General features: G+C 38.9%; 62 protein-coding genes. 58 read left to right on the top strand and 4 right to left on the bottom strand.

Annotation, left to right across the window (positions count from 1 at the left end; all coding sequences use genetic code 11):
• The 47 genes from AC1Z3S_RS17990 to AC1Z3S_RS18220 form a co-directional block, all read left to right on the top strand.
• A partial coding sequence (locus AC1Z3S_RS17990; protein WP_461741500.1) for a hypothetical protein occupies positions 1–255 on the top strand: 255 nt, incomplete at its 5' end.
• A 536-nt stretch (positions 256–791) separates the two neighbouring features.
• The gene (locus tag AC1Z3S_RS17995; RefSeq protein WP_461741501.1) at positions 792–1,190 is read left to right on the top strand and encodes a hypothetical protein; all 399 of its coding nucleotides are present in this window, start codon (positions 792–794) and stop codon (positions 1,188–1,190) included.
• A 406-nt stretch (positions 1,191–1,596) separates the two neighbouring features.
• Entirely contained in the window at positions 1,597–1,791 is a 195-nt protein-coding gene (locus AC1Z3S_RS18000; protein ID WP_461741502.1) for a hypothetical protein, read from the top strand.
• 17 nt (positions 1,792–1,808) lie between these two features.
• The gene (locus AC1Z3S_RS18005; RefSeq protein ID WP_461741503.1) at positions 1,809–1,955 is read left to right on the top strand and encodes a hypothetical protein; all 147 of its coding nucleotides are present in this window, start codon (positions 1,809–1,811) and stop codon (positions 1,953–1,955) included.
• A 53-nt stretch (positions 1,956–2,008) separates the two neighbouring features.
• Positions 2,009–2,209, top strand: a complete 201-nt coding sequence (locus AC1Z3S_RS18010; RefSeq protein ID WP_461741504.1) for a hypothetical protein — start codon at positions 2,009–2,011, stop codon at positions 2,207–2,209.
• 85 nt (positions 2,210–2,294) lie between these two features.
• Complete coding sequence (locus AC1Z3S_RS18015) at positions 2,295–2,576, top strand: hypothetical protein (RefSeq protein ID WP_461741505.1); 282 nt, start codon at positions 2,295–2,297, stop codon at positions 2,574–2,576.
• On the top strand, positions 2,512–2,889 hold the full coding sequence (locus AC1Z3S_RS18020; protein WP_461741506.1) for a hypothetical protein: 378 nt from the start codon (positions 2,512–2,514) through the stop codon (positions 2,887–2,889). Before AC1Z3S_RS18015 ends, AC1Z3S_RS18020 begins: the two co-directional genes overlap by 65 nt.
• Complete coding sequence (locus AC1Z3S_RS18025) at positions 2,882–4,135, top strand: hypothetical protein (RefSeq protein WP_461741507.1); 1,254 nt, start codon at positions 2,882–2,884, stop codon at positions 4,133–4,135. Before AC1Z3S_RS18020 ends, AC1Z3S_RS18025 begins: the two co-directional genes overlap by 8 nt.
• A 183-nt stretch (positions 4,136–4,318) precedes the next feature.
• Positions 4,319–8,830 (top strand): SpaA isopeptide-forming pilin-related protein, encoded by a 4,512-nt coding sequence (locus AC1Z3S_RS18030; protein WP_461741508.1) that lies wholly within the window; start codon positions 4,319–4,321, stop codon positions 8,828–8,830.
• A gap of 55 nt (positions 8,831–8,885) precedes the next feature.
• The gene (locus AC1Z3S_RS18035) at positions 8,886–9,479 is read left to right on the top strand and encodes a class A sortase (RefSeq protein ID WP_461741509.1); all 594 of its coding nucleotides are present in this window, start codon (positions 8,886–8,888) and stop codon (positions 9,477–9,479) included.
• Between the two features lie 33 nt (positions 9,480–9,512).
• Positions 9,513–9,854, top strand: a complete 342-nt coding sequence (locus tag AC1Z3S_RS18040) for a hypothetical protein (protein ID WP_461741510.1) — start codon at positions 9,513–9,515, stop codon at positions 9,852–9,854.
• 16 nt (positions 9,855–9,870) lie between these two features.
• Positions 9,871–11,241, top strand: coding sequence for a glucosaminidase domain-containing protein (locus AC1Z3S_RS18045; protein WP_461741511.1), 1,371 nt, complete (start codon positions 9,871–9,873; stop codon positions 11,239–11,241).
• An 11-nt stretch (positions 11,242–11,252) separates the two neighbouring features.
• Positions 11,253–12,032: a hypothetical protein gene (locus AC1Z3S_RS18050; RefSeq protein WP_461741512.1), complete on the top strand. Its 780-nt coding sequence runs from the start codon at positions 11,253–11,255 to the stop codon at positions 12,030–12,032.
• Positions 12,023–12,265 carry a hypothetical protein gene (locus AC1Z3S_RS18055; protein WP_461741513.1) on the top strand — a complete coding sequence of 81 codons (243 nt, stop codon included), beginning with the start codon at positions 12,023–12,025 and terminating at the stop codon, positions 12,263–12,265. The genes AC1Z3S_RS18050 and AC1Z3S_RS18055 overlap by 10 nt, the downstream gene beginning before the upstream one ends.
• Before the next feature lie 47 nt (positions 12,266–12,312).
• Positions 12,313–13,026 carry a hypothetical protein gene (locus tag AC1Z3S_RS18060; RefSeq protein WP_461741514.1) on the top strand — a complete coding sequence of 238 codons (714 nt, stop codon included), beginning with the start codon at positions 12,313–12,315 and terminating at the stop codon, positions 13,024–13,026.
• A 13-nt stretch (positions 13,027–13,039) separates the two neighbouring features.
• Complete coding sequence (locus AC1Z3S_RS18065) at positions 13,040–13,252, top strand: hypothetical protein (RefSeq protein ID WP_461741515.1); 213 nt, start codon at positions 13,040–13,042, stop codon at positions 13,250–13,252.
• 13 nt (positions 13,253–13,265) lie between these two features.
• Positions 13,266–13,568, top strand: coding sequence for a hypothetical protein (locus AC1Z3S_RS18070; RefSeq protein ID WP_461741516.1), 303 nt, complete (start codon positions 13,266–13,268; stop codon positions 13,566–13,568).
• Positions 13,569–13,587: 19 nt separating this feature from the next.
• Entirely contained in the window at positions 13,588–14,595 is a 1,008-nt protein-coding gene (locus AC1Z3S_RS18075) for a tetratricopeptide repeat protein (protein ID WP_461741517.1), read from the top strand.
• Between the two features lie 299 nt (positions 14,596–14,894).
• On the top strand, positions 14,895–15,314 hold the full coding sequence (locus AC1Z3S_RS18080; RefSeq protein ID WP_461741518.1) for a hypothetical protein: 420 nt from the start codon (positions 14,895–14,897) through the stop codon (positions 15,312–15,314).
• 25 nt (positions 15,315–15,339) lie between these two features.
• Positions 15,340–15,564, top strand: a complete 225-nt coding sequence (locus AC1Z3S_RS18085) for a hypothetical protein (protein ID WP_461741519.1) — start codon at positions 15,340–15,342, stop codon at positions 15,562–15,564.
• A gap of 578 nt (positions 15,565–16,142) precedes the next feature.
• Entirely contained in the window at positions 16,143–17,792 is a 1,650-nt protein-coding gene (locus AC1Z3S_RS18090; protein WP_461741520.1) for a hypothetical protein, read from the top strand.
• Position 17,793: 1 nt separating this feature from the next.
• A complete protein-coding gene (locus AC1Z3S_RS18095) occupies positions 17,794–18,861 on the top strand; it encodes a glucosaminidase domain-containing protein (protein ID WP_461741521.1) in 1,068 nt (355 codons plus the stop codon).
• A 1-nt stretch (position 18,862) separates the two neighbouring features.
• A complete protein-coding gene (locus tag AC1Z3S_RS18100; RefSeq protein WP_461741522.1) occupies positions 18,863–19,465 on the top strand; it encodes an EF0163 family protein in 603 nt (200 codons plus the stop codon).
• A 23-nt stretch (positions 19,466–19,488) separates the two neighbouring features.
• Positions 19,489–19,830 (top strand): hypothetical protein, encoded by a 342-nt coding sequence (locus tag AC1Z3S_RS18105; protein WP_461741523.1) that lies wholly within the window; start codon positions 19,489–19,491, stop codon positions 19,828–19,830.
• On the top strand, positions 19,827–20,843 hold the full coding sequence (locus tag AC1Z3S_RS18110; protein ID WP_461741524.1) for a conjugal transfer protein: 1,017 nt from the start codon (positions 19,827–19,829) through the stop codon (positions 20,841–20,843). The genes AC1Z3S_RS18105 and AC1Z3S_RS18110 overlap by 4 nt, the downstream gene beginning before the upstream one ends.
• A gap of 12 nt (positions 20,844–20,855) precedes the next feature.
• Positions 20,856–21,137 carry a hypothetical protein gene (locus AC1Z3S_RS18115; RefSeq protein ID WP_461741525.1) on the top strand — a complete coding sequence of 94 codons (282 nt, stop codon included), beginning with the start codon at positions 20,856–20,858 and terminating at the stop codon, positions 21,135–21,137.
• A 2-nt stretch (positions 21,138–21,139) separates the two neighbouring features.
• Entirely contained in the window at positions 21,140–21,547 is a 408-nt protein-coding gene (locus tag AC1Z3S_RS18120; RefSeq protein ID WP_461741526.1) for a TcpE family conjugal transfer membrane protein, read from the top strand.
• 36 nt (positions 21,548–21,583) lie between these two features.
• Positions 21,584–24,079 carry an ATP-binding protein gene (locus tag AC1Z3S_RS18125; protein ID WP_461741527.1) on the top strand — a complete coding sequence of 832 codons (2,496 nt, stop codon included), beginning with the start codon at positions 21,584–21,586 and terminating at the stop codon, positions 24,077–24,079.
• 3 nt (positions 24,080–24,082) lie between these two features.
• Positions 24,083–26,269: a CD3337/EF1877 family mobilome membrane protein gene (locus tag AC1Z3S_RS18130; RefSeq protein WP_461741528.1), complete on the top strand. Its 2,187-nt coding sequence runs from the start codon at positions 24,083–24,085 to the stop codon at positions 26,267–26,269.
• A 51-nt stretch (positions 26,270–26,320) separates the two neighbouring features.
• Complete coding sequence (locus tag AC1Z3S_RS18135) at positions 26,321–28,153, top strand: P-loop NTPase family protein (RefSeq protein ID WP_461741529.1); 1,833 nt, start codon at positions 26,321–26,323, stop codon at positions 28,151–28,153.
• Between the two features lie 768 nt (positions 28,154–28,921).
• Positions 28,922–29,719 (top strand): hypothetical protein, encoded by a 798-nt coding sequence (locus AC1Z3S_RS18140; RefSeq protein WP_461741530.1) that lies wholly within the window; start codon positions 28,922–28,924, stop codon positions 29,717–29,719.
• A 474-nt stretch (positions 29,720–30,193) separates the two neighbouring features.
• On the top strand, positions 30,194–30,688 hold the full coding sequence (locus AC1Z3S_RS18145) for a molecular chaperone DnaJ (protein ID WP_461741531.1): 495 nt from the start codon (positions 30,194–30,196) through the stop codon (positions 30,686–30,688).
• 57 nt (positions 30,689–30,745) lie between these two features.
• Positions 30,746–31,696: a hypothetical protein gene (locus AC1Z3S_RS18150; protein ID WP_461741532.1), complete on the top strand. Its 951-nt coding sequence runs from the start codon at positions 30,746–30,748 to the stop codon at positions 31,694–31,696.
• Between the two features lie 36 nt (positions 31,697–31,732).
• Positions 31,733–32,215, top strand: coding sequence for a single-stranded DNA-binding protein (gene ssb, locus AC1Z3S_RS18155; protein WP_461741533.1), 483 nt, complete (start codon positions 31,733–31,735; stop codon positions 32,213–32,215).
• A 103-nt stretch (positions 32,216–32,318) separates the two neighbouring features.
• Positions 32,319–32,570: a hypothetical protein gene (locus tag AC1Z3S_RS18160; protein WP_461741534.1), complete on the top strand. Its 252-nt coding sequence runs from the start codon at positions 32,319–32,321 to the stop codon at positions 32,568–32,570.
• A gap of 48 nt (positions 32,571–32,618) precedes the next feature.
• Positions 32,619–32,846, top strand: a complete 228-nt coding sequence (locus tag AC1Z3S_RS18165; RefSeq protein ID WP_461741535.1) for a hypothetical protein — start codon at positions 32,619–32,621, stop codon at positions 32,844–32,846.
• 276 nt (positions 32,847–33,122) lie between these two features.
• Entirely contained in the window at positions 33,123–33,587 is a 465-nt protein-coding gene (locus tag AC1Z3S_RS18170; protein ID WP_461741536.1) for a JAB domain-containing protein, read from the top strand.
• A gap of 60 nt (positions 33,588–33,647) precedes the next feature.
• A complete protein-coding gene (locus tag AC1Z3S_RS18175; RefSeq protein ID WP_461741537.1) occupies positions 33,648–34,058 on the top strand; it encodes a Cas9 inhibitor AcrIIA9 family protein in 411 nt (136 codons plus the stop codon).
• Between the two features lie 74 nt (positions 34,059–34,132).
• Positions 34,133–35,422, top strand: coding sequence for a PcfJ domain-containing protein (locus AC1Z3S_RS18180; protein ID WP_461741538.1), 1,290 nt, complete (start codon positions 34,133–34,135; stop codon positions 35,420–35,422).
• Positions 35,423–35,507: 85 nt separating this feature from the next.
• Entirely contained in the window at positions 35,508–35,930 is a 423-nt protein-coding gene (locus AC1Z3S_RS18185; RefSeq protein WP_461741539.1) for a hypothetical protein, read from the top strand.
• Between the two features lie 118 nt (positions 35,931–36,048).
• The gene (gene pepG1 / locus AC1Z3S_RS18190) at positions 36,049–36,192 is read left to right on the top strand and encodes a type I toxin-antitoxin system toxin PepG1 (protein ID WP_461741540.1); all 144 of its coding nucleotides are present in this window, start codon (positions 36,049–36,051) and stop codon (positions 36,190–36,192) included.
• 149 nt (positions 36,193–36,341) lie between these two features.
• Entirely contained in the window at positions 36,342–36,737 is a 396-nt protein-coding gene (locus tag AC1Z3S_RS18195; RefSeq protein ID WP_461741541.1) for a BlaI/MecI/CopY family transcriptional regulator, read from the top strand.
• Positions 36,738–37,036: 299 nt separating this feature from the next.
• Positions 37,037–37,420: a MarR family winged helix-turn-helix transcriptional regulator gene (locus AC1Z3S_RS18200; RefSeq protein WP_461741542.1), complete on the top strand. Its 384-nt coding sequence runs from the start codon at positions 37,037–37,039 to the stop codon at positions 37,418–37,420.
• Position 37,421: 1 nt separating this feature from the next.
• Entirely contained in the window at positions 37,422–37,886 is a 465-nt protein-coding gene (locus AC1Z3S_RS18205) for a GNAT family N-acetyltransferase (protein ID WP_461741543.1), read from the top strand.
• Positions 37,887–38,288: 402 nt separating this feature from the next.
• On the top strand, positions 38,289–38,879 hold the full coding sequence (locus AC1Z3S_RS18210; protein ID WP_461741544.1) for a DUF1989 domain-containing protein: 591 nt from the start codon (positions 38,289–38,291) through the stop codon (positions 38,877–38,879).
• Between the two features lie 446 nt (positions 38,880–39,325).
• Positions 39,326–39,871, top strand: a complete 546-nt coding sequence (locus AC1Z3S_RS18215) for an RNA polymerase sigma factor (RefSeq protein WP_461741545.1) — start codon at positions 39,326–39,328, stop codon at positions 39,869–39,871.
• Positions 39,868–41,316: a hypothetical protein gene (locus AC1Z3S_RS18220; protein WP_461741546.1), complete on the top strand. Its 1,449-nt coding sequence runs from the start codon at positions 39,868–39,870 to the stop codon at positions 41,314–41,316. The genes AC1Z3S_RS18215 and AC1Z3S_RS18220 overlap by 4 nt, the downstream gene beginning before the upstream one ends.
• 379 nt (positions 41,317–41,695) lie before the next feature.
• On the opposite strand, the gene AC1Z3S_RS18225 is transcribed toward AC1Z3S_RS18220, so the two are convergent.
• Positions 41,696–41,875 carry a GNAT family N-acetyltransferase gene (locus tag AC1Z3S_RS18225; protein ID WP_461741547.1) on the bottom strand — a complete coding sequence of 60 codons (180 nt, stop codon included), beginning with the start codon at positions 41,873–41,875 and terminating at the stop codon, positions 41,696–41,698.
• Between AC1Z3S_RS18225 and AC1Z3S_RS18230 the strand changes: the two genes are divergently transcribed.
• Both AC1Z3S_RS18230 and AC1Z3S_RS18235 read left to right on the top strand, forming a co-directional pair.
• Positions 41,875–42,156, top strand: coding sequence for a hypothetical protein (locus AC1Z3S_RS18230; RefSeq protein ID WP_461741548.1), 282 nt, complete (start codon positions 41,875–41,877; stop codon positions 42,154–42,156). The two genes, AC1Z3S_RS18225 and AC1Z3S_RS18230, sit on opposite strands and share 1 nt — an antisense overlap.
• Positions 42,157–42,451: 295 nt before the next feature.
• Complete coding sequence (locus AC1Z3S_RS18235; RefSeq protein WP_461741549.1) at positions 42,452–43,006, top strand: histidine phosphatase family protein; 555 nt, start codon at positions 42,452–42,454, stop codon at positions 43,004–43,006.
• Between the two features lie 328 nt (positions 43,007–43,334).
• On the opposite strand, the gene AC1Z3S_RS18240 is transcribed toward AC1Z3S_RS18235, so the two are convergent.
• Positions 43,335–44,660, bottom strand: a complete 1,326-nt coding sequence (locus AC1Z3S_RS18240) for a family 4 glycosyl hydrolase (RefSeq protein WP_461741550.1) — start codon at positions 44,658–44,660, stop codon at positions 43,335–43,337.
• 11 nt (positions 44,661–44,671) lie between these two features.
• Positions 44,672–45,484 (bottom strand): carbohydrate deacetylase, encoded by an 813-nt coding sequence (locus AC1Z3S_RS18245; RefSeq protein ID WP_461741551.1) that lies wholly within the window; start codon positions 45,482–45,484, stop codon positions 44,672–44,674.
• A gap of 151 nt (positions 45,485–45,635) precedes the next feature.
• Between AC1Z3S_RS18245 and AC1Z3S_RS18250 the strand changes: the two genes are divergently transcribed.
• Positions 45,636–46,355, top strand: a complete 720-nt coding sequence (locus AC1Z3S_RS18250; protein ID WP_461741552.1) for a MurR/RpiR family transcriptional regulator — start codon at positions 45,636–45,638, stop codon at positions 46,353–46,355.
• A 55-nt stretch (positions 46,356–46,410) separates the two neighbouring features.
• Here AC1Z3S_RS18250 and AC1Z3S_RS18255 read toward each other — a convergent pair whose 3' ends face one another.
• Entirely contained in the window at positions 46,411–48,411 is a 2,001-nt protein-coding gene (locus tag AC1Z3S_RS18255) for a glucose PTS transporter subunit IIA (RefSeq protein ID WP_461741553.1), read from the bottom strand.
• A gap of 205 nt (positions 48,412–48,616) precedes the next feature.
• On the opposite strand from AC1Z3S_RS18255, the gene AC1Z3S_RS18260 reads away from it, so the two are divergent.
• The 8 genes from AC1Z3S_RS18260 (at position 48,617) to AC1Z3S_RS18295 (ending at position 57,300) form a co-directional block, all read left to right on the top strand.
• On the top strand, positions 48,617–50,005 hold the full coding sequence (locus tag AC1Z3S_RS18260; protein WP_461741554.1) for a family 16 glycosylhydrolase: 1,389 nt from the start codon (positions 48,617–48,619) through the stop codon (positions 50,003–50,005).
• A 1,034-nt stretch (positions 50,006–51,039) separates the two neighbouring features.
• Positions 51,040–51,486 carry a PTS sugar transporter subunit IIA gene (locus AC1Z3S_RS18265; RefSeq protein ID WP_461741555.1) on the top strand — a complete coding sequence of 149 codons (447 nt, stop codon included), beginning with the start codon at positions 51,040–51,042 and terminating at the stop codon, positions 51,484–51,486.
• Positions 51,479–52,759 carry a PTS ascorbate transporter subunit IIC gene (locus AC1Z3S_RS18270; RefSeq protein WP_461741556.1) on the top strand — a complete coding sequence of 427 codons (1,281 nt, stop codon included), beginning with the start codon at positions 51,479–51,481 and terminating at the stop codon, positions 52,757–52,759. The genes AC1Z3S_RS18265 and AC1Z3S_RS18270 overlap by 8 nt, the downstream gene beginning before the upstream one ends.
• Before the next feature lie 37 nt (positions 52,760–52,796).
• A complete protein-coding gene (locus AC1Z3S_RS18275) occupies positions 52,797–54,782 on the top strand; it encodes a BglG family transcription antiterminator (RefSeq protein WP_461741571.1) in 1,986 nt (661 codons plus the stop codon).
• A 9-nt stretch (positions 54,783–54,791) separates the two neighbouring features.
• Positions 54,792–55,061, top strand: a complete 270-nt coding sequence (locus tag AC1Z3S_RS18280; protein WP_461741557.1) for a PTS sugar transporter subunit IIB — start codon at positions 54,792–54,794, stop codon at positions 55,059–55,061.
• Positions 55,062–55,102: 41 nt separating this feature from the next.
• On the top strand, positions 55,103–55,738 hold the full coding sequence (locus AC1Z3S_RS18285; protein WP_461741558.1) for a 3-keto-L-gulonate-6-phosphate decarboxylase UlaD: 636 nt from the start codon (positions 55,103–55,105) through the stop codon (positions 55,736–55,738).
• 4 nt (positions 55,739–55,742) lie between these two features.
• Positions 55,743–56,636 (top strand): L-ribulose-5-phosphate 3-epimerase, encoded by an 894-nt coding sequence (locus tag AC1Z3S_RS18290; RefSeq protein ID WP_461741559.1) that lies wholly within the window; start codon positions 55,743–55,745, stop codon positions 56,634–56,636.
• Positions 56,617–57,300, top strand: a complete 684-nt coding sequence (locus AC1Z3S_RS18295) for an L-ribulose-5-phosphate 4-epimerase (RefSeq protein ID WP_461741572.1) — start codon at positions 56,617–56,619, stop codon at positions 57,298–57,300. Before AC1Z3S_RS18290 ends, AC1Z3S_RS18295 begins: the two co-directional genes overlap by 20 nt.
• Positions 57,301–57,671: the final 371 nt, after the last annotated feature.

The following is a 57,671-nucleotide window of genomic DNA, read 5'->3' on the forward strand; positions in this document are numbered from 1 at the left end:
CAATTTTTTGGAAGGAGAATCTTTGTGAAACGGGTAGAGAGCTTTAAGCTTGGAGACGTGTATGTGGTAAAACCGAAAGGATTCAATCAACCAGCTGAAATGCGTTTGCTGGCGGTAGACTGGGATTCTCAACAATTTACTGCACGTCCTGTACGAGTGGATCAGGCAGACTGGGAGAGGTGGAAAAAACAACACAACACCAACGAGATGGTTATCAAAAGAACAGAAATTTTAAAAAAGTCAATTTTTTTTTAGTATAACTCTTGTAATGCGAACATGCGTTTGCTAATATTAAATTATAGTTAGGCAATTCAAATATATCCGCTCTAAACTGTCCATGGTTAAACAAGAAATAGCGTACCGATTGTTAGCCAATTTTTAGAAACAGGCAGATTTTAACTTGCAGAAGATTTCAAAACGTGCTACTCTTTTGCTAAAGATTCATACAAAAAGAAACGTGTTTTGACACTTTTTCGGCATAAATCTGTTTGTTGCTAGATTTGAGCGAACAAACAAAAATAGAAGAGCCCCCTAACCCCCTATGAGTTTCTCAGGCTCAAGGGTGCAACAACTTGTCTCTCAACGAGTTGCTGCGTGGTCAAGGGTGTCCGCAGAAAAAACAGTGCATTTTCTCTGGAACAGCTCCTCTAGCCAAGTAAACTTGACTGAATAATTTTAACACATACGGCCACTTTTTGGTACTTCACAAAAATTTTTCTTGCGAAAGTTAGCGAAAAAAGGTTGTTGGTTAAATTATTCAGCTTAAGAAGAAAAGCAAGAGGCTGACCTAGATGAAAATCAGGGTCAGCCTCTTTTTTGTTTTTGTTCGCCCTACTGTGGAAATGAACATGGTCATGAAATGGGGGAAAAGGATGAAACAAGCAGTAGTGAATGTGTTGGATAAGGGACAAGTGTTATCAATCGGCGCTCTGGCGCTGGTCGGAAAGAGTGTTCGATTACTGAACCATGACATGTACATGATGATGGGCTATACGGTTCGCAAAAGAGGCCATATGAAGCCCAGAAAGAAAGTCGTAGCGGAAGCGTACACCAATGAGAACCATGAAATTGTGAGCTTAGCCCATATCTACCCGTTTATTCAAACAGTGGTAGACAAACAAGGGCGAGTAATTGCAAGACGAAAACAGATAACGGATCAATTGCGGCTTACACAGGCAATTGAGTTATAATAACTAGCTTTTCTTAGGTTTGCTTGTAAACAAGCAGGGGATCTTTCACAACTGAATATCCGGAAAAAGAATAATCCAGAATAGAGACCTATGATTCTTTTTCTTTGGCTGCTGTTGGAGTGGGCGACAACAGCAGTTTGAACTTAGCCCGTGCAGTAATACCACTTGCCAAGACCTCGAAAGAGCGAGCATTTAGACTAGGTATTACAGAGTTTGGGGTACCGTATGCTAAAAACCCTACGACAATTCTGGAGTGTAACATGAGGAATCGCACAGACACACATGTACAAACAAACCTAAGAAAAGATAGGGAATGCCCTATTTTGAGTTTTGTTAGGCAAACGTGACACAACAAAGTGCCGCCTAACGAACCTGAAAACAGGACAAGAAAGAAGGAGGGGGACAAATGAATCAGTTTGATGTGTATTGGATAAGTACACCCAGTCCACTAGGGACTGTGGCGAATGGGTGTGAGCGAGATATTGAGGCCAATTCAGTACAAGAAGCACTTGAAGAACTACAAACACGAGTCCAACGACGCCGGATAGATAATGGCGTAGAAATAAAGGCTTATCGGATTGAGAGCCACCTAATTTATTAAGAGGGGGAATAGAAAAAATGAAAAAACCAACAAAAAAGACCGTAAAAAAATGGACACTTCAAATTTTAGACCCACAAGGGAACGTCACGTATCAAGAAACGGCCGAAGTCAGTGAAACAAAAGCCAAAACGTTAGCTCGTAAAGCAGAAAAGAAACGGCTCTAGCCACATATTTCGCTGAGTAGACTAGTCAAAGGTCACCAAAAGGGGGAAAAGGAATGTCAAAAAAAGAGCTTGTTCGCTTACAAAATAAACTAGCGTATTACGAAGCCTTTCATGCAAAGACGTTTAAAACAAGTTTTATCCATCATGAGGTGGCCTTGTATATCCAAGAACATGCAAAACTAGTCAGTGGCTTTGATTCAGATGGAACCTTTATTCGACCTAACCCTAAAACGGCCGGCATGAGCCACAATTAGCTATTTAGCGAAACCGGAGAACAAGGGCAAGAAATGAGTTTCCAAATAAGGTGAATGATTTAGTTTATGAGGGGAAGTTGGTATAATGGAAGTAAGAGAAATTCAGGTTATTGATCAAAATTTTATTTGGCCTCTTGTAGATGGTTATGGACGTGAAATACAGAAATTAGAGCTAAATCAGGAGTACCGTTTGATACGTAAACCGAACTATATGTTGCTGTTAAGGCCAAAGGAACAACAGTTAATGCTTCCGTTCTTTGCGCCAAGTTCTCTGTTCCAGCAACAGAAAGTAGAAAAGTTAGATGACACCAAGAGAAGAAAAAGCTTACAAGCGCGCCCGTTTATTGGCTATGTTACATCAAGATGATTGGCTTAGTGATAAAGACAAACTTGAAGAAATACAACAATTTACCAAAAAAGAGATTCTTCACCTAGAAAAACGAAAACCTAGAGGTGGTAGACCTTCTACTGTCAACATTTCTGAAGAAGAATTTTTGCATTATGTTTATGTTGGATATGATTATATTCAAATTAGTAAAGCCTTAAATGTATCCATCAAACAATTGGTTAATTGGCGGGAGAAACATCTTTATTCGAAAAAAACGAAAAGTCAGCTGAAACAAGAGTACGTTGCACGTTTCTTAAGTCAGGGAAAAAAAGGGGAGTCACAAAATGAATAAATGGAGTAATTTTACTCAGAAAAAAAAGTTATTGGTGATTGGTGGAGCGTTAGGTGTTGTCTTGGTGATTGGCGGTGGTAGTACCGCTTATGGAATTAGTCAAAGTCGCCAACAACGAGTGAATGCACAAGTTACCTTGCAACAACAAACGGATCTTGTGGACGAGGACGGTTCACTCGCAAAAGAAATCAGTGCCTTGTTTGATTCCGAACAACCGGCCTTTTTAACGGCGGATATAACACAAGCGACAATGGATGGGCTTCAAAAGAAATTGGATAGTGCAAAAAAAGAAGCTGATACGGTTGTGCGTGAGTATTCAGATTTATCTAACGCTGCGTTCACGAAAAGCTATCAAGAACTCGAAAGTCAATTAATGAATGCCGAAGATAAGTACACGACACAAATCGCAATAAATGAAGTATTCGATGGAGATACAGCGGCGTTGAGTGGCACAACGGTACATGCTGATTTAGCAATTAAAGAAGCCACCACAGCAGATTCACTGAGTGCAATTCTACCATTAGTTGCAGATATCGAAGCAGATGAATGGGTAGACGCTTTTGATTCCGTCTATAACAATGCCAAAGCCCAAGTGGACACCATTACACAGGCAACAGATACCGTGAATGCGTTGTTTGATGGCGACACACCAAAAGAAGATGTGACTCAAGACAGTTACAACGCCGCTAAAGAAGTCGTAGATACCATTAAAAATGAGACAGTGAAAGCGACGTTAACTGACAAGTTGGGAATTGTGCAAGCTAAATTAGATGAGAAAAAGGCAGCCGAAGAAGCGGCCGCAAAAGCTGAGGCAGAGGCACAAGCCGCTTCAACTGGTGGGACAGTCGTCCAAAATGAAGATGGTAGTTATGCGGTTCAAGCACCAGCCACTTCTTCTACTTCTGGCTCGACTGGTTCCAGTGCTTCAGGTGGTTCTAGCAGTGGAAGTAGCTCAACTTATAGTGGCTCCAACAATAGTTCAAGTAGCTCTTCAAACAACAATTCCTATACCCCAAGCTCTAGTGGTTCTAGTAGTGGCGGTTCGTCTAGTGGCAGCACAACAAGTGGCGGTTCTTCTGGTAATAGTGCCGGTTCTAGCTCTAGCTCTGGTTCCAATTCAGGTGGATCAAGCGACGATACAGGAGGAAATTCTACAGGGGGGACAGTCACGGGTGGTGGAAGTAGTAGTCACGGTGGAGGTGCCTCGTGGGAAGGTGGTACTTTCGACCCAAGTATCATGAATTAAACAAAACTAAATAGAAAATACAAGACTGCATAGCCAAAAGGTTATGCAGTCTTTTTATACATATAAATTGATTTTAGAAAGGAATGAGTCCTTTGTGGAGAAACAACAAAATTCTTGTTTTTGATACCTCGTAACGATTTTCTGCTGGACGTTGCGAGGATTTTTTAAAGAATGGAGCGACATATGAAAAAATTTCATCAGAAACTGTTCACGCTATTAGCAGTGTTTGTCACAATGACCAGTACATTGGGGACACCAGCATTCGCTTTAGCAGATGAATTAACAACTACAGCTCAAACGGAGCTAGTAGAAAATGACAATACAACAGCAGCAGAAGTCCAAACCGAAGATTCGACGTCAGACGGTAAAGTTACTCCTGCTACTGAAAACTCAGAACCGCCAACCGATTCAAGTAGCTCTTCTGAGGCAAATGGTGAGACAGCTAATGCAAATGATAGTCCTGTCACCACAGATGACGACGCTGAATTACCTTATACAACACGGACAATTTCAGCTGCAGATGAACTTCATCAAGAAATGAAGGACAAAGAAGCCTTATATGTCATTGATGGTGTGTTGTATTATCAAGGTGAAGAATTATATATTGGCGGCGGTGATTCTATTGTACCAGCCAAATATGAAGAATTATTAAAAGCGGGTGTAGCTCAAACGTTGACAACGGCAAGTACCACGTTCCGTATGGCTCGTTCTGTGAACGCAGGGCAACAAGTAACCATCGAATTTAAAGGGTACGTCTCCGCTACTAACCCTTATGGCTATACAAGTACGGTCGGTGATTTTAGAATTGACGGCCAACAAGCTTTTTGTGTGCAACACCATTTACCGACCCCTGCGACAGGTATGACCGGTTCAGCAGATATTTACGATGATCAACGTGTCCGTAATGCGTTGTATTATGGGTGGGGAGGACCGGCAAATATTTTCTCTGATTACAACGTTGGTATGGTGGTTACTTCACTAGTATTAGACCGCATTATCAGTGGTGGCACCACTGGACAAGGTTTCACGGAATACGCTGCTCTTTGGGAACGTGTTAATAATGGTACAGCACCACGTGGCGATATTCACGTAAATAGGACAGACTCAGATACCAGGATAGAAGGTAGTTATCAAGTTTCCGAGGATTTTTCAATATGGTCAGACTCTAATCCTAGTGATAACTATGATTTAGGAGTACCTGAAGGAGTTGAGCTAGTAAGTAGAACTAGTGGGAATGTGTTAGGGGCAGGAACGCATACTATCAGTAGTGGTGATACTTTCTTTTTGAGAGCCGCACTAACTTATTCAAGTCCTTATAGTAGTAATTCTATAAGTAGTAAAATTGGTCAATTTCAACCAATTGTGGCGTCAGTAGGTAATGGATACCAATCTATCGGCTTCGGGCAATGGGTTCGAGATCCTCTTCAATCGGTTCAAATTAATGTCAATTTTGAAGCTAAAACAGGGATTGGCCGGGTGTTAAAGACCGATGAAGCGGGTCAACCACTTGCAAATACATTGTTCCGTTTTGAAAATGAAACGACTGGTGAAACAGTAGAAATGCGGACGGATGGAAATGGATTAACAGATTATACGGCTACGAACAATGATGTCGTTCGTATCTCTGAAATTGAAGCACCACACGGCTATGTACGTGATGGCAAGACAGAAACCGTAACGATTGTTGCCGGCGAAACTCAGACCGTAACCTTTACCAATGCCCTTCAAACAGCGCAATTTAAGTTGTTAAAAGAAGATAGCGAAACAGGAAATACGCCTCAAGGTCAAGCGACATTAGAAGGTGCTATCTATGGCTTATATGACGCAACCGGTCAAGAATTAGAACGGGTGACGATTTCTAAAGACGCAGACGGCAACTACTCTGCGACAACGAAAGATACCTATGCCATTGAAACAGGGTATTACTTCCAAGAAATTACCGCTCCAACAGGTTACTTAAAATCAGATGAAAAAATCGCTGTCACAGCTGCTTACGCTGGGCAAGATGTTGCAGTCTCTAAAGTAACCGCAACTGCTAAAGAAGCTGTTAAAAAAGGCGGGTTTGATGGCATTAAAGTATCGAACTACGACTGGAGAACAACAGCGTGGAATGCTATTACACAAGCAAATGGCGGTGATAATATCCAACAACCACTAGCTGGTGTTGAATTTACGGTCTATCAAAACTTTGGAGCTAACAGTGAAGTTGCGAAAACAACCACTGACGCACAAGGATTCTTTGAAGTAACGGACTTACCTTATGGTACGTACCGTGTGTCCGAAACCAAAACACCGGTTGGCTACCAAACAATTGATGATTTCTTTGTCACGATTTCAGAACATGGTCAAACTTTCCATTATTCTATCGTGGATAAGGTTGTCGAAGCTAAAATTCAATTTGTGAAAGTGGACGCCGAAACAGGTAAACGTGTTGTCCGCTCAAATGCTGGCTTTGAAATTTATTCTGAAACTACTGGCGAACAATTGATTCAAAAAGACTTAAACAACAATGATGTTTCTGTATTCTATACAGATGACAAGGGTGAATTAAACTTCCCTACCATGTTTGCCTTTGGTAGCTACAAAGCTGTAGAAGTAAAAGCGCCAAATGGCTATGTAGTGGCAGACCAACCATTCTACTTTGACGTAACAGGAACCGAAGCGAATGGTGTAGTGGTCGTTGAAATGACGAATATGCCAGTTAAAGGCCAATTTGTTGTAAATAAAACCGTTGAAACCGGAACGGGTGTTGTTGAAAAAGAAAGTGAATTTGGCAACTATTTTGACATTCAATATATGCAACAAGCAGGTGCCGGCTTCCAATTTAAAGCTCGTGCTTTAGAAGATATTACAACTGCGGATGGCACTGTACGCACGGCAAAAGGCGCATTTGTTCAATACAATGGCGCAGATGTTGTCGTAACCACGGACGCTAACGGAAAAGCTACAAGTCCCGTTGCGCTTTACCCTGGGAAATATGAAGCAGTCGAAGTAACCGCACCAGCAGGTGTTGTGAAGGCTGACCCAACGCCTTTTGAAATTAAATACGAAGGCCAATCTGTCAACGTGACGTCTACCTCTGTTTCAGTTGAAAACAGTTTAAACTCAATTGATATCACTGGATACAAACAACAAGAAGTCGTTGCTGGCTGGGAAGATGGTCAAGCAGTTATTGAATTGGAAAACGCTAAAAACGGACAAGTATTTAGTTTAAACATTGGCCAAGATGTTCAATTAGGAAACACGACGTTGGCTTCTGGTTCTAGCTTAGGCTATACAACTGTGAAAGATGGCCAACTGTCATTTGCGAATCTGACATTGCCAAACCAAAAACTAGATTTGTATTTATCTGAAGTCTATGCCGGCGAAGATCATGTGCTTAGTGAAGACCAGTATAACTTCACTTACACACCTACAAACAACAATGAAACACATACCATTCAAGTATGGGCGGATAGTTTTGTAGAAAATAAGGTGGAAACGACACCGGCTACTGGCACACCAATCGTAAATGAATTAGCACGTGCGACTGTGAAGCTAACAAAAGTGGACGGCTTAGACAATTTACCACTTGAAGACGTTGCCTTTAACCTTGTTCGTATTGACGTCGAAGGCGACGACGCTGTAGAAACTGTTGTAGGCAAATATGCAACCAACGCCGAAGGTGAAATTGTCGTTCAAGATTTACCAACCGGAAACTACCGTTTTGATGAAACTCGTCCGTTGGATTGGTATGAAGACAATGACCAAGACTTAAGCTTCACGGTTACACCAACTGAAGATGGCACTGTCATTGAATTGAATGCAGTTAACGAACGTAAACCGTTAGAAATCGTGACTGATTTTGCGACTACCAAAGATGGCCACAAACAAATCAATCCGGACATCGACAATGAGTTAACTGATTACGGTACGATTGAAGGCATGAAAGAAGGCCACACGTACTATGTGGATACGTTCTACATGAACCAAGATAAAGAAGTAGTTGACCAAACTAGTTTTGAAATCATAGGTGACGGGACTCAAATCCAAGAATTTGAAACTGACTTAACAGTTCCGAAAGGCACATTAGGGGACGGCCAAATTTTAGCAGCGAAACACATTATCTATTCTGACCCTGAGAAAGAAAATGAAGTTGGCCGCCACAACGAAGATTTAGACGATCCAAAACAAATGGTTGACGTGAAAACTCCAAAAGTAACAATCAAGACCAAAGCTCATACGGGCAACGGTTCAAACAGCTTTACTTATGGCGACGTGATTAACATGTATGATGACGTTGAAATTACACACGATGATGTACTGGATGGTACGAAACGTGCCTTCAAGACAATTTTAGTCGCAGCGTTACCGGATGGAACAGAAAAGGATATCTGGGAATCTGATGTGATTGATTATGTTGTATCTGACGCTGTGTATGCAAAAACGGTTGTTACTGAAAAAATTGACACGAGCAACTATCCTCAAAACACTCGTTTCTACTTCAAAGAAGAAGGAATCAACGAGGGTGGCGAAAAAGACACCGAACACAATTTTGACGGCAAAGATAAAGAACAAGACCTCTACGGCTTGATTCCTAAATTACCGCAAACTGGTGAAACCATTGGTGCGATTAGTTTTGCGACAATTACCATTATTGCGATTGTCGGGGCAGCATTTTACTTTATGGGCCGCAAGAAAGAAGAACAACAATAATCTTTAGAGGGAAGGTATTATCCTTCTCTCTTTTTTTAAAGAGAAGAGGATGTCCATGAAAAAAATTGGGAAATTCCTCATGATAGCCGCCGTTGTCCTATTTATTATACTGGCGGCTTTTCGTTTGTTTCTCACGCACCAACAACAAGACCGTTTAGACCTTTTAACTCCTCAGCCCACAAGGATTGAGAGCGAGTATAACGGTGACGTGCAAAATGTTTCTGAAATGGACGTGATAAACGCTGATAACCGTTTGATTATTGATTACGGCATTGGCCGGATTGATTGTGACGAAATCGGCTTACACACGGCGATTATGGAAGGTAGCACAGACGATTTATTGCAAGTTGGTGCTGGCACCATGAAACCAAATCAGGAAGTCGGCAAAGGTAACTATGCACTTGCCGGTCATAACATGATGAATCGGAATTTATTGTTTGGTAGTTTGCGGTATGCGGAAGTCGGCCAAGTCATCGATGTAGAAGCATACGGAGAAAAAGCGAGTTACACCATTACCGAAACAACGATTGTCGAACCGTCAGCGGTCCATGTGATTGAAGATACGGAAGGTGAAGGCCTTTTAACACTTGTGACGTGTAATGCCACCGGTGACAAACGATTGATTATTCGAGGCACCCTCGTGACCTAATCAACAAAACTATTGGAAAGGAGGACACCTCTAGTGACCGAAGAAAAAAGAATATTCGTAGTGAAACGTGGTTCTCATTGTTCTGTAAGAACGAGCCAATTTCACAATGATTTTATTGACCCAAACGACCAGTTTTTCCATATGAATTGGAATTGGTTTAACGGCAAAAATCCGTTGTATCAAGTGGCAGATGTAGAAAACGCCACACACCTTAAATTTGAAGGAGACACGTTGTTATATCCTGTCCAACACTATTTCCGCTGGAAGGGCGTGAATCTTGTCTTAGAAAATATAGATGATTTTGTACGCAATTATCATCATAAGCGATTCCAAGAAAATAAAAAGCAGGACAAACGTAAATTCTACATTAACTAAGAAAAGGGGAAAATCAGTGAAAAAAATCTTAGGAATCACCAGTATTATTGCTATTCTATTCCCGATTATTGCGGCTCCTACAAGTGCGTTTGCCTCTGAAACGGCGGATAGTCCAACGGAGACCGAAACGGCTATACAAGCACCAGCGAAGGGAACACCAGAAATTGAGCCGCCGGTTACTATTGAAGAGACTGAAACGCCAGACGTCACGCCACCAGCTGAAGAAACGGATGTTCCAGAAACTTCACCAGTTGAGAATAATTCAGATAATACAAGTGACGAAGTTGCCCCACCGGTTGAGGAAGAAACGACGACTCTGCCAGAGGACGCTACGGAAAATCCAGTACAGGAACCAACACAAGCGGCACCCACTGAAGAAATTCCACCTGTAACTGAAGCACCAGTGACAGCTGAACAATCGGGGGTAACTGCAGTAGCACAATCGCCAACGTCAGAAGTCGTAGAAACACCAACGCAAACGACAGTTGAGGTACCTAGCAATAGCGCCACGATTACCTATAACCGTAACTTGACAACAGAGCAATTTGTTCTAACTATCGGTGAACAAGCTCGTGAAGTCGGTCAAGAGCGAGACATTTACGCTTCCGTTATGATTGCCCAAGCAATTTTAGAAAGTGGGAGCGGGTCAAGCGACCTTGCCAGTCCACCAAATTATAATTTGTTTGGCATTAAAGGGGAGTACAACGGCAATAGTGTGAGTTATGCGACCCAAGAAGATGATGGCACTGGCAATTTATATACGACACAAGCTAGTTTTAAAGTCTACGGAAACTACCAAGAATCACTAGCGGACTATGCGACCTTATTGACGGATGGCGTGTCATGGAACAACCAATTTTATGCCGGTACTTGGAAAACCAACACGACCAGTTACCAAGACGCTACGACTGCTTTAGAAGGCAGCTATGCGACAGATACTAGTTATGCAGAAAAGTTGAATGGTTTGATTGAAACCTACAATCTAAGCACTTATGATGAACCGTTGGTATTGGCGGAAGATGAAACCGAAGACACGCAAGCAGTAAAAACGGAAGCCTTGCAATATTTAGGCATTCCATATGTATGGGGCGGCACAACACCTACCGGTTTTGATTGTTCAGGCTTGGTGCAATACGTCTATCAGCACGCCGTAGGCATGGACTTGCCTAGAGTGACCACTGACCAAGAACACGTTGGCACAGAGGTTTCCTTAACCGCTTTACGCACGGGAGACTTAGTTTTCTTTGGCGAACGTGGCAATACTCACCATGTTGGGATTTATATTGGAAACGGTCAATTTATCCATGCCCCACAAACCGGTGACGTGGTCAAAATCACCAACCTATCAGACTTTACACCTGACTTTGCCAAACGATTATTAGAATAGGAGGGAAAATAATGTCTATTCTCGTTATGTTAGCAGTAGGCGCAGGCGTTATCTTACTTGTCGGACTTTTTTTGAACTCTCGTTATCATAAATGGCAAGCTCAAGAATTAGAGAGTGACAACAAGAAATTAAATGCTGCGTTAGAAGGAGTTTTAAGTCATAATGTCGAACACCCATTAAGTGCAGATTGGCTGGCACTATTTACAGAAAAAGGTTATTCGATATCTCTTATCCGAAAGATTCAAACCGTCTGCCAGATATATCCAAACGACTCCTATACTTTCAGAGCGATCAAAGAAGAGTTAAACAAGCAGCTGCCACTTGAAGATACAAGTGCTGAAGTAGCCTATACCTTAAAAAAACTCCAAGACGAAACTGTACAAGAAGAAATAGTTCAAGATGATTCTGTAGAAAAATTAGAGGAGGTTTTGGAATTTGTCCTGCATTGTGGAGTGGACTTCCCCTATAGTACAGACTGGTTGACTTATTTTATGGAAAAAGGCTACTCATTGAGTCAAATAAGAAAGATTCAAACTGTTTGTCTAAATTGTCAAACGACGCCTTCTGAATTAAGGTACATCGGAAAAGAGTTAGAAAAACAACTCCCGTTAGGCGATACAAGTGCGGAATTATCGTTTGCGGTGCGGCAATTGCAAGCTGAACAAGATAAGAAGAACGTTTCTTCACGAATACAAGCAGATTATTTGTTGGAAGATATCTGTTCAGCTACCGTATTGGACCGGTTAAACGGACGGAACCCTGACGAGTCTGAAGAACCAAAATGGCATTGAATACGAATGGGGAAAACTTTATGGGAATAGAATTTTATGCTATAGGTGGATTTTTACTTTTAGTACCAATCATCGTGGTTGGGTACTTTTTTTTCGACCTATTAGGTACTATAACGTCAAACTTGCTAACCTCTTACGGTATTGAAAAGGGTATTTGGTTAGGTTTTTTCTTTGCTTTATTATTTGCAGGTATCACAGTTATTTTGTTTTTAGTAAAGATTTGGTTTTTGTAAAGATTATTGTCTGACTACTAAAAAATTTGAGAATGAGGAGGAATGTTATGAATGAGAATACAGGAGAGTCTATTCATTCTAGTATAAAAAAAGTCCAACACCTTTTAATACAACCCATGTTTTGGTGGATTCAACTTCAAAATATAGTGGCGTTGTTGAGTTGGGTTGCCGCAATACGATTGGCCGTCTATCTTATGCAATTTATACTGTTCAGTGTCTATTTTGAAGGGGTAGATACCACCGCATTTGGTGAGGCTCTTTCATTGGGTGAAGCTGTTTTGGAAACTGTAGTATTAGTTTATGCAATCTATGTCAGCTATTGTATGGCAGTGCAAAAAGCCAAAAGGTGGCAAGTCTTTCGTAGACTACTGTCGCTATTTTGTTTTAACACGTTATGTATCGGCGAGAGCCTCACACAACTAAGTACCTACGAGGGACTTTACTCTACTGCGGATATTACAATGAGTTTCGTGTCTAATTCAATATTTTGTATCACCATGATTGGATTGGGGTACTTGAATAAGCGGCTACTTTGGCTGAATATCCGACGCTCTATTAACTGGTCGGAGCTTGCGAAAAAAGAGCTATCGTATATTCAAAAGGATAGGATGTTTGAGGGAAATAAATGGAGGGATTGGATTCTTGTAAATTCCTTAACCAACAAGGTTATGGAGTCAACGGATAAAACATCATTCCTTCTGGGCAGTCGAAAAATTTCACTTCGTTTGCGTTATTCTTGGTTAACAAAATCGTATGAGTGAGGGGTAAATAGGCATGAAATATCTAGCAATTCTAATGTATATAGGAATTGTATTTGCGATTGATATTGTTTTATTACCTCATATCACAGCTCCATTGGATTTTCCAAGATGGGCAAGAGTTGTATGGTATGTGATTGTAAGTGCATGGATTGTAATAGAAATACTAGGCCTTTTCTTGGTTATAAAACTAGTAGGAAAGGAAGCCTTGATGGTACAAAAAAATTAGAGGAGGTGACCCTATGGTGACCTATGTCTTTATGTTCATTGTTGGATTTATCTTAGCATGGTTAGGAAAATCCTATATTATGGACTATCTAAATCTACAAGAATATCGCCAAACCCAAGCTGTTATGGACTATTTCAATGTAAAGAAAAATGAATTTGCGCTCTTTGATGAAGGAGTGGAAGATTTCTATATTGTCAGTCTCAATAGCAGTGAATACCGGGTGAAGTTTTCCAAACATCTACCGAAAAAAGTGGTCTTCGCAGAAGAATTAGAAGGAGTCGAAGCAGGCACGCGTCCTATTGAAATGGATGACTGAACGAGAGGAGGAGAAAGGAATGCTAGAAATTTGTATCACCCAAGCGGATGAAGCGCTGGATATGCCCTTACACGAAAGATTTCCTCAAGAAAGAGGGATAGCCTTACTCACAAAAGGCAACAACATTGCGCTAGATATGGACTGGCAAATGGCGTGTGAAGTGGAACTATGGTATGACGATACCTTAGTATACACGTTGCCGTTAGAATTTCCTTATCCTTCTTTCGACTTGTTCACTCTCATTCAACAAGACTTAGAAACGGACGATTCCCCTGAGAAAGACAAAGAAGCCTTTTTAACGTTTATCGGTCAGGAGTTACAGGTCAAACCTAAAAAAACGAGGATTAAAAAAGAACCGAAGCCAAAGACTGTCAAGAAACCTAAGCCTGAAAAGGTAAAAAAAGAGCGGCGCCCCATTCCTAAAAAATGGCTAGTATTGCCCGTTGTTCTTTTGGCATTTGTGGCGATCACCTTCGTTATCACAAGAGTTTGGGCAGATAACAAACCCGAACAACCAACCGTAGCAGAATTAGTCTCTAGTGGGGAGTATCAAGAAGCGGCAACGCTCTATCCGGAAGAGAGCGACGCGATTGAACAAGCTCTATTTGAAGCTATTTTAGAAGGTGACAGTGCGACTGCCACAGAGTTAGACCAATTCAACCAAGACGTCCCAACTACATTGGGAGAGTTAGACAGTGCCCTATTAGCAGGCGAATACAGTGAAGCAATCCGTGTCTATGAAACGTTTGAAAATTCAGATAAGCCAACAGATAACGCCCGACTGACGTTACTTGGTTATGCGTATTTGAAAGTAGATAAACTTGACGAGGCGGAAGCCTTGCAAGAAGAATCTGGCAGTATTGAATTAGAAAAATATATCACGAAATATACCCATTATCAGCTCCAAATCGCAGAATTAGAACAGGAAATCAGCGACTTGGAAAAGGAGGCCGTGAAAAACAAAGACCAGTTAGAAGAAAAAACTAATGAATTGTTTGATATTAAGGAACAGTTGGCTAATTTATAAAGGGGGAAAGATAGATTGTTAAATAAATTCTTTGTTTTTTGGGAGCTCCTTCCTTCTAACTATTTTGACACTAGTGTATATCGCAAATACAGAGAAAGAATTTGTTAAGATAATGAAACCATATAAAATTGCGTGCGTTTTTTTTGCAATGAACATCTATGCTATATACTTCACTTTCATTACTATCATAGTATACGGCTGAAAATTATTTTCTTATATTGGCAGATAGAAAAGCAAGTATAAGAAATAAAAAACCTGAAAAAATTGTATCCTTATTAATCTATCGAGGAGGAAATAGGATGGAAAGTGTAAAAACCATTCTTGTAGTTTGTCTTTGTATTGTAGGATTTTTCTTGTTGCTTTTTGGCAGGGTTCTTGACTTACAAGCACGAGTACACCATTTTTATGAAGAACCACGGTTTCATTCTGCTATCTTAGAAGACTGTTTAGTTGATGTCACCCTACGAAAACAACATATTCAACAATTAATCGGTTATCTAAAAGAGGAAGAATCGTCGCCAAAATCTAGTGATACGAGTCAGCTACAGAGCTTGTTAGACGCCATCCACCAACAATCAGTCGAAGGCTATTCAGAATTACAAGCTATGAAGAAAGAAATGGCAAAACTGACACAGCAAAAGCAACAACTTGAAGATGAATTGCGGCAATCCCAACAAGAATTAGATACCTTAAAAGAAGAGACAACAAAGAAGAATTAACCACTAAAAACAGGAGGAGAGCAGAATGACTATCTTATTAGGACTTGTAGTAGCTTGCCTGTATCTTTATTATTTTCGAATAACTATCGAGCTAATTGTCGATAAAATCTTAGGTAGTAAGTTGCTATATAAAAGGATTGTGATAGGTATTTTTTTAATCACAATTATTCTTCTTGCTGTAGCTATTGGAATTGGTTTAGTAAATTTGTTGAAAGTTGGAATAAAATATATAGATAAAGGATTATCATAACTAGCAAAAATGTGTATATGACAAACTTGATAATTCCGCTAATGATATAAAGAAATAGGCTGTAAAAAAGAGAAAAATTGATACGGTAATCTAATCCCCTTTTTGACAGATTGAAAGTTTTTCTAATATTGTTTAGTTGATTGAAATAACTTGTAGAAAATAATTGGTAATACCTATTAATAGTAAAATATCTAATTTGTTTCTCTTGTAAGTGGGTTGATAGGGTGTCTAAACGAACTAAGAAAAGACTATCTAGATAAAATTCAAGTTGATTTTTTTTGATGTACGATTTCAAGTCAAGAATATTTTCTTTAATGTATTCTAGATTGTGACTATCTATTTTTTTAAACAAATTTAGTTCAATACGATGATAAAAGGATAAAAATATATGCTGTATCAAAGGATTTGCTGTCTCTCTTCTATTACGTAATTTAGAACTAGTATGAAAATTATAAGCGAGCCAAATAATATTGAGAACAGGAGGTATCACCGTCATTAATATAGTTTCCATCATTTACCCCTTTTAGATTTAGTATAGCATTTAAGAAAAGATGAAGTGAAAGTTTAAGGAGGTACTCATGAAAAAATTGAATACGAAACAAAAGAAAGCTCTAGTGATTGTGACTGGTGCTTTTTTTGTTGGTCTGGTCGGGTTTGCGAGTTGGCAAGTCTTTGGTAGCCCAACCGAAGTCACGTCACCGACAACAACAGAATCCACCAGTGAGTCTAGCTCAGGATACAAGCACTATCTAGATGATCGCCCTTACCAAGAAGACAAATCAAAAGCGGTCATTGATCGTTCTACAGACACCCACACCACCGTTATCCCTGACTCCCGAACGAGTCAGTCAAGTGTCATTCCACAGACACCGACTAGGGAAGCGGACTTATCGTCTGAACGGCGGCAGGCACTCACTCAGGTGCAACAATTGGTTGTGACCCAACAAACGGCCAATCAAGTGACGCCAACTCCGACACCAGCGCCAATTGAACCAACACAACCAGTTACACCAGAACCAGAAAAACCGATTGAAAAACCAACTGACCCAGTCGATCCACCCGTTGTGGTTGTCGTGGATTATAGTAATCTAATGACGTTGATTGCTTATGTTGAGTCATTAGACTTTACCAACTATCTCTCTAGCACAACCAGTGCGGTGACCTATGAAGTGGGCTATGCCAAGTCAATGGTTACCGCTCAATCCAGTACCCAAAGTCAAGTCAATACGCAAGAAACCCGATTACGTAACGCTATTAGCCAATTGGTCTTAAAAGGCGACTCTGCCACATTATTAGAAGTCATGACAGAAGCGAAAGCTCTTGATACAGCCTTTTACAACTCCCCGTCGATTGACACACTGCTAGATGTGTTGGTGCAGGCAGAAGCTCTCTTGAAAGACGAACAAAGCCAAGCCACGCTAGACGATATGCAGGCACAACTACAAGCAGCGTTAGACAATGTAGAGAAAAAGTCTGACCTAGAGATTGCGGTCATTCAATTACAGCGGGTGATTGTCCAAGCCGAAGGGCTTTCCGCAGACGACTACACGGGCACCTCTTTTGCGGCAGTAACAACAGCCTTAGCACAAGGCCAAGCGACCATTGAAGAAACAGCGGCGACCTTGGAAGACGTGACCACAGCGAAAGACGCACTCGAACAAGCCATTGCGTCCTTAGTCAAACAAGCGGATAAAGAAGAATTACTGATCGAAATTACGGCGGCAGAAGGGCTAGATTTATCACGTTATACACCCACAACCGCTCAAGAAGTGACCACCGCACTGACAGCCGCACGGGTACTTGTAGATGACACCGAAGTGTCACAAGACACTGTCAATGCCAGTGTAGTGGCATTAAAAGGAGCGGTCAGCCAGTTAGTTCTCAAAGCCGATACGTCGGCATTAGCTACTTTACTGGCTGAAATCGACACCTTACAAGAATCAGACTACACGGCTAACTCTTGGCAAGCGCTACAAGCGGCTTTACAAGGTGCAACGGACTTGATTGCCAATGAAACAGCCACCCAAGCAGAAGTAGACGCCAAAGTAAGTAGTATTCAAACCGCAAAAGGGCAATTAGAAGCGGCACCTGCTCCTTCTATTCAAGCAGAAATACAGGTACTTACGGTAGAAACAGAAGCGACGATAACGTCAGAAACAGAACAACCCAAAGAAGACAAGGGTCTATCTGTAACGGACACCACCGACGTCGAGACTGGCGAGTTGTAAAATGAAAAAAGGCTGTTTAAGCGGCGTGGTCCTTTTCTTTGGCAGTATTCTGATGATTTTCTTCCTCTTTTCAGGACAAAATTCGTCCGAATCTAATCCGACAGGAGCCTCTGGGAATTGGGCGTTTACAGGAGAATACACCGAAGAACTGCCGCTATTTTCAGATGTCAAAGGAACCGGACAGATATCAGATGAAGTCGCGCAATTAGCTGTCGGAACGGCCGTCAAATACCGGTTGTTACCGTCAGTCATTTTATCGCAATGGGCCTATGAAAGTACATGGGGAACGTCGAGTGTGGCCGTCAATGATACCAACTTTTTTGGGATTACATGGTTCACCAATTGTCCGTTTCCACGAGGGTCGGCACGAGGGATTGGCGGCAGTGAAGGCGGCTATTATATGCAGTTTCCCTCTGCTATGGCCTCATTTAGTTATTACGGATTTATGGTCTCCACACAAGCCAATTTCAATGCCTGTGTGGAGAATAGAAGCCCTAGCGAGTGTCTGTTAATTTTAGGCCGTGGAGGCTATGCGGCCGCTGGGATTACCGAAACGAGTCCGTATTATCAAGCCTGTATGGGCATTATTTCATCTAACAATCTCGTGCAATATGACGAGTACGCCATAGCCAAATGGCATTCCCTTCCGACTATGGACAACACGAATCCAACAGGTGGTAGTGGGAATTTAGCTATCCTACAAGCCAAGATTGGCGTGAGTTTGTACAATGGCGAGTGCTATGGCTTAACAGCGTATTACGTCGATCAATTAGGTGGCCCAAAGCTAATGGGGTCAGGCTTTTCAAGAGCCAGCCACATTGGCACAGATTACAACTGGGCGGCTTTTGGGTGGGGTGTCAAAGAAAATCCGAATTTCTCAGACATTCAACCGGGGGACATCGTCAATTTTAGAGCAGGGAATGGGTTTAGCACGGCCTACGGCCATACCGGTGTTGCTATTTCCGCTACAAATGGTAGTGTAACCGTATATGACCAATGGGCAGGGCATGGCGTGACCACTAGCACGTATAGCCGCCCTGTTCAAAGTATTGTGAGGAGGAATGGATAGGATGAAAAGTAAATGGTGGCCGTGGATTACGGCGATAAGCGTTGTCGTCTGTCTCTTGCTAGGCATACTGTTACTGGTAAAAATGACTATGATTTCAGGGGACGACGTCGTCGATACAACCGTCTCAACGTCACAACTAAAGGAAACAACTGGGAGTAGTCAAGAAGAGACCGCCACGTCTCAACAAGAACCAACCGACCAAACAAGTGACTCCTCAGAGTCTATCACCGTAAGTTCCACCACCTTAGATTCGACAGAACCTTATCTTGTCACGCAAGAAGACGATACGGCTATGATTCGGACCTTTAGTGAGAAATGGAGTAGCTTTTCAGATATTTATGAGCGCAACCAGTCCGTCAGAGAGTATCTGACAGACCGGTGCATTGCAGACAATACAATTGACGCCGATCCCCATGTGGAATATGAAGCAGATGGCACCATCACGTCAATCGCCCGCGATACCGAACACCCTGAACTGTATCTTGTGAGGGGAACCCAAGTGTCCAAAGGCTATACCAATGAATTTTTCCTTGCCTTAACCGTCGACCAGACCGTGCATAAAATTGATACTATTACCATTTATGACGTGCGTTCAGGCTATTAACCAACCATCAAAGGAGGAGCATAATGACAGAAGAAACGTACCAACAGGAAAATGAACCCTCAACTCTAGAAGCGAAGGTCGGGTCTGAAACCGTCCCGATTAATGTGCAACAATTTACCGCTATCCAGCGCCAATACAGCGGAAAGGATAGCGTCAAGCTTTATGTGTTACATGAAATTGAACACAAGCAGTATAAAGTAGGGCGTCGCTTGTATTTTGAAGACCTTCATCAAAAATTGGGGGTGACCAAGGCGGCGTATTTACAAGCGTTGGAATTTTTGGACGGGGCAAATTTAGTGGTCAACGAAGTCGTGGTCAATGATAAAGTGCCAAAACACTTGATTGATCGGTACCAAATTCAATGAGTGAACCAAAAAAGTTTGTCGTGCCGGAGACTGCACGAGAGGCCGCTACCCGTCCAAAAAAGCAGGCCAAGAAAAAGCAAAAGAAGCGAGAAAAAAAAGAACCGGATACAGATACTCGCAGTATACGATTTAATCGGAATGTGGTAGGCAGAGTGTTGTCTACCACATTCTTTTTGGTCTTTTTTTGCATGGCGTTTGTCTGTCTGATGTTATTAGGACGGATGAACACCCTCACGTCGATTGCCAATCGCAAGGTGACGACAGAAGACCAAATTATTGCAGAAGTCACGAAAGCCAATGTGAAAAATGACGCCGTGATTTATGAAGGCTATCAGTTTTTGGAGACGTTTTTCAATTATCCCGTGGGAGACGAGGCTCGCAAGGAGCGAGAAACGGCTTTAACCAGTAAGTTAGCGACGAATCTAGAGCCGTCACGACTGGAAACCGTCGCTCTTACAACTGAACGGACACTTGAGAATAGTACCTTTATTGAAGCAAAAACCGCAACCAATGCCACTATCGGGGACTATTATGTCTTGACCTATGATGTGGTCTTTTCAGAAGGCGAAGAAACCTATACCACGCAAGTGGTCTTAGACGCGTCTTTTGCGGAAAATGAGTTTAAACTCGTGTCGATTCCGACCTATATCAACTACCAGCGCTCCAGCAATTTAGCCGGTAACGACGTCAGTTACTCAGAGCGACAATTTTATACATCAGGCAAAGAAGTAGACCAAGCAGAAAAACAAACGGTGACGGCCTTTGTCACGGACTTTTTCCAATTGTATTGTACCAATGATAAAAATTTAGCGCTGATTTCCAATGTCACAGGGCTAACCAATGCGGAATGTAAAAGCGTGACGATTGGCAATATGGTGCGAACGGACGACGATAAGCTGATTGTAGAAGGCGTGTACAGTTTCAGCTATGACGGGTCGACCGAATTAAAGTCGTCTTTTTCACTGGAATTAGACGCTACGCAAGGCAGTTACTTTGTCAATCAATTTATGTAAGGAGAGAATACTATGTTTGATTTTGGACCATTTAGAGATAGTTTTTTTGGACAAATTTTAATTTTATTAACGATTGTAGGGGTTGTATCGATGCTTGTGGCACTAGCCACAGAATCATGGGGGAAATCGGTTGGGGTAGGTGTAGGCATTGTCGTTATAGCTGTCATTATCTTAGCTCTAAAAAATATTCAACCGATAGCCGAATGGTTTAAAAATCTTGTGTTTAATCAAGGGACGACAGGGCTGTCCATTCGTCAAACAGTTGCGGCCCTCACCATTTTCTTGAGGTGTTGACGATGGACTATGAGTACAACTACACACGGGAAATGAAGCAACCGCGGAAGGTATATAAAATTGGCTGGTTTACCATTCCGTTTGCCACTAACGGTGTCCGACTGTCTCACTTAGTTGTCGGTGGGGTCACTGTCGTCTCCATTGGATTGTTACTAGTGATTGGTGCGATTACAGGAATTCCCTTGATTCAATACGTATTAGTCAATGGCTGGGTCTTGTTATTAGCGGCCATTGGCGCGGCATTATGGGGGTTATTCTCTATTAAGTGGGACAACAAAGGCGTAGTTGCCTTTCTTATCGGAAAATGGCTGTTTCGACGAACACACAATGTATCCTATGAACATGGCCACAAGGTTCCTGAAACACACCATACCGCAATTCACTACAAAGGACATAAACTAAGACGCTAGGTGCCTATATGGCACCTTTTTTAAAGGAGGGATTCCATGACGACCACGAAAACAACCGCCGTGGTCTTTCCAACAGAAGACCGGATTCAAAACTTTCTCTTTGCCGCAGATGGCCGTGTTTGGGTGGGGTATCGCTTAAATACGGTGTATTTTCCCTTGAACGATACAGATTTTTTTGAAGACTACCGTGAGAACGGGAAAGGGCTATTGTCCCATGACGAATACGAATACCATATCCTCAATATTCCGAAAGCCTTTGACATCAGAGAACACATTGAACAGACCAATGAGAAGCTGGTACGAGGAGAATTGGCGGACGTTGGCCGCTATTATTTTAATGAACTCGGTGAGTTATTAGAAAAAGAAATTCAGGTCAGCGAGTATACCACCTATCTCTTTGTCTGTTTAACTCAAAAAAAAGAAATCACCACACCGGGAGAGTTTGTTCAGCTCTTTCAAGAGCAGGTAGGAAAAACCATTCGTCAAATGACGGGCAATGGGGCAGAAACAGACGTTTTGTTATCTTTTTACCGGAAACGAGAGAAAGAACTGTTTTTAGATTTACTGAATTACAAAACGGTAGAGCGGGTCACAGAAGAAGAAATAGACCGATTGAATTATTTTATGTTCCATCCAGCGACTGCCCGTTTGCCTAAACGTCCGTTGAATCGTTTAGAAGTGTGCGAAGGGGAGATACGCAATGAAAATGGTTACCTTGTCATTGAACAACTTGACCGTTCCCATTATGTCTGTTTTTTACCGCTGGTCTCGTTGCCTAGTCAGGTCAAAGGCTCTGCTTTTGTCCATGACTTACAACAAAGCGTCTCGTTCCCTATTTTCACACATGAACGAATTCACTTTCATCGAAAAGAACGCGACAGAAAAATGATTAAAAAGAAACGCACGTTAATTTTCCAACAAGAACTCGATTATGACAGTACGGCTGCTCTATTAGATGATGATGACGTCATCTTATTTGGAGAAGAACGGTTAAATGAGTTAAACAACCAATTGGTCACCGAAGCGACCAGAATGTGCAATCTATCGCTTTGTATTGCGGTCAGTGCCTATTCAATAGATGTGTTAGAAGAACGAATTAAAGCGATTGAGTTTGTCTTAGACACGACAGATTTTGATGTTTATCGGTCCAAAGTAGACAATCTCACGTTGTTTAATCAATGCTTATTAGGCAGTAAAAAACGCTTTAAGATTTTCGACCATTACGTCACGACGGGCTATGTGGCAGATTTAGGGATGGACTTATCCAAGCAAGTCGGGAATCGGTATGGCTTACCCGTTGGGCGTGTCATTACAGCGAAAAAATTCCGAGACGTGAGACAGGCCATTGAACTGAGTAGTCAATTGGTGTGGTACAGCCCCCACCTAACAAAACTGGCCATCGAAGGCGCCAAACACACCAACGGAAATACGTTAATTACGGGTCCACCGGGTGCAGGGAAATCCGTATTGGTGAAATTTATTTTCCTTTGGCTGACGTTTTTAGGGCAGAAGATTTTATATGTCGACCCGAAGAACGAAACGGAACTCTTTTTCGCTCGTGCTTTGAAGCAATACGGCAACATTCCCATGTTTAAAAAGCTCATTAAGAGTGTGGCCTTCATATCCATATCGGATAGTGAAGACTATCGCGGGATATTAGACCCGCTTATCTTTTTACCCAAAGAACAAGCCGAACAAGCCGCGTTAGATGTCTTACAAACGCTGGGCGAGCTGAATAAAGACAGTCGCACTGCAACGAAGTATAAAACCGTGCTTATTCAAGCGATTAAAGACGTCATGGAGGGAAACAACCCCAACAACTTAAGTCGTGTGATCGACCTTGTCGCAAAACGAGAGCCAGATTTAGGTGTCCTATTGGCCAACTACAACCGTGGCATTGGGAAAGTCTTAATCGGGACCGATACCAGTAAAGCGATTCGCTTTAACGATCAAATTAATGTCTTAGGCCTTCAGGGATTAAAACTCCCCAATGAAAAAGAAGTCGAAAGCAAGGACTTAACCAGTGACCAAATCGCCAGTGTCGCTATCTGGACGACCATTTTGAAATTGACGTATGTCTTTTCCGAAGACAAAACAGAAGACGCCGTCATTATTTATGATGAAGCGGGCGCAATGGAACACACGCCCCAAGGGCGCTACGCCATTGACGATAGTCTCCGAAAAGGCCGTGCCAATAAAACGGATATTACACTGGTTACCCAAGCCTTTATGGACTATGACAAAGAAGACAAAAAGGAGCTGATTTCTCACAAGTTTGCCTTCAAACCGAAAGCGCAAGCCGCACAAGAGAAGATTTTACAGTTCTTTGAAATGGAGCCAAACAAAGCCAATATGGACTTGGTAAAAAGTTTAAAAGCCGGCACATGCTTGTTTCAAGACCATATGGGGCGCAATCAACCGATTGCCATCGACGTCATGTTTGAAGAATGGCTGAGTGCCGTGTCTTCTACAGACAAAGAAGGCACACAATCGAAGGTCGCCTTAGATATGGAAATGAAAGAAGGGGTGTAGCCTATGCAAAAAAAGAAACGGTGGGTCTGGTTTTGGGTGTCTGTTTGTTGTATCTGCTTCTTGGGGGTTGTCTTGTTTTCCCTACAGGGACAAGCAGCCGAAGAGGTTCAGAATGTAGCCCCTGCCACCACGGTCTATGAGATATTTGACCGGTACGCCACCAACAGCTTTCAATTACTCACGAAAGAATACAGCTCCTTTACCGGGATTAAAGCCGCCATTGTCAATATATCAGGGACGTTTAAAGACTTGATGTGGGGCTTGGTGAAGTTTCTTGGCTTGATGAATGTGAAAGTTGCCGAACAATTGTTTTCGATGGATATCACGTCTGGTTTAAAAGAAAGCCTCAGTACCTTAAGTAGTGGGTTAGCCGGTACCTTGTATAATGCGGGGACCACGCTAGGTATGGTGGCCATTGTCGTCATCATGGTCGCGAAATTTGCGGTCGAACAACGCTTTAGTAATGTTATTAAAACCGCCTTACTAGGCGTAGCGTTAGTCACGTCGTTACTCATTTTGAGTAACCCAACGTCCAATCGCACCATCATGGACGGGCTATTTAACATCAGTAGCACGGTAGAGTCGGAATTAATTCAAGCGAACCCTACCTTAAACCCAGACGACGCCGCCAATTATGATGGCCTCACGACAGGGGCAGAAAAAGCCAAAAAGAGTGGGGAAGTCATAGCGGCGAATATCTTTAAAAGTAGCGTCTTTGACCCGTATTTGATTATGAATTACGGCACCACCGATGTGGAAAGTATTCGCTCTAAAACAATTAAAATTGATGGCGAAAGCTATGATCGAATAGGCGTCTTATTAGACAATGACTCCTTAGAGGATGATTCCACGTTGTATGATAAAGTCGTAGACTATGAAAGCAAAGAGTTAAAGAATACGACCATTAACTACAAAAACAATTGGAGCAACGCCATGTTCTGCTTGTTTTATATCGTCTTAAATCTCATTCAGTTACTCGTCTTTTTTGTCTTGGCTATGATACGGCTGGTCTTTCAGTTTATGCAGCTCATCTTAATCCCGATTTTACCGGTCATGTTGTTTGTCGGACTATTTGCGACAGGGCTAAACGTCCTCAAAAATTACGCCAAAGGCTTTGGCCTATTGACGTTAGGACAAGCCTTCACTATTTTGCTTTCTATCTTTTTTACGTCGTTTATTAGTGTCGGCTATTCCATTGCCAGTTCCCAATCAGACCCGTTTAAAAAGATTTTGATTATTGTCGTCTATGTCCTTATGCCGTTTTTTATCTACAAGTTTAAAGGTTTCTTTCTTCTGCTATTTTCTAGCAATCGAGGTATGGCTATGATGTTCTTACGGCACCCGTTACAAGGGCCGAAGAAATATAAAGAATACCAACAAAACCAAAAAGCGCAGAATCAGAAACGAAAGGACGCGGCACGCGATAAGTATCAAAAAGACGACAACAACCCCAACAAGCAACATAAATATAAATTGCAAGGGCGCAATCCGAATCAAACAACGGGGAATAAACCCGATAATGAACGGAGGTCGAGCCAGTCCCGACAAGACCCATCCGGAAGTGGCGAGACACAACCAGATGGCATTGTAAGGCGAGAAAGGAAGCCTAAAGAAGAAAAGACGCGCACACCACGACAACAGCTTTCCCGTCGGGAATTGTCTCCAGCGAATCGAAACGGGGAACGTCGCCAACCGAATGCCGCAAGCCGACGCTTGGAGCGCCTGCATAACCAGAGCCAGCAACAAGAAAAAGTTGGCACAGCCAACCGGAAGAATGCGGTCTTGTATCGCAAAGAACAAGCCAGACGAGACCAATTGTCTGCTAATCGTGGCGACAAACGGGCGCAACAGCGTGATCGTATTCAGCGGTCAGAACGTCGCCCAACACGCAGTGGGCAACGTCAACGAATCACGCAAACGACAAGAGGCCCTGTTCAACGGCATTCAGGCAACACCCATGTGCGTGCTGGCCAGCACTATGAAGCGCCAGCTACTCCGACAAAATCAAATCGACGGGTTGGCACTTCACAGGTCAAGAGCGCACCATCCACAAGAACACGGGTCACTCGACAGGTTACGCCTCCGACAACGTCCAAGCGACACGTCGCAGGAAAACGTCAAGCAGTGGACGCACCGTCTAAATCGGTACGGCAACGTACCACGAGACCACGAAACACCACAGGTAGATAGCGAAAGAGAAGGGGGAACCTTCTCTTTCTTTTTTTTGAAAGGAGTTCTTCCATGAATGATACGTTTAGATTGAATCAGAACCAAAAGAAACAGAGTGACACGCCACCGAAAAAGCTGACTCTCTATCAACAAATTGTGCGTGTCCTCTTAGTGATTGGTGTATTCTTTTATCCCTTTTTTATTGTCGGTGGCTGCTTGTTTAGTGTCTTCCGAATCGTCGTAAAGGTACTCGATAAGCAACATACAGGGGAGTTTGAGTATATCCCCATTCTAAAACGGCACACTGCCAGTTGGATACTAGCAGCTGTTATCGGCTTTATCGTCAATTGCTTTTTATTTGTTTTTGTATGGCCGAGAGGGTATCTAAGTGGGTATCTGTTCTTTCCTCTTAACTTATTCGATACGGTGATTACGTTTACGCCTCAGACCGTCTATGCGTTACTCGCTGGTGGTCTTGGCGTGGCGTGTATCATGGGGGCGTTTGTCTCGTTTAAAGAGAACCGAAAAGTCGTCTCCAAAGAGAAGGAACTAAACGAGATCCGTGAATCTAAAGACTACAAGCAACGTCGTGCCGATCGCTTTGCGATAAACGAAGCCCTCACCAAAGAATACAACCGCAACTATGACCAATACATTCGCTTACATGCCAAAGAGAAATTGGCCACCATGCGGGAAAACGTCTTTTTAGGTGTCGATGAGTTTGGCAACCCGCAATATGTGTCGTTAAAAGAATTGAACCAGCACATGTTGTTAAATGCGACAACTGGTGCGGGGAAGACGACTATTTTGAAACTCATCATTACCCATTGTGCCATGTTTCATATCCCCTGTTTGTATATCAATGGGAAAGGCGATAAAGAGATGGAAGAGATTATGATGGATATTGCCCAACGCTATGACCGACCCATGAAAGCATTAACCGACCATAACAATCTTCGCTACAATGTCGTCAAGCATGGGAATAGTGTTGCGGTACGCGACCGACTATCTATCATAGCCGAAACAGAAAGTATATTTTATACGGGAAACAATAAAGCCTTGTTAATGGGAACTATCCAATTGATTGATGTATTTTCTATCAAACGGACACTTCCTAACATCATGACGTACTTAGAACCGCAACACGTCTTGACTCTTTTTTGGCAAGCGATACAACACAATTCGTTTACGTCTCAGCGTCAAGAAGAACATATCTTGGTGAATCGTTTTGATGATGACACGCTGGCGGTAAACTCCACGCAGGATAACGGCACTATGCCAGCTGACCTTGATGAGTTATACGCCGAAGTGGCGAAACATTCCTCAGAGTTGACGCCACCACAAGGCAAATTGTTTCGTCAATTGTTCCAACGGTACGAAGTCAAAGACAGCGGCTACCTCTATTTATATAAAACAGTAGAAGCCTTACAGATTAGTATTGGACTTCTACTAGACAGCGAAATCGGCTATCTATTTGATACGGAAGAAGAGAACGTAGAGGAGTTAGATTTGTATGACGACACCAACAACAATTACTTATTGTACGTCTCATTAGATGGTTTGGTGTATCAAGAATATATTTCAAAACTGGCTCATTTTGTCACGTCAGACATCAATTACATGGCGTCGAAGCGATTTCAAACGAATATTACAGACACCTTTTTTGTGTTGTTTGATGAACCCTCAACGTACCTCAGTCCACTGTTTATTGACACGCTAAACAAGACTCGTCATGTGGGGATTCATTGCATTGTCTCGCCACAAAGTTTAGGCGATATTGAAAACATTGACCCGATTTTATTGCGTCGTGTGATTGATAATGTGAACACGTTCATGGCGGGACAAACGAACCATCCGGACTACGTGGAACAACTCGCCAACTTAATGGGAACGTGGCACACGTAAAGAAGTCGCCAAATTTGTCATTCACCCAGATACGATTAAAGGCTTACGAACAGGCGAATACGCCCTCTATCGAAAAGGTGATAATCACCGAGAACGAGCGAAAATCATTTATGCCCGTCAACCAATTTAAAGGAATAAAAAAACAAAGCAACTATTTCTTTTAAAGGCAACTAATTAATAAATCAAGTGGAATTAGGGTGGAATTACCCCGGAATTAGGGTGGAATTACCCTGAAATTAGCTAAATTTTTGACTGGTTCTCAAAACGTTGGTCTGGCGCTCTTTCTAAGACTTTCTAAGCCTGCCCCAGCCCTTGACCATTCCCTCACAACGTATGCAAGCATACTTATGAGAGGGAATGGTCAAGGGCTGGGGCAGGCAAGGCAGACTAAGAAATAACACCAAACCAACAAGAGAACCAGTCAAAAATACGATAGAGAGTAAAAGAAAAAAGAAAAGGTCAAGAGCATGTGTGGGGGATCATCAACAAGCACCCACTTGTGTCACGCTAGAATCGTGTAACACGCCGGAGTGCTTTAAATTCGATGACCCCCACACACCAAACTCAACACCCTAAATCCCTCAATCTTGAGGGACTTCAAACGCCCTAAATCCCTCAACCTTTGAGGGACTTCTAACCCCCCCCCCCGCGCCCCCCTAACATTAGGGGGGTGGAGGAAAGAAAATTGCACGCAATTTTCTTCCATAAAACACAACCAACTGCTGACCTGCTCTCACAACGAGTCGGCAAGAAAAAGAGGTGACAACTATGACCAATCCACTACTCGATAATTATTATGTAGATGTTTCTGATAAACGTACAGTTGGTCTGACAATTTTGGTATTACTGCATGAACTACGTGTGCTGACATCTGAACAAATTTTGAATTTGCTTTCGTTAACTGGGAAGTCTTCTTTTCCGGCAGTTAGCAGATGGACAACGTATTTAGAAAAGCAACAGTTTATCTCTAGTCTGAAAATACAAGAACGCAACAACGAAAAATGTTACTACCTGACCAAAGAAGGCAACCGCTATATTGGTGGGTTGTATGGTTATCCAAGAAATCCTGATTACAATTTGAATCATCATTTATTACTCACGGATTGTCTGTACACATCTATGACGATTGCACAAGAATCTCCTTTTTTTCATAGCGTCTTAACAGAGCGTCGCCAAGCCTATGAAAAAAAAGAAACTGAAAATAAAAAAGGCAACACGTACACCGTAGCGGATTATATTTTTTCCTTTCTCACGAAAGAAGAAAATGAAATCCGCCATTATTTTGAAGTGGAATTAACCTTTAAATCCAAGAACCGCTATTTAAAAGGGATTTTCCCAAAATATTACCACTATTTAGACCAAGGCATTCATCAACACGATTATTTATTTTATATCACACCCAATGAGTATATCTTAGGCGAATTACGAGCCATGAAATCCTATTTCTTTTCGCAAGAAGACCGCAAGGAAAAAGTTGCCAATCGGTTTCAAATTGTCCACCTAGATGAATTTCCGGCAAGCTATCGGACACTCGTCATGCAGTCTGCTGTTTTACAAGAGCGGTAAACCCCAAGGTCAAACCCGAAAGTCAAGACCCAAAGCCCGACGAGAACGCCAACCTTCCGCCTGTTTTCCGCAGAACGTGTCGAATGATTGGCAAAGAGTGGCAACAGAAACAGTGTTCCTAATTTGTGTACCAGTCATTCGGACTCTATAAGCTAACCCATAACCTGAAAACAGACAAGGGTAAATGTACGCGCACGCGCGCCCTTGTCTGTTTTCAGAACATGTGTTTTAACGCTTCCGCCGAACGACCGATACACGAAAAGGAACACTAGATGTTGTTTCCAACTCGCTCTTTGACAATCAAATAGACACAACTTTCAAGTTTCGCAACCGAATTGTCTTTGTTCTCTCAAGACCTTTCAAACCTGCCTCACTCTCTCAACCGAAAAGTGGGGTGGGTCACCTGTCTTCTTTTGAACGTCAGTTATGGCATGTGGACTTGAAAAAAATATAAAAAAACAGGAGGAAAAAAGTATGACGTATATTCAAAAAGTGACCACCTTAGAGGAATTAAAAAAAGAGTACAAACGGTTGGTGTTATTGTATCACCCCGATTGTGGCGGGGACGAGGAGATTATGAAACAAATCAATAATGAATACGATGAGTTGTTTCCAAAATTGAAGCACAAACATGTAAACAAAGAGGGCGAACGGTATGAAAAAGACACCGACGAACTGCCGAATGAATGGCGGGATATTTTGTCTCACCTGTTAGGGTTAAAAATGGTAGGCGTGACGATTGAAGTGATTGGCAGTTTCTTATGGGTTTCCGGTAATACGAAACCGTATAAGCAAGACCTTGGAAAAGAAGGGTTGAAAATGAAGTGGAGTCCGAACAAACAAGCATGGTACTTATCCCCGAAGGGCTACCGTAAACACGGCAAAAAGACCTTTGAAATGGACGATATTCGCTCGATGTATGGGAGCCAACAAGTCAGAGCGAAACAACCAAAAGCATTGACCTATTAACTAATACAATAGGCGGGGCGCTCCAGCGCCCTAGCCTTTATTGAAAGGAGAATGACCATGCACACCACGTCAACATTAGAAAATACAACCTTCCAAGAATTTCTGACCACTCCAGATCGCACGCTATTTTGTGAAGTGGAACAGTACCTTCTTTACAAAGTAGACGCTGGTTATCCAAACGCACGTTTTGACTATTTGTTTTCACAACGCAACGACACAGGGATATTTTTCCCACACGCTAACGAATGGGAAACTTCTTTTTTAGGGCTCTATGACCATGAGAACAACCATTTTTACCTCGAAGAAAATTTCACTTTTGATTATTATTTCAAACAGATTCAAAAAGATAAGTTTTTATCCTATGACGGTCTGATGGAAGACTTTTGTTATCAATTTCGCACGAATGTATTACAAATCGTAGCAGAAAATAAGCTGTACTTTCTAACGTGTGGGCAAGAACTAGGAGACTTAGAGGAGTGTCATAAACAAGCTGTTCAAGCAGAAATTGAAGCCTCTATTTTAATAGGTACAGCTCGAACAGAACGACCGATACAAGCTCCTGATTTTTCCCATAATTCAAAACTATTCCTTGATACGCTTTGTAATCAAGACGCACTCCTTCATCAATTGGCATTTGAGTATGTCACGGAACATAAAGACCAGTTAGTCCAACGTGTGTTAGTTGAGGAGTTTAGCCATTGGTATGAACGTAGTTTACAAAAAAATGAAGTCTTTCAACAAAAAGTAGCCTTATTTGAAAGTGTGAGAGATAGCGACAAAAAAACCGTCATGATTGACTATCAAAAGGGCGGGAAAGCCTTCACCTTCAAAGTTGAAAATCAGTTTAATGCTCATATGACGTACTTGTCTACTTACAGCATTGTCAGTCCGAAAGACAGGCAAGCCTTTAAAGAATTATTTGGCTATGAAGATATTCAGTACGAGCATATCACAGCCGTTTACTATCGCAAGCAACAATTATTTCCACCATTAAGTCAAACAGCGTAATCACCACTAAAAAATTATAGAAAAGAGGACATTATCATGTTAAACAATTCAAATCTAATCGGAAGACTGACCAAAGAAGTTGATTTCAAGTACACGCCAACAGGGAAAGAAGTAGGGACATTTACCTTAGCTGTCACTCGTAACTTTAAGAATGCACAAGGCGAACGTGACTCTGATTTTATCAATTGCGTTATTTGGGGTAAGGCAGCCGTTACCTTAGCCGAACATACCACCAAAGGCTCCCTCATTAGTGTGACAGGGCGCTTACAGTCCAGACAATACGAAAACAAAGAGAACGTTAAAGTATTCGTCACAGAATTAATCGTAGAAAACTTTGGCTTTTTAGAACCCAATGAAACGTTAAATAAACGCAAATCTGCCAAAGCAGCCGATAAACAAGCTCAACCCGCAGGCAACCCACAAGCCAACACGGCTCAAGTAGCGGAAGAACAGCCGTATGGCTATGACAATGTAGAACCCCATTACATTGACATTCCAGATTCAGAATTGCCGTATTAACAAACGTGTTCCTTATGCCAAGAAAACCTCTTGGCATAAGGAATTTATATGTGACATGGAAGCACTAGACTATCCAATATAGGATAAGGAAAGGACAATGAACATGAGGGCAATTAACATAATAGATAGATTTACCGAAAAAGAAATTCAACTCGTCATTGAGGACATTCAAACAGCTGCTAAGACACCAGACTTTATGAAAGTAGTGGCGCCTGAAAGCTACGAACTACAAGCAGATGGAACTATACGAGGAGAAGAGTCCGGCGAAGCTCTTTATACAGCGCAAGCACCTCTAGATGACCATGACGCACTCTTACATGAACTAGCAGAAGCAATGATTGACCTGTCACTTTAACACCCAATTCTATTAAAAAGGAACGTGGTTAGTCTTAGGGTCACCAACATGTTTGACCCTAAGACTGTACATATAGAGAAAAGATTGTTCTTCGTTGGCGGTGCAGTTGCCCGCCACTCAACCCGAACAACTTTTACACTTGCTGGCTCACGCCTTCTTTCTGCCAAACCCGTGCAGAAAGAACCGCAATTATTGGAAGAAAAAGCCCTTCTCTTCCTCTATGGCCCGCTGTCACGTCTCGTCACGTTTTATTGGTGGCATTCTATCGTCGAGTAAGAAGTTTGCGGGGTGATTGAACCTATCACAACCGCTACAAAACGCAAGGGTAAATGGTACGAGCAAGCTCGCCCTTGCGTTTTGAATCGGCCGTGATTGGTTGGCCTCACACCCGAAACCTCAACTCGTCGAAAAGAATGTACCCAAAATTTACAAACGAAAGGAGACTTTTTACAGCGATCCATGAAGAGAAGGAAAATCAAAACCCCACCCTTTCCTAATCTGAACAAAATGAATGACTGTTCAAAAAAAGAAAAAAACGAGGAGTGACCTATGATGACAGAAAAAATGAAACAGGTAATCAAAATCGAACAAAAATTTATCGCAGAAGAACGGAGTTTCTACCGTGTCACAACATCTTTATCACTAGCTGACTTTATTTCCAAGGAAATTGGCAACAATGCTTCTGAATCGCTTTTTGTAGCGTGTGTCAATACACGCAACCAGATTATAGCGTATACAGAGCTATTCAAAGGGTCGATTAATCGCTCGATTGCACACCCTAGAGAAGTATTCATGTTTGGCTTATTAAACAATGCCAGTCACCTTGTACTAGGGCATAATCACCCTAGCCAAGATACGACACCTAGCGAAGCAGATAAGGAAATGACAACACGCATGAAAACGTGTGGGGAATTGATGGGAATCCCGATTTTAGACCATATTATTGTGTCTAGTACCCCTACAAAATACTATTCTTTTCGAGAAGAAGGCTTTTTCAACCAAGATTATCCCTTCTAGTAAGTATGGCGTTGAGACTCCCTCAACGCCTACTCTTAAAAAACGTGAGGAGTGAGCAAGATGAGTGAAACACTGAAAGACAGAGCCGTAATTAAAATGATGGGGGAAATGACGGAAAGCCATTCAGCTTATGAAGATGTGGTGCATAATTGGTTATGTGACCAAGAAGATGACCCGCTGTTTGCGGGCGTGCTGACCGAAGGAAAAACCATTAAACAAGCATGGGCGTATTGTTACCAAGAAGCCTCGAAAGTAAAACAAGGCAATGTCGCCATGATTTCAGACGACACCGTTTTTCAATGGGTCAGAGACTACTTTCTCAAACAAGAGGAACCTGTACAGCCTACGACACCACCTAACCAAAACAAGGTGACGAGTCACCCCATGCCAAAGGTGACCGCTACCGTTTCTACTCTATCTACTACTGAAAGGGGGGAAGAAGAACAATTGAGTTTGTTCGATATGTTATGAAAAAACGACCTGAAACTTATATTCGTCAGCGCTTGACGCCACCTAAAGACTTCTTTAGGTGGTGCGACAGCCAAATGAGAGTCTATGAATGGCGGAATAAATCACAAACCATACGCTCCTCTGATAGACAATCTGAACATGTAATGAAAAAGCGGTTGATGACCACGACAACCCTCACGTTTTTCGATAAATTCTATAGTTTTGCGATTATTCTCGTCACGTCGAAACGGATAGAAATGCAAAGCTATGCCTACTGGGTCACGATTAAAGACGGGAAGGAACACATTGAGAGTGAACTGGTCAACTTTGAACACTACGCCAATGATGAAATTGTCCGACTAGGAAGCTATGGCGGGCGCTTTTCAGAAGGGCTGGTTTCCAACTATGGCATGATGAGTAGTGCGTACACCAACACGTTGTTTTATCCAAATAATTGGCAAGAGAAACTAGCGACTTGTTCCCAATTACGTTATGTGAAGTTGGCACAGGTAGACTTTCGTCACATACGTTATCTCTACCAATACAGAAGGGAGATTGAATTTTTACAAAAAATCAAGGCGAGTAACATGGCAGAGGAAGTCTATTGGCATTCTCAAGTAGATATGCGGACAATTAATCTGACATGGCTTAAGAAACACAAACCGTTTATCCGCAACACTGACAAGAGTTTTGCGGAGTATGAACTGGAACAGCGAATAAAGAAACGACAGGGGTCACTTGTCGCAGGAGCGGAACGCTACCTAACCTTTCATGACATTAACAAGATTCCTAAAGGCGTTGGCATGGTGAAGTTTCAGCATTGGGTCATCAAAAACAGTATCCATATGGCTACCTATTTTGACTATCTTCACGTCTTGCATGACCTTGGTCTCAACCCAGACAATAACGAAAACTTGATTCTCCCTAAGTCATTACAACAAGCCCATGACAACGCTGTTCAACAATTAAATGAATTGAACAGAGAGAAAGAGCGTCTTGAAAATGAACGCCTTCAGCAAGACTATGAACGCTCTTTAGTGACAAGAAGACGTTTAGAAAAAGAACTGGATGGCTTTGTCTTTCTACTACCAAAAGAATTAAACGATATTATCACGGAAGGCTACCAGCTTCACCATTGCGTTGGGTCTAGCCACTATCTGAAACGTCATCGGACAGGAGACATCACTATTCTGTTTGTTCGTAAGAAGGAAGCGCCCCATACGCCGTATTTCACCCTAGAATATCGAGGCAATCAAATTGTCCAACTGAGAGGCAAACACAACCAAAGCCCTGACGAACGGCTTCAAGCTGTTGCAGAGGAGTGGCTACAGCAAGTCACTCAACACAACCCACACGACACCTCTTATGTGCAAGAAGTGGCGTAATTAGACAGGAAAGCCAATTGGACAGAGATACCCTTGTCCTTTGGCTAACCTGCATATTATACTAAAAGAAAAGAGGGGGATTTTTATGAACACCAGAGAATTGACTGTTATCACCAATCCAAAATTTTACGAGTATACGACGATTGAGAAATTATCGCAGATGAATCTAGTTGAGTTAACCATTTGTTTGTCTTTACTTCGCAAGGAACAACGAAGACTCAAGGAAAAAGTCTATGTACGGGGTATGTATTACCGGGCGACCGCAGAAGAAGTGGACAAAGAGAGCGAACAAGCGGCAACCGCCTACCGTGAGGAACTAGAGCAGCTGTTTTATGACAAGCAAGGGTTTATTCCGACCCGTATTTTGGCTGAACAGATTGAGTTTTTAAAGAAAAAACACCAGCAATGTAATCGGAAAATTGAGGAGAACCAACGAAAGAAAACGAAACCTGACAAACCCATTCTGTATGATTTTCCCGAAACAGACGACCAGTATATAGATGATTAAAAATTGACCGCAACATCAAAAAGTCCTGTCATAAAGCTACATGACAAGGACTTTTTTTGATATACTAAACAGGTAGAAAAGTTATGACGGTGGCTATCTTTGAGAGGTGGTGGTGCTTATGAATGTAAGTGCTGAAATCTACGAAAGGAGACGCCTTTTGTCTGCATTAGAGACAATTCAATTGTTATTGAGTTTTGGTATGTTTACCATTGCCTTGATAAAATTGATTGTGGACTTGCTTAAACACGACAAAAAAAAATAACCGTCAACTTTAGCCAGTTCGGTTATTTTTAAATAATATGAAAAGCTACCGTCTTAAACGGTTCTACATGGAGGGCATATTCGCGTATGTCCTCTTTTGTTGTCTTTATTTTAGCACAAAAATGAATTTATGGAAAGGAAAGGAATAAAGTGGAACGCCTTACAATCAAAGAAAGACAAATACTAGAAACATTTTGGCATAATGACCAAAGTCTGTCTGTATCAGACGTAAGTTTGTTGCTGCCGGAAGAAAGTAAACATACGGTTACAGCTGTTATTACCAAACTACTGAAGAAAGGATACCTTAAGATTGATACGGTCGAAATTTATGGTAAAAGTTTAGCACGGAAGTTTGTGCCTACCCTTTCTGAGGCTAGCTATCTTTTGGCCGTACTACCTTCTAAGACAGTCTTGAAAGTGGTGCTTCAATATATCCGACATATTGATGATCTAGACTACTTAAACAAGTTGGAACACAAACTTCGACTTAGAACAACAAAAAACCACTTAGCTGTCAATAAACTACCTCTAACTTCTAAAGTTTAAAAAGACTTGCACATTATATTTTTAAAATTAGAAGACAGAGTAATTAAAAATTCACAAGCAATTACCCGCAAGATGTTGTTCTTGCGGGATTATTTTGATAGGTTAAATTAAGTGAACTTGTCATTGAATACCAAATAACGTTTTTTAGAAAAATGAGAATATTTCTCGTCATTTGATATAGTTGACAAAATCAACTATAATACGAAATGTAACGTTAATCTGAAAGATTGGGGTGAGTCATTATAAAAATTGATGGAACAGAGGAGATAAGGTCTTTTAATCGTGTCTACATGCCTTTCATGAGTTTACTTAAAAATAAATATTTGAATTCCAATTATTCTATAACCGAAGCACGTGTTCTTTTTGAAGTATATATGCATGATGAATGTACTTCCTCTTTTATTGTAAAGTCTTTGAACATTGACAAAAGCTACCTAAGCCGTATCGTCAAGAATTTTGAAGGCGAAGGGTACCTTACAAAAAGACCTTCTTGTAAAGATAGTCGATCATATACACTCTCTTTAACAAATAAGGGAGAATTAAAAGTAAAAGATTTTATAAAAAAATCAGATATTGAAATACAGGATAAATTCAAAGACATATGTGAAGAAGATCAAACAGAATTTCTAAAAGCAATAAAAATATTGACAAATATTATAGTTAAAAGCTTGGGGGAAAACTAAAATGAAAATAGTTACATATAAAATGGCGTATAAAGATGAATTTATAGAGATGAACAAAGCTTGGATTGCTAAAATGTTTGTGATTGAAACTGAAGATTTGCGAGAATTGGAAAATATAGAAAGCTATATTGAAGCGGGTGGTCAAATTTTTTTCGCAATTAATGAAGATGATATTATTATGGCATGTTGTATGATTGCTCCGAGAGATGATGGAGATTGGGAAATCATGAAATTTGCAGCAAAAGAAGCTTATTCAGGTTCTGGAGCAGGAAGTGCTTGTTTGGAAGCCTGCATTGATTATGCTAGACAAAAAAAAATCCAAAAATTATTAATTGTCACAAATACAAACTGCATTCAAGCAATACATTTGTATAAAAAATTTGGATTTTCCGAAATTCCTGTTGACAAAGAAAAATTCCCATTTGATAGGGCGAACATTGCATTTGAGAAAAAGTTTATTTCCTAACGGATTCTTTATTGAAATCCTTACATATTTTATACCACTTAGAATTTCTTAAAACATGTGATAGGATAAATATTTTTTATATTTTTAGTTTTGCTTAACAGTAAAAGTTATATTTCCTTACAAATGGTAAAAAATAGATTTGCTATTTACTCTAAAGAAATATCTGGTATTGAGAGGGGGGTTCCCAAATGAAAAAGATTAAGCAACTATTGTCTGCCGTATTCGAAGGACTAGACTTCTATGGTATTGCGATTCAATTTTTTTATAAAAAAGCCAATCAACATAAATAAATTTTAAAACACTAGCTGATCTAAGTTGTAATTCTTCCACTTATATATTCAAACAAAAGCATAAGATCCATATGTTAAACTGTATATATTAAAAAGAGAATGGAGACATTGCATGATTAAGGAACAAGTTGTTAAACCAAAAACAGGCTTTAGCACCTTAGTAAAAAAAGGACAACTGATAGAAATCATTGATTTAGAAGGAAAGCAAGTTGTAGATTTTTTCGCTACAAATCAATTAACCTCAAAAGAATATTTATCTGCAGGCGTAACTATTGATTGTAACGACACCTTAAAAATCAGTATAGGAGATTCTATTTACAGTAATTTGTATAACAAGATGTTTACAATTATAGAAGATGACGTGAAAGAGCATGACTTACTTCACCCTTGTTGCAGACCAGAAATGTATAATTTCTTTTACGGGAATGGTGAAAACCATCCAAGCTGTTTAGCAAACATCAATAAATCCCTTAGCGAAAATTTCGATACAAAAAAAGCTCAAATTACTCCTTTCAATATTTTTATGCACACTAAAATTTTACCTAATGGAAAAATTACGGTTGAGGAACCAGTTTCAAAACCCGGTGATAAGATAATTTTAAGAGCTGAAATGGATATTTTGCTCTCTATTGCTGCATGTAGCGTTTCAGAAAGTAAATGTAATGGAGAAAAATGCACCCCAATCAAAATAATCATAAAGTAATTATATCCTTTAATTTATCATGTTAGTCCATTAAAAATGGATTTCATATACTCAAATAGTCAATCAATTTCCCATCAGTACCCAATTTCTTTAGCAGATAGTGACTTTTTATAACAAGTCCTCACTTTTCTTCCTGAAAAATTTCACAAACTTATTTGAGGGAGGAATCGCGACTTGCTCACGTTTCAAAATGTCAAAACAGCTCGATTTCAGAAATTCACAAGGAAACGCCCGTCAGACGCTGGTCTGGCGGGCTACTTGGTTTAATCGGCATTATGTCAACGAGGAGTTCAAATAACAAGAATATAAATCTGTAAACAAGGTTTCGTTTCTTTTTGTTCAAAAATTTTTTTATTACCAGAATCTTACGCTATAAAAAAAATACCTCGATTTAAGTCTTTTTGTAACTTTACTTTGTATATATATATGAAAGGGGGATTTCATAAATGATGATAGAGAATCTTGCTGAAAACAATGGAGATGAATTAACGGACTTATTTCAAGAATATTCTAAGCTGTTATATGCGGTGGCATTATCAATCTTAGGCCGTCATGCCAGCAAAGAAGACGTAGAAGAATTGGTGAGTGATGTTTTTTTGCGCTACTGGAAAAATCAAAGTAATTACAATCCGCAAAAGGGATCTTTAAAGACTTATCTAGCGTTATTAACGAAAAGTATGAGCTTAAACAAGCTCAAGCAAAACAAACGCCTATTTGAAAAAATCACCGATTTTCCATTAGAGGATTTACCGGAGGAGGAAAAAGAAAATGCAGATATTTGGGATATCTTTTTTGAAGCCTTGTTATTGATTGATGAGCCGACAAAGGAAATTTGCCTGCAGCGATTTTTTTATGAACTAAAACCGAAAGTCATTGCTGAAAATATGGGAATGGATTTGAAGGAAGTTAAAAATCGTCTGTACCAAGGAAAGAAAAAAATTCGTAAAGAGATGGAATTTTTATTATTAGCCCAAGGAGGTCTAAACAAATGAAAGCATACGAAGAGTTACCCTTAAGCCGCCTATCCGATGAAAGCTTGGATCAATTCATCACCATGATGGGGCATCAATTTGACACTACTAGTGAAAAAAATATCCAGCAACGGGTTCTATCAGCTGGAGAAAAGCTTACTTGGTTAGATAAAATTCGCTGTTCTAAGCGAAATTTAACGCTTGTTGTTGCACTGACTAGTTTTTTTATAATTCCAGGAACAGTTTATGGGGCCAGTAAAGTTTGGCAAACGTACTTTTCACAACATAATTTTAGCAGCCTGATTTCAATTACTAATCAGGATAAAAAGCAAGAGAAAGAATATCGCTTAGAAGTCAATTATTTGCCGGAAGGTTTGCGACCAATTTCTCAGAATGAGGGGGAAGTACCGGCAAAATTTTATAATCCAGATGTTACTGATGCGACTATCTCCACTCTACTGCTGAAAATTGATGAGGGGCAGACAGATCTAGAAACTCTTTACACCGATACGGCTGAAGAAATGGTGCTGGCTGGTCGTAAGGTCTGGATGATTAATCAAAAAGCAAATGAAGCGTCAGACAGTCTGAATCGTACGGCTTATGTTCTTTTCGAAGAAGAAGGATATGTGCTACAGATGTATATCGGCAATGATATTCCTGAGTCAGAGCTGCTTGAAGTTGTTCGAAATCTCGATTTGGTTCCAGCAGGTGGTGGTCCCGCATCAAATTCTTATCTAATTTCAGAATTTGCGGAAGAAACAGAAAAAGTCAGCGCTGAGGCACCGTGTCGCATACCAACAGATAGCGACTTAATTAAAAAAGTAGGTGAAGAGCAGCATTTCAGCCTGAATCAACAGCAGGATGATAAGACGGATTTTGCCTTGACAGTCAATGATGTGACGGTTAGTGACAACTTATTTGAGGTTGAAAACGCTGATAGTGACTGGTCCGTACAAGATAGTTTTAATCGCTTAAAAGAGGATAACTTGGTTGATGACACAGGCTATTTCTTACCTTACACGGCTACCCTTTATAACCGTGGGGACGGGAAGGATACTTTGGATACAGTGGCCGCCCAAACACAAGACCAAATGAAGCTGGTTAAACTAAATGTTACCTTGAAAAATTTAAGTTCAGCAACGTTTTCTGATTTTTATTTTCAAGCCAATGCATCAATCTTAACAGCGATAGATGGTTTCTATCAGCCAAAATATCTCTTGGATTGGGAGCAACAGTATGCGCAGATTGGTTATCAAAATTCTCTTGATATTGTCTATCTTAGCAATCATGGTGAGGGGAAAGGATATCTCAATATAGGATCTATTTCCGGTCAAGAAGCAATCACGTTTGAGTTTGGGTACTTGGTTCCTGCTAGTGATGTTACCAGTTTATTTTTAGATGCGCCCGCTTATAATTACGAAGACGACTATGAAAATCAGAGTGAACGAGTTAAATTATTCGAGTAAAGATAGCTCGTCGGCAAAGTACCTATCAACGCAATTAGCTTTCACCACTTAATTTAACCTGAAACTGCATAATATTTAAAAAGGTTCTTCGAAAATAAAATAACTTATTTTTTAAGTGTTCTTAGAAATTAAATCGCTGGACATACAAAAAAACTACTTGTTATAACATAATTTATTTAAATCTAAGAAGCCAGTGCAATCAATGAACTGGCTTCTTTTATAATACGCATTATGTCGACTTGTTGGTTAAATAACTATTCTTACTTTTTCTCCAATCCTGTCTAAGCAAAGAAAAATTTTCTAAATCGTGAAATTTAGCGAATCTAAATATTTCTTGCTTTAAAGTTCCTTCGTGTTTCAAACCTAGTTTATTGTATAGCTATATTGCGTTTGGATTAAATGAAAATACTTGTAATTTTATTTTGTTCATTGGTATATACATAAATAAAAAATTAATTAGTATCTCCATTGCTTCTTGTCCATACCTATTTCCTCTTACGGTATTAGAAATGGAGATTCCTATCTCGCAATTTTGGTTCTCATAATTAACAGAATACATTGAAATCGACCCTACTATATGAAGTCAGACAAATTGATACTGCTAAATTTTCAGATATTGACACAGTAACAGTGTCAGACATACTAAAATTATTGGAAAAGAAAAAATTAGTTCAAAGAATGAATCCAAAAAATGATACTAGGGCTAAAGTTGTTGATTTAACCCCTAACGGTTTAATCACAACTCAAAAAGCAACTGAAGTTGTTGAATCAATCGACTTGGAATTTTTTAATGTATTAAAACAAAATGAGGAGCAGTTTTTATTATTCCTAAAAGATTGATTTGATAGAAAGTCTTTGTATAAAATCAATTAAAAATTAATGTCAACTTATTCTTTAAGTAAATTCAGATTTAAATAAGAATACCAAGTAAAAAAACGATTTTTTTCTGTAGATCGTTTTTTTTGCTTGGTATAAGGAAAATTATGTAAAGTAAGTGGCATAAAAGTGAGGTTTCAAAACAAATTGCAGTGTTTTAATTTCAACAATTATATAATCTAATTTTATATCAACATCGTGTCGCCTTTTGTAAAGATTGTTTAAATAGTGTGATAAACTAAAAAAAAGGGGGGGTTGCATGAAAAAAGTTTACTTTGTTCGTCATTCTATACGAGCTTTTAAAGAAAAAAACGATAGAGAAGATCCTTTAACAACAAGAGGCCTAGAGCTATCTGAAGGTTTAACGAACTTTTTCGTTGATAAAAAAATTTCTAAAATATATAGTAGTCCATTTTTAAGAACAATTCAGACGATTACTCCCACTTCGAACTTACTTGACTTGCCAATAATACAGGTTGAAGATTTGAAAGAACGAGCTGTTGGTAAATGGATTGACAACTTTTCTGAATATTCAGCCCAACAGTGGAAAGATTTTTCTTTTAAGTTAGAAAATGGGGAATCATTGAGGGATGTACAAAATCGCATAGTAAGAGCTTATGAAAAAATTCTCAGTCAAAAAGGGAATGATATTATCATTTGTGGCCATAGTACTGCCTTTGCGGCGTTATTCCATTATTTATTAAAGGGAAATTATGGCATTGATGAACTATCAAGAATGAAAATGCCAGATATATTTTTAGGACAATATGAAGGAGATAAACTAATTGGATTGAATCACCAAGTAGTCTATTAGAAATATTCCCTAGTTTTACTTGGCATAACATGATCTATGTAAAGTAAAAGCCAACTCTGCGAGTTGGCTTCCCACAGTAGAACATCCATCAGGTGTCATCAATTCTGTGTTTCTAATTCTTTCTAGATAAAAGAAACCTTATTAATGAATATAAATTATCAATAGATTAATAATCTTTCTTATCATAGTAGCTAAAAAAGATATTGTAAAAACAATTGATTCGAATTTACCATTCTTATTTAGAATTCAATCGATCAATTCCTCTTGTGATTATCTAATACGAATTTCACTATAATAATTTGCTATAATCAAGCTACATGTAACTGATTTACTTTAACTCTGGCCACCACTGTTTATTAGCAGCGTATAAATCGTCTAGTACTGCTTTCCCAACATTATAGTTGGGTACAGTTTTATTTAACATAACTGCTTCTAAAGCGACCTGATAAGAACCAGTTAGAGCAGCTTTGACAGTCATTTTTTCGTATGCTTTTTGCATTTCCATTAAACCTTTTTGGAAGGTTGGTATTTCGCCTACTACAATAGGTTCTGCACCCGAAGCTCCTACATAAGCAGGTAACTCAACTACGGCTTTTGGATCAAAATTTGAAATAGAACCATTATTAGAAATGTTGACAGTAAAACGTTCTCTAGTATCATGAATAATCGCATTACAAATATCTACAATATAGTTACCATGAACTCCAGCATGCAAGTTGGAGTCTTTTGCTGTACCGTTTGCAATAACTCGTGCACACTCTTCATATATACGTTTCTCTCTACCACTGGTAACATAGTCTCCTCTAGTAAAGCTAGGATCATCATGCATGACCATTTCATCTGGTGTCAAGTAATATTGTAAATAACAATTCGGAAAATAATCAGGAAATAGTTTAAATAATTTAATCATCTGTTTATAAGTATCGATCCAATATTGATCTCCAATTGTTTCATCATTTGACATTATCAGTGTATCGATTTTACCAGATAGAACATCTTCTCTTAACCTGGGTAATAAATCTGTACCATCTTTATCAATAATATTCGTCCACCAACCAAAGTGATTGAGGCCAAAGTATTTAAATGTTAAATTGCGTAAGTTCTTATTAAAATATTTGGCAATAGCTCCCTCAATTGATATAGGCATGTCACAGATGCATAAGCATTTAGCATCTGGAAACTCACTATAAATTGCTTCAGAAAGAATTGCTTCAGGGTTTGTATAATTCAAAATCCAGGCTTCAGGACACAACTCTTTAACTTTACGAATAATTTCTATGACTGCTGGAATTACTCGCATTGCGAATGAAAAACCACCTAATCCACATGTTTCTTGGCCAACGACACCATGATTTAAACAAATTTTTTCATCCACCGCACGTTGAGCATTCAAACCTGGTCGAATTTGCATAAAAAGAAAATTAGCATTGCTAAGTGCTTTATTAATATCCGTTGTATAGTTGACAATAACTTTAGAGTTAGTCTCGGCATAATACATTTTAGTGTATTGTCCTAATAAGTTTACACGTTTTTCATCAATATCATATAAGACAAGCTCACTTAAATCTAACTCTTTCGCTCTTTGACGTAGTACTTCTAAGATGCCAGGGGATTGTGTAGATCCTCCGCCGACCATTACAAATTTATTGCCCATTATATTTCCTCCTAAACAGTTATAGCTTGTTTTTTTACTACCGTCTTATAATTTACTAATTGAAATTTAAAGAAATGAATTAATTTTTTTAAATCTGGATCAGTTAAGATTTCAACTTCTCGCATTCTTGCAAGATTAAAAGATGAATGCGTATAAAGATATTCATCAACAAATGCAGGATGTACCATCAATTCAAGAATTTGGCTTGTTTTTCCTCTTTCAAAGACTGCTTCAATCTCTGAGAAACAAGCAGTCTTTATAGTTGAATACACAGATGATATATCACGTATAGCTTCCGTGTTCATCATGTCTAGTAATAAATCATTCACATGATCAAATCTAAAGGCTTCAAAATTCTCCGTACCAAATGAATTTCTAAATGGTAATCCATATTTTTTCGAAATTTTCATTGTAATACTTTGATTCTCTTGAAAAAAATGAGTATGATGATGGGAATCAAAGTGAGTAAGATGCACATCCTTGCTAAGTAAGTATTCGATTTGTGTACACCACTCATCATAAATCTCTTCATCTAAATAAGTATTTCGCATTTTAGAGTAGTCACATAGATTATAAAAATTTCCATTAGTGTCTTGTAAGCTTCTACATTGGCTTCGAAGTGGCTGTCCGCTGGTTAACACAAGGTGGCAACCTATGCCGAGATTAGGATGTTGTTTCGATAGTTCTATAGCTTCTTCAGTGCCGGGCATATTGGCCATCAAGGTGGTTGAAGTTAATACACCATTTTTGTGTGCTTGAATAATTCCAGCATTCACAGCTGGGCTGTAACCAAAATCATCTGCATTTATAATTAATTGTTTCAAATCAATACCTTCTTTCTTAGAAAATTTGTTTCAGGTTGTTGTTGTTCTGCAAATAGAGTATAGTATAGAAAAATAACGTAAACAATGAATAATAGACATTGAGGTATCGTTTTCAAATATCGGAATTATTTTCATTATAGGAGGAAGCATCATGGGTCTCTACCATATTTCAAGATTACTGCCGAATAATACTTTACGACAAGAGGATGAAGAAATTATTTCGTACTTGATTAAAAAAATTGAAAAAAACCAAGATGTCGATATTCGCACAACTGCCAATGAAAACTTTACCTCTCCTAGTTCTATTTCTCGATTTGCTAGAAGAGCTGGCTTTAATAATTTTAAAGAATTGATTTTTTTCTTAACACTAAAAACAAAAGAAAATCAGCTTATTAAGAAATCATCTACACAGCAGAAGTTTTTAAATACCAAACAAAATTGGGACGAAATTGATGAGATTTTTAATATAATAAAAGAACAAAGACAGGTGTATGTATCTGGTGAAGGATTTTGTGACCTATTAGTAAAGTATGCCTATCGAAAATTATTATTGAAGAAAATTTATGCAATTGATTTGAAAGATATGGAGATTAAATTAGTCTCTGACGACACTTCTAAAAGTCTAATTATTTTTTCTCAATCAGGAGAGAATAGTGACGGACTAAGGCGAATTAAAGAATGCCGTGAATTAGGCGGTAAAATAATCACATTTACCGCTACTCCCAATAGTTCATTTATCAAAGAAGGGGATGCATCTTTTCAAATAGATTCAGAAGCCGGTAATATAAATTCAGAAAATTCTACGTTAAATTATTTTTTTGGTAATTGTCTGAATGCATTAGAGTACCTTTTTGATCGTTATCTTTTTTAAAATAACAGGACTTGTGGGATGATATCTGCCCACGATGTCCTGTCTTCTTTCTTATTTACGACTCAAATGCAATATCATTACAGGTGATTTTTCCTAACTTTGCAATTATCTTTCCTTCTTTTTTTTCGGGAGTCACAACGATAATCATGTCTTCTTTTTGAGCTTCTTTAATTTGTTCAATATCCATCTCAGCCAACAAGTCACCTTGTTGAACAAGTTGACCTTTTGTTACTTTGATACTAAATGGTGCGCCTGCTAAATCAACGGTATCAATCCCCATGTGAATTAAAACTTGTTCACCATTATCCCCCTCTATACCAATAGCATGCAGAGTAGGAAAAATTGTTGTAATATTTCCTTTTATTGGGGCATACACTCTACCGTCGTGATCTTTAATAGCAAAACCATTTCCTAATGACTTATTTGAGAATACTTCATCCGGCACATCTGTAATTTCAATAATTTCACCTTCTGAAGGTGCATAAATTAGATTTTTAATATTTTTTTCTGAGTGCAAATCTATGCTAGCACTCCGTAAATTTTCCACATATGCCTCTAATGACTCACGTAATTCATTAACACCCATTCCAATAATAAGTTGGATATGCTTTTGCTTATCAACTACACCTGAAGAAGGGTACGTTTTTAATAGTTCAATATCTACTTTCTTATCGTCTACCACGTCAAGACGAAGCCGAGTGTAGCAATTATAAATTTCCAGAATATTGTCAACTCCTCCCAATCCTTGAACAATTATCGCAAGACTCTCATCGTTATCCTTTAGTTGAACAGGAGTGTCATTTTTTGATTCTTTTTCAGAAAATTCAGTACCAATCGTGGGCAATTTTAATTTTACAATCAGATATTTAAAAGCAAAATATTCCAGTAATGCGCATACTATGATGATAGGAATAATCGCCCATGTATGACCAAGTTCCATGGGAACAAATAAGGATGGAATAGTTTCAGGAATACTTCCAACCATTACCCTTAATCCGAGTATATTGGCCAGAAAGAAACTAAGTCCAAACAGAAGAGCATGGACTAGCCATAAAACAGGTGCCACAAATAAAAATAGAAATTCTATCGGCTCTGTCACACCAGCTAGAGCAGCCAATATGACTGCTGGGATGACAATTGCTTTGACCTTGACTTTGTTCTCTGGTAGTGCAGTTTTTATAAAAGCAGCAGCGATTGCAATTGGAAAAGCCAAAGGACCAAAGTTTGTCAAAAATCCTATAAACGGACTTAGCTGAGTAACTTGGCTAATATCCCCTAACTGTGCTAGCCATATATTAAAAGCACCGCTCACCGTTTCTCCAGCGACTATAGCGGTCCCTCCCATAGGGGTATAGTACAAAGGCATCCATAATAAATGGTGCATGCCTACTGGTAGTAACATTCTGTTTAAAAAACCGTAAGCAAAGAAACCGAACGGACCTGAGCTAGACATAATAGAAACAGCAGCATTAACACCTGCATTAATCAATGGCCAAATGTAAGTGATTACAATTGCTAATGCAATTGTTGAAAAGATAGCAATTGCATAAGCAAACTTTGTTCCTTCATACGGTGCAAGATATTTATGAAATTTAAAATTGCCAAAACGATTAATGATGAAACCAACCATACACCCTATAATAATTCCCAAGAAAACGCCCATATCATTTACTTGAATTCCCATTACCATATTCTGACCAGTACCAAACAATCCTTGCTCACCAGGTTCAGCTAACCTATTGGTTAAAGCTAACCAAGAATTATTAGCATAGAGGAAAATCATAAAACATGTAATGGCTATTATGGCACCATCTGTTTTCTTTTTGGCTAATGCAGCGGCAATGCCTACACAAAAAATAACTGAAAGTGATCCGATAGCTCCACTGTTAATTATTCCAAAAAAGAAGTTTCCAATTTTTGAAATAACGTCTGGCGCGAATTCCATTCGCATGATAGCAGCGATAGAAATAATTAGACCAGAGACTGCCATAAACATAACTGGCTGAATAATGGCTCTTGCGAAAGTTCGCATAGATTTTTGAATACTTTCTTTCATTTATAACACTCCTTTTTTGATATGAAACATATTAAATACACTTAATTGAAAAAAGCATAATATAAAGAAAGCGCTAACTCAACATATTTGTAAAAGAAAGAAACTACTTTCATTTAATGAATCTAATTCCAATCTTTGTTTGAATAATAGTAAAACAAGTATCAATATGGTAAGTTTTATTCAATAAATGAAAGGGGTTTCAATTATGAAAAAAATATTTTTAAGTTTACTTCTATTAGTTTTTTCTTTAGGATTGGGTGATGTTGTATTCGCCTCAGAAGAAATTCCGCAAAAAGATGGGTATAAACTTGACTTTCATGATGAATTTAATGGTGATAGTCTGGATAGAAGTAAATGGACAGACCGTTATTTACAACATTGGGCAGATACACCTGAAGATGCAGTTGGAAATTACACATTTCAAAATGGCGCTTTAATTCAAAGAATAGAGAAAGATCAGAAAGCATGGTCACCATCTTTAGATAAGGATAATTATGGTTACGCAACCGATGGAGTAAAATCTAGTGCAATTCAATCTTTCAACAAAAATTGGATTCATAATTTTGCTGGTTCTGAGGTATTAATTTCTCCTATACCTAAAGAAGAAGAAATGCTTGGAGATAGTGAGACAGGTGGATATGCCACTACTTATGGCTATTTTGAAATTCGAGCTAAACTCAGTAAATCTACTGGTGGTGGACATCAGGCTTGGTGGCTTGTAGGCATGCAAAATGACACAAACGATTGGGCTAGCTCAAAAGAGACTGGCGAAATAGATATTATTGAAACTTTCTTTGACTACTCCAATAATGTACAGCGACCAGTGGGAACAAAAGGTGTGACGGAGGAAAATAGGAAAAAGGGTATATGGCAAACATGTACTTATGGTTGGAATGATCCGTTCTTTTCTACATCTTGGACAGATAGTACTACATCAACTTCTGGTGGTAATGAGGCGGTAGTTCCGGGAGCTGTAGGATTAGAAAGTTTAACTAATGAATTTCATACTTATGCATTGGATTGGGAACCAGGATCTCTTAAATTTTATTTTGATGGAAAGTTATTTCGACAAATCAATCAGTCACCGGACTATCCTATGGGAATGATTTTAAATATTTACACTGATGCTGGGTCTGGAAAACATAATGAAGAATTTCCTAAGGAATGGGCTATTGATTACGTTCGAGTTTACAAGAAAAAATCAGGATATGAATTGCCCCTCCAAGAGATTAGAAATCGGGATACAACCAGCTATATTAGTTTAGATAGCCAATCCGATAAAATATTAGTCTCAAATAACCCTACTAGCTCCTCAAAATTTACGGTTATACCAAAGGGAGAGTATTTCTTAATTAAAAATAATTTAACAAATGAACTTTTAAATGTCGAAAATCAAAAAGGATATGTTGAACATAGTGACATTCAGCCTACAGCGTATAGTGCACAGTGGAAGAAAGAAAATGTAGATGGATATATACGCTTTGTGAATCGGTGGAAGCCCAATCTAGTTATTCATACAGAAAATAACCTTGGATATTTAGAAGTAGGCAATATCCATCAAGGAGCCTGGAGAAGTCAATGGGTACTTGAATAATGAAATAATCTTTCGGATATGAATGTCACCCATTTTCAACTTTCCATAAATATTTTTCAGAATGCAAAATTGATACTGTATCGTTTTCATATCTAGGAACGTAGGAATCAAGCGTTCCTAGATACAAATATTCAATTAGCAAAAATAATATAAAAACTCAGGGTATTAAGCACAATATCAAAACTAAAGGGCCAAAAGGTATGTAGGTTTCGGGCTGCGGATGTTTTTCTGGACATTTACACTCTAATCACAATAAGAAAGCTACTCCTTTTTAGGTCATAGTAGATAGTGTTGACGTTTTTGAAACAAATTCAAATATGCAACAGAAAAGACGTATAACAGTTACGTCTTTTTTTCATGAGTACTATACTTTATAAAGATAAGTAAGTTCTGCTGCTATATATTCTACGTAACGTTAGGGTATACCCTATCTTTACTTTCGGCGGTATTGATATATCGCCTTTTTTCGTGCAAATTTTAAGTGTAAACTAGATAATTTGAAAAAAGCACAATAGATTGGAAATATAGACTTTTCAGTGTAAAATTTTCTTGACTAACTCAATATTGACTCAAATCCAAAATTGTAAAGGGCCAAAAAAAATGTAGGAAACCTACATCTTTTTTTGGCCTTTTACATCTCAAATGGCAAAAGCTGCAAAGCTAGTGATTCAGACAGGCACCTACTCTGAACATTTTAGTTTCTGAGATTTTTTTAGAAGAAATACTTTTGCGTTATGTGTCTTTTTTATGTCGTTTATGATTTTTAGCCAATGAGTTTAACGTGACTAGAGCCAATTAAAGAAAGAGGTATTCGCGAATAAGATTGTATTGCAAATAATATTAGGCAGTAAATACCTAATTTTTAATTATATAAGGGTTTCATTTTCATAATTACATGGGTAGGAAGCGCTTGCGTTAATTAAAGACGCAAATTTGTCTCTTTTTTTTCAATTTGATGGATATATACTTAACCTATAGCAATAATAAAAATATTTTTATTAATTACTAATTAGCGAATTATAGGAGGGGGATTTATGAATAAAGAAAATGTGAGGATTAATGTAAATGCAACTAATAGAGAAGAAGCTATTATGATGGTGGGGAATATATTAGTTGATTTAGGTAGTATTACCAGGCGATACATCGAAGAGTGCTTACAAGTTTTAGAAGAATATGGCCCTTACTTTGTAATTGCCCCTGGTATCGCATTTGTTCATTCTAAGCCATCAGAAAACGTTTTAGAATCAAACATCAGTTTGATTACTTTATCAAAGTCTATCAATTTTGGAAGCCTTGATAATGATCCAGTTTCAATAGTTTTTATGATAGCTTCAACTGATGGAATTAGTCATATAGAGCTTTTGAAAAGAATTAGTTTGTACTTATCTGATGATAATAATATTCAAACTTTAAAGCATATGACTAATGAGAATTTAAAAGGGTTTTTGAATTTTATGAATGGGGGAGAAGTAAATGAATGAGGGAATTGTAAATGCAGTACGGACACTAACACAAGCTCCGATATTTTTGGGAATTGTTACCTTTTTAGGATTGTTACTCCAAAAAAAGAAAATACATGAAATTATTGATGGAGTAATTAAAACAATTGTCGGTATGGTAATGCTCACTGCTGGTTCTAATCTCCTAACTTCTACACTAACACCACTCATAACAAAATTAAATGATGTATCAAGTGTTAAAGGAGTCGTGCCGCAAAACTTTGCAGTTTTTGGTGCGGTGATGGGAGAATATTCTGTTAGTGTTGTTTCAGCCTTCATTTTAGCATTTCTTTTAAATTTAATAATTGTAAAAATAATTCCATGGAAAATTTTTAAAAATGTATATTTAACTGTCCATGTTAGTTTGATTTTAAGTTCGTTTCTAATTATTTCAATTTCATCAGCTTTTAAGTGGGAGCCGACTTCTCTTTATACAATTATTACGTCTGGACTAATTTTAGGTCTCTACAATACATTCAGTCCTGCAATACCGAGATTATACTCTAAAGACATGACACAGGATGCATTTACTTTAGGTCATAATCAACAAATTGGAACATTCTTTGCTGTTAAGCTTGCCAAATTGGTTGGTAAACCAGAAGATGATGCAGAAAATATTCAACTGCCTAAAGCACTATCCATTTTAAAAGATACTACAATATCATTAGCTATTCTAATGCCTGCGATTTTTATTGGAATTGGGTTATATCTTGGCGAAGAAAATATTTTAGAACTTTCCGGTACGACCTACTGGCTTGTTTGGCTATTTCTACAAGGGATTACATTTACAGTTGGCTTTTCAGTGTTACTTTCAGGTGTAAGAATGTTTATTGCCCAATTATTACCAGCATTTCAAGGAATTGCTAATAAATTTGTCCCAAATGCAATACCAGCATTAGATTGTGCAGTGTTTTATTCATTCTCTCCAACAGGATCAATGCTCGGCTTTTTATCAATGCTTGCGGGCTCTATCGTTGCAATGGTGATATCAATATTCTTTTTACCTTATGTTATTTTTCCAAGTCCCAATATTGTACTGTTTGATGGATTATTAATGGGAGTTTTTGCGAATAGGAATGGTGGATGGAAAGGTACTATTTTTTCATGCTTTATTTTAGGAATTTTTACACATATTATGATTATCTTTTTGTATCCGATTACAGGTGAATTCTTTGGTAGTGGCATGACATATTCTCAAACGGATTATAGTTTCTTCTGGGGACCTTTGCTAGAATTATTCAATAAACTATTTTAAATAAAATGGTTTTGTTTAGGGGGGTATTCGTTTGGAAATGAAAGATTTAACAAGAAAAGAATTTGCTCTGTTAAAATTTCTGTTGGGGCATAAACAGCCGGTTTTATTAGAATCCTTAGCGATACAGCTCAATGTTGGGAAGAGAACAACTCAAACATTAATTGATTCATTAAATTACCGTTCTTCCAAGTATAAACAAGAGATTATCAAGAGTATTCCAAGTTCAGGGGTCATTATACCCACCGGGGTAAGAAAAGAGATCTCAGTATTTTTAAATGAATTCCAACTATCTGAAATAATCGATTTTACAAATTCAATAGAACGTCAACTGATCATTTTAATTTCAATCTACACAAAAAGTAATGAAAAACTAACAAATGGTATGTTAAGCGATTTTTTAGGAACTTCAAGCAGAACAATACAAAAGGATATTAAAAGTCTGAAACAAAATTTTGAGAAAGAGGATGTTATTCAGTTTTCAAATAATCAAGGGTTTTACATCAGCGATTCTTCTAAAGAACTTGTTAAAATTTTTATAGCAAATAAACTTGTAGAAGTCATAAATGAGAATCATATTTTATCATTTATAGAATTTTCAGATTATGTTTCAGAGTTTTTCTTTAAGTTCCAAATATCTGATAAAAATCAGCTTGTTAGCTTGATAGAGTTCGTTCTTGTGTTCTTTAAAGATATATTGACAAGCTACTCATTACAAATTATTGCTATCTATATTTCTCTAATTTTTAGTGAAAGGGGGAGAGAAAATCAAAAATCAGATTTTACAAATTCTAGAAGCCTTAACAGTGAATCTGTTTTGACGGAAGAATTCCTTGATAGTTTATCTAGTAAATTTGGGTTTTATCTAAATAGAGATGAATTATTGAATTTAAACCATTTAATCAATTCGCTTCCAAAAATTCAAATTGTACAAGGGTTATTTTCAGATAAGTATTTATTTGAAATTGAATTATCTTCAGAGAGAATGATTCAAAAAATGGCTGACAAACAAAATATCCCATACTATCTAGATCGTGATTTACCATCAATTTTGACAAATCACTTAACTGCAACACTTACTAGAATAGAAAATAATAATCAAATTTCTAACCCGTTAAAATCAGAGGTTTTAAATCATTATCAGAGTACTTTAGTAGATATGAAAGAAATAACGTTGCAACTACCCATCTTCAATGGAATTAATGAAGATGAGTTAACCTATCTAACTTTATATTTTGTTTCAAGTTACGAAAAAATTCAGAATGCGCTTAAGGAAAGAAAAAAGTGTATTTTGTTTAGCTATCTCTCAAATGCAAATATACGAGTTTTGCGTTATAAACTTCAATCCATATTCAATTTAGATATTGTAGTTTTTCATGATATTGATAATTTCAAAAAATTTATTTTAGATAATGAAGTTGACTTAATAATTACAACTGAACAAGTTCAAGAGATTTCTTTTGATGGTATTCCTACTGTAGAGATATCCTCGATGCTAACAGTATCTCAACAGAATGAACTATTCAGTGTTATCAATAATTTAGTTGAAAAATATCAATATTTTGAAAGAGAAATTAACACCAGTAAATTGCTTGAGATTATGCCGAGGGAACTATGTATTTTTAAGAGTAAAAACCAAAATTTTATTGAACTACTAAAAGAAGGCTGTGGGCTATTAAAAGATAACGGTTATACCACGAAAGAACATAGCGATATTCTGATAAGAAAATTTGAGGAATTAACTGACATAAAAAAAACATTGCTTTTACCTGGAATTGTTTTTCCACATATTGGGCTAAGTAAAAGCGTATTAAAGCCCGGGTTGGCATTAATTACTCTAGACAAACCATTGGAGTATAAGAAAAGTAGTGTACAATTTATACTAATTTTTTGTTCAACTAATCGTTCAGTGCATCAAGAGGCTATGGCAGAGCTTGCCTATCTTTTAGATACAAAAGGATTTATTTCAAAGTTATCTGAAGTATCGGATTATAAATATTTAAAAAAAATAATTAATAGAGAGTAGGAATTAATCATGGAAATTTATACTGTATGCGGAATGGGAATGGGAAGTAGTTTAATTGCTAAACTCAATGTAGAAAAAATTTTAAAAGAGGCCAACATAGAGGCCAATGTAAATTATACAGATATCGGATCAATAACAGGTCGACAAGCAGACTACTATATTTTAACTAAAGAATTAGCTGATAATGTTCCAGATACGTTAAAAGATAAGGTGATTATTGTTTCTAATTTTATCAATCTTGATGTGATGAAAATTCCAATTTTAGAACGTTTGTCCTAGTAAAAGTGTCTTCTTTATTATTCTTAGGAAGGAGAAAAACAATGCGACCAAAATTACAAATTGCATGTGATCATAATGATTTACCAAGTGCATTAGGAGATTTAAAAAAAGTAGGAGATGTGGTGGATATTATTGAAGCTGGTACGATTTTACTGCTTCAAGCTGGCCGTGATGTGGTAGCTTGTTTCCGAGCACTTTATCCCGATAAAGTCATCGTTGCGGACACCAAATGTGCCGACGCCGGAACAACCGTTGCCAAAAATTGTGCGGATGCCGGAGCCGATTATATGACTGTCATTTGTGCCGCGACATTACCTACGATGATTGCTGCAGCGAAAGAAGTCAAAGAAGTTCAAGTTGAATTGTATGGGGATTGGACGTATAAACAAGCACAAACCTGGTTAGATGCGGGTATCTCTCAAGCTATTTACCATCAAAGTCGCGATGCATTATTTGCAGGAGAAAAATGGGGCGAAAAAGATTTAACGAAAGTTAAAAAGTTGATTGAAATGGGCTTTCGTGTGTCGGTGACTGGTGGTTTGAGTGTGAATACGTTGAAATTATTTACAGGAATTGATGTTTACACCTTTATAACTGGTCGAGGCATCACTGCTGCACCAGATCCACTTCAGTCAGCTACTGAATTCCAAGCAGAAATCAAACGCATTTGGGGGTAAGAAAATGAGCTTACTCGGATTGTATGAAAAAGCTACTCCTAAAACGCTATCTTGGCGAGAACGATTGCTTTTTGCGAAAGACTTGGGGTTTGATTTTGTCGAAATGTCTGTAGATGAAACGGATGCTCGTTTAGCCCGTCTCGATTGGACGAAAGAGCAACGTAAAGAAATTCAGTCTGCGATTTTTGAAACGGAAGTCAAAATTTTATCCATGTGCCTTAGTGGTCATCGACGGTTTCCTTTTGGCTCTAAAGATCCTGAGAAACGTGCAAAAGCATTAGAAATTATGCAAAAAGCAATTGATTTAGCATCGGATCTGGGGATTCGGATGATCCAACTGGCAGGGTACGATGTGTATTATGAAGATAAAACGGTTAGTTCAAGAGAATTTTTCATTAAAAATCTTACTCAAGCAGTTACCATGGCGGAAGAAAAAAGTGTTGTCCTTTCCATTGAAATTATGGATGACCCATTTATAAATTCGATCTCTAAATATCTGCGTATCAAAGAACAAATTCCGTCACCGTTTTTACAAGTCTATCCCGATGTGGGAAATTTATCAGCGTGGCCAGAAAATGATGTGGGAGCTGAATTAGAATCTGGCATTCGAGAACTTTCGCAAATTCATTTGAAAGATACTTTGGCTGTGACGGCTACCTTTGGTGGAAAATTTAAAGAAGTTCCGTTTGGAACAGGATGTGTCGACTTTGATGGCTGCTTAAAAACATTGAAACGACTCAATTACAATGGTCCGTTTGTCATTGAAATGTGGAGCGAGGCAAGTGAAACGCCAGAAGAAGAAATTGAACAAGCCAAAGAGTTTCTATTACCAAAACTAAAGGAGGCGGGTTATTTTGAATCAAAAAAAAATTCAAGCTATGAAAGAACAAGTATTTGAAGCGAATTTAGGTTTACCACAAGCGGGATTGATCAAATTGACCTGGGGCAATGTCAGTGAAATCGATCGGGACCTTGGAATAATCGTCATTAAACCAAGCGGAGTCAATTACGATACAATGACAGTTGAAGACATGGTGGTGACCGATTTAAAAGGAAATCCATTAGAATACGGCCTGAAACCCTCTTCTGATATGGCCACCCATGCAGTGTTGTACCAAAATTTTGAACAACTAGGTGCCATTGTCCATACGCATTCCACGCAGGCTGTGAAATGGGCACAAGCCAGACGGGATATTCCGGCTTACGGCACCACTCATGCCGATACCTTTTATGGAGCAGTTCCTTGCACACGACAATTGACTCAAACAGAAATTGAAACGGCGTATGAAGCAGAGACTGGTACCGTGATTGTCGAAACATTTCGTGAACGTGGGTTGGATCCTGAGGCTTGTCCAGGTGTCTTAGTTTATGGCCATGGTCCCTTTACTTGGGGAAGAACGCCACAAAAAGCAGTAGAAAATAGTATTGCTTTAGAAGAAATTGCGGATATGGCTTTGGGAACAGAACAACTTCATCCAGAAATAACACCAATCGATAGTTATTTGTTGGACAAGCATTACTTTAGAAAACATGGGGCAACGGCTTATTACGGACAAAATTAAATTATCAGTAAAAATTTAAAAGAAAAAGACATTAGATAAGTTATATCTAGTGTCTTTTTCATCAAGTTGATGGGATGCATTCAATTCAGTGCATAGAATACAGATAGATTTAAGTAAATCATTGAAGTATTAAAATATAAATTTATATCTTCGCTAAACTGGTTTGTTGCGTCATGTTCGTTTACTGGATCGATGTCAATAAAGTAAACACTAAAAGAGCGAACACTTAGAGATGATTAAAACAATTTTCTTCTGTTGAAATAATCATTGAGCTAAAAAATTACGGAAAATTCGTCCGCTGAAAAATTGAAAGATTCCACAATTCCATTGCTTTATCCCGATAGGAAGGAAGCCTACAATTCAAAATTATT

This window comes from Enterococcus sp. LJL90, assembly GCF_056924355.1.

Excerpts from the sequence above, each read along its gene's own strand:
- AC1Z3S_RS17995 (WP_461741501.1), top strand. The coding sequence starts at position 792 with ATGAAAATCAGGGTCAGCCTCTTTTTTGTTTTTGTTCGCCCTACTGTG.
- AC1Z3S_RS18000 (WP_461741502.1), top strand. The coding sequence starts at position 1,597 with ATGAATCAGTTTGATGTGTATTGGATAAGTACACCCAGTCCACTAGGG.
- AC1Z3S_RS18005 (WP_461741503.1), top strand. The coding sequence starts at position 1,809 with ATGAAAAAACCAACAAAAAAGACCGTAAAAAAATGGACACTTCAAATT.
- AC1Z3S_RS18010 (WP_461741504.1), top strand. The coding sequence starts at position 2,009 with ATGTCAAAAAAAGAGCTTGTTCGCTTACAAAATAAACTAGCGTATTAC.
- AC1Z3S_RS18015 (WP_461741505.1), top strand. The coding sequence starts at position 2,295 with ATGGAAGTAAGAGAAATTCAGGTTATTGATCAAAATTTTATTTGGCCT.
- AC1Z3S_RS18020 (WP_461741506.1), top strand. The coding sequence starts at position 2,512 with ATGACACCAAGAGAAGAAAAAGCTTACAAGCGCGCCCGTTTATTGGCT.
- AC1Z3S_RS18025 (WP_461741507.1), top strand. The coding sequence starts at position 2,882 with ATGAATAAATGGAGTAATTTTACTCAGAAAAAAAAGTTATTGGTGATT.
- AC1Z3S_RS18030 (WP_461741508.1), top strand. The coding sequence starts at position 4,319 with ATGAAAAAATTTCATCAGAAACTGTTCACGCTATTAGCAGTGTTTGTC.
- AC1Z3S_RS18035 (WP_461741509.1), top strand. The coding sequence starts at position 8,886 with ATGAAAAAAATTGGGAAATTCCTCATGATAGCCGCCGTTGTCCTATTT.
- AC1Z3S_RS18050 (WP_461741512.1), top strand. The coding sequence starts at position 11,253 with ATGTCTATTCTCGTTATGTTAGCAGTAGGCGCAGGCGTTATCTTACTT.
- AC1Z3S_RS18055 (WP_461741513.1), top strand. The coding sequence starts at position 12,023 with ATGGCATTGAATACGAATGGGGAAAACTTTATGGGAATAGAATTTTAT.
- AC1Z3S_RS18060 (WP_461741514.1), top strand. The coding sequence starts at position 12,313 with ATGAATGAGAATACAGGAGAGTCTATTCATTCTAGTATAAAAAAAGTC.
- AC1Z3S_RS18065 (WP_461741515.1), top strand. The coding sequence starts at position 13,040 with ATGAAATATCTAGCAATTCTAATGTATATAGGAATTGTATTTGCGATT.
- AC1Z3S_RS18070 (WP_461741516.1), top strand. The coding sequence starts at position 13,266 with ATGGTGACCTATGTCTTTATGTTCATTGTTGGATTTATCTTAGCATGG.
- AC1Z3S_RS18075 (WP_461741517.1), top strand. The coding sequence starts at position 13,588 with ATGCTAGAAATTTGTATCACCCAAGCGGATGAAGCGCTGGATATGCCC.
- AC1Z3S_RS18080 (WP_461741518.1), top strand. The coding sequence starts at position 14,895 with ATGGAAAGTGTAAAAACCATTCTTGTAGTTTGTCTTTGTATTGTAGGA.
- AC1Z3S_RS18085 (WP_461741519.1), top strand. The coding sequence starts at position 15,340 with ATGACTATCTTATTAGGACTTGTAGTAGCTTGCCTGTATCTTTATTAT.
- AC1Z3S_RS18090 (WP_461741520.1), top strand. The coding sequence starts at position 16,143 with ATGAAAAAATTGAATACGAAACAAAAGAAAGCTCTAGTGATTGTGACT.
- AC1Z3S_RS18095 (WP_461741521.1), top strand. The coding sequence starts at position 17,794 with ATGAAAAAAGGCTGTTTAAGCGGCGTGGTCCTTTTCTTTGGCAGTATT.
- AC1Z3S_RS18100 (WP_461741522.1), top strand. The coding sequence starts at position 18,863 with ATGAAAAGTAAATGGTGGCCGTGGATTACGGCGATAAGCGTTGTCGTC.
- AC1Z3S_RS18105 (WP_461741523.1), top strand. The coding sequence starts at position 19,489 with ATGACAGAAGAAACGTACCAACAGGAAAATGAACCCTCAACTCTAGAA.
- AC1Z3S_RS18110 (WP_461741524.1), top strand. The coding sequence starts at position 19,827 with ATGAGTGAACCAAAAAAGTTTGTCGTGCCGGAGACTGCACGAGAGGCC.
- AC1Z3S_RS18115 (WP_461741525.1), top strand. The coding sequence starts at position 20,856 with ATGTTTGATTTTGGACCATTTAGAGATAGTTTTTTTGGACAAATTTTA.
- AC1Z3S_RS18120 (WP_461741526.1), top strand. The coding sequence starts at position 21,140 with ATGGACTATGAGTACAACTACACACGGGAAATGAAGCAACCGCGGAAG.
- AC1Z3S_RS18125 (WP_461741527.1), top strand. The coding sequence starts at position 21,584 with ATGACGACCACGAAAACAACCGCCGTGGTCTTTCCAACAGAAGACCGG.
- AC1Z3S_RS18130 (WP_461741528.1), top strand. The coding sequence starts at position 24,083 with ATGCAAAAAAAGAAACGGTGGGTCTGGTTTTGGGTGTCTGTTTGTTGT.
- AC1Z3S_RS18135 (WP_461741529.1), top strand. The coding sequence starts at position 26,321 with ATGAATGATACGTTTAGATTGAATCAGAACCAAAAGAAACAGAGTGAC.
- AC1Z3S_RS18140 (WP_461741530.1), top strand. The coding sequence starts at position 28,922 with ATGACCAATCCACTACTCGATAATTATTATGTAGATGTTTCTGATAAA.
- AC1Z3S_RS18145 (WP_461741531.1), top strand. The coding sequence starts at position 30,194 with ATGACGTATATTCAAAAAGTGACCACCTTAGAGGAATTAAAAAAAGAG.
- AC1Z3S_RS18150 (WP_461741532.1), top strand. The coding sequence starts at position 30,746 with ATGCACACCACGTCAACATTAGAAAATACAACCTTCCAAGAATTTCTG.
- ssb (WP_461741533.1), top strand. The coding sequence starts at position 31,733 with ATGTTAAACAATTCAAATCTAATCGGAAGACTGACCAAAGAAGTTGAT.
- AC1Z3S_RS18160 (WP_461741534.1), top strand. The coding sequence starts at position 32,319 with ATGAGGGCAATTAACATAATAGATAGATTTACCGAAAAAGAAATTCAA.
- AC1Z3S_RS18165 (WP_461741535.1), top strand. The coding sequence starts at position 32,619 with ATGTTTGACCCTAAGACTGTACATATAGAGAAAAGATTGTTCTTCGTT.
- AC1Z3S_RS18170 (WP_461741536.1), top strand. The coding sequence starts at position 33,123 with ATGACAGAAAAAATGAAACAGGTAATCAAAATCGAACAAAAATTTATC.
- AC1Z3S_RS18175 (WP_461741537.1), top strand. The coding sequence starts at position 33,648 with ATGAGTGAAACACTGAAAGACAGAGCCGTAATTAAAATGATGGGGGAA.
- AC1Z3S_RS18180 (WP_461741538.1), top strand. The coding sequence starts at position 34,133 with ATGAGAGTCTATGAATGGCGGAATAAATCACAAACCATACGCTCCTCT.
- AC1Z3S_RS18185 (WP_461741539.1), top strand. The coding sequence starts at position 35,508 with ATGAACACCAGAGAATTGACTGTTATCACCAATCCAAAATTTTACGAG.
- pepG1 (WP_461741540.1), top strand. The coding sequence starts at position 36,049 with ATGAATGTAAGTGCTGAAATCTACGAAAGGAGACGCCTTTTGTCTGCA.
- AC1Z3S_RS18200 (WP_461741542.1), top strand. The coding sequence starts at position 37,037 with ATGAGTTTACTTAAAAATAAATATTTGAATTCCAATTATTCTATAACC.
- AC1Z3S_RS18205 (WP_461741543.1), top strand. The coding sequence starts at position 37,422 with ATGAAAATAGTTACATATAAAATGGCGTATAAAGATGAATTTATAGAG.
- AC1Z3S_RS18210 (WP_461741544.1), top strand. The coding sequence starts at position 38,289 with ATGATTAAGGAACAAGTTGTTAAACCAAAAACAGGCTTTAGCACCTTA.
- AC1Z3S_RS18215 (WP_461741545.1), top strand. The coding sequence starts at position 39,326 with ATGATGATAGAGAATCTTGCTGAAAACAATGGAGATGAATTAACGGAC.
- AC1Z3S_RS18220 (WP_461741546.1), top strand. The coding sequence starts at position 39,868 with ATGAAAGCATACGAAGAGTTACCCTTAAGCCGCCTATCCGATGAAAGC.
- AC1Z3S_RS18225 (WP_461741547.1), bottom strand. The coding sequence starts at position 41,875 with ATGTATTCTGTTAATTATGAGAACCAAAATTGCGAGATAGGAATCTCC.
- AC1Z3S_RS18235 (WP_461741549.1), top strand. The coding sequence starts at position 42,452 with ATGAAAAAAGTTTACTTTGTTCGTCATTCTATACGAGCTTTTAAAGAA.
- AC1Z3S_RS18240 (WP_461741550.1), bottom strand. The coding sequence starts at position 44,660 with ATGGGCAATAAATTTGTAATGGTCGGCGGAGGATCTACACAATCCCCT.
- AC1Z3S_RS18250 (WP_461741552.1), top strand. The coding sequence starts at position 45,636 with ATGGGTCTCTACCATATTTCAAGATTACTGCCGAATAATACTTTACGA.
- AC1Z3S_RS18255 (WP_461741553.1), bottom strand. The coding sequence starts at position 48,411 with ATGAAAGAAAGTATTCAAAAATCTATGCGAACTTTCGCAAGAGCCATT.
- AC1Z3S_RS18260 (WP_461741554.1), top strand. The coding sequence starts at position 48,617 with ATGAAAAAAATATTTTTAAGTTTACTTCTATTAGTTTTTTCTTTAGGA.
- AC1Z3S_RS18265 (WP_461741555.1), top strand. The coding sequence starts at position 51,040 with ATGAATAAAGAAAATGTGAGGATTAATGTAAATGCAACTAATAGAGAA.
- AC1Z3S_RS18270 (WP_461741556.1), top strand. The coding sequence starts at position 51,479 with ATGAATGAGGGAATTGTAAATGCAGTACGGACACTAACACAAGCTCCG.
- AC1Z3S_RS18275 (WP_461741571.1), top strand. The coding sequence starts at position 52,797 with ATGAAAGATTTAACAAGAAAAGAATTTGCTCTGTTAAAATTTCTGTTG.
- AC1Z3S_RS18280 (WP_461741557.1), top strand. The coding sequence starts at position 54,792 with ATGGAAATTTATACTGTATGCGGAATGGGAATGGGAAGTAGTTTAATT.
- AC1Z3S_RS18285 (WP_461741558.1), top strand. The coding sequence starts at position 55,103 with ATGCGACCAAAATTACAAATTGCATGTGATCATAATGATTTACCAAGT.
- AC1Z3S_RS18290 (WP_461741559.1), top strand. The coding sequence starts at position 55,743 with ATGAGCTTACTCGGATTGTATGAAAAAGCTACTCCTAAAACGCTATCT.
- AC1Z3S_RS18295 (WP_461741572.1), top strand. The coding sequence starts at position 56,617 with ATGAAAGAACAAGTATTTGAAGCGAATTTAGGTTTACCACAAGCGGGA.